At 63.1% G+C, this 55470-nt stretch carries 56 protein-coding genes (2 of these 56 running past the window's edge); 23 read left to right on the top strand and 33 right to left on the bottom strand.

The window, feature by feature from the left end:
* The 8 genes in view from coaA to hisB are tightly spaced (at most 29 nt apart) and all read right to left on the bottom strand, a layout consistent with a single transcriptional unit that may run on beyond the window.
* Positions 1-784: the 5' portion of a type I pantothenate kinase gene (gene coaA / locus B015_RS0125210; protein ID WP_018430540.1), read on the bottom strand. Its footprint begins 179 nt before the window's first position; the window shows 784 of its 963 coding nt (coding positions 1-784); the start codon lies at positions 782-784; its stop codon lies off the left edge, out of view.
* A gap of 29 nt (positions 785-813) precedes the next feature.
* Positions 814-1140, bottom strand: a complete 327-nt coding sequence (locus B015_RS0125205) for a phosphoribosyl-ATP diphosphatase (RefSeq protein ID WP_026227708.1) — start codon at positions 1138-1140, stop codon at positions 814-816.
* Positions 1141-1155: 15 nt separating this feature from the next.
* Positions 1156-1941: an imidazole glycerol phosphate synthase subunit HisF gene (gene hisF / locus B015_RS0125200; RefSeq protein ID WP_026227707.1), complete on the bottom strand. Its 786-nt coding sequence runs from the start codon at positions 1939-1941 to the stop codon at positions 1156-1158.
* On the bottom strand, positions 1938-2702 hold the full coding sequence (hisA, locus tag B015_RS0125195) for a 1-(5-phosphoribosyl)-5-[(5-phosphoribosylamino)methylideneamino]imidazole-4-carboxamide isomerase (protein ID WP_018430537.1): 765 nt from the start codon (positions 2700-2702) through the stop codon (positions 1938-1940). Before hisA ends, hisF begins: the two co-directional genes overlap by 4 nt.
* Positions 2703-2704: 2 nt before the next feature.
* Entirely contained in the window at positions 2705-2998 is a 294-nt protein-coding gene (locus tag B015_RS0125190) for a DUF1330 domain-containing protein (protein ID WP_018430536.1), read from the bottom strand.
* Positions 2995-3645: an imidazole glycerol phosphate synthase subunit HisH gene (gene hisH / locus B015_RS0125185; RefSeq protein ID WP_018430535.1), complete on the bottom strand. Its 651-nt coding sequence runs from the start codon at positions 3643-3645 to the stop codon at positions 2995-2997. The genes B015_RS0125190 and hisH overlap by 4 nt, the downstream gene beginning before the upstream one ends.
* A gap of 1 nt (position 3646) precedes the next feature.
* Positions 3647-4129: a DUF2628 domain-containing protein gene (locus B015_RS0125180; protein WP_018430534.1), complete on the bottom strand. Its 483-nt coding sequence runs from the start codon at positions 4127-4129 to the stop codon at positions 3647-3649.
* A 2-nt stretch (positions 4130-4131) separates the two neighbouring features.
* The gene (gene hisB / locus B015_RS0125175) at positions 4132-4731 is read right to left on the bottom strand and encodes an imidazoleglycerol-phosphate dehydratase HisB (protein WP_018430533.1); all 600 of its coding nucleotides are present in this window, start codon (positions 4729-4731) and stop codon (positions 4132-4134) included.
* 191 nt (positions 4732-4922) lie between these two features.
* Here hisB and hslV point away from each other — a divergent pair, with 191 nt between their 5' ends.
* From hslV to B015_RS0125145, 6 genes are all read left to right on the top strand, one after another.
* A complete protein-coding gene (hslV, locus tag B015_RS0125170) occupies positions 4923-5471 on the top strand; it encodes an ATP-dependent protease subunit HslV (protein ID WP_018430532.1) in 549 nt (182 codons plus the stop codon).
* Entirely contained in the window at positions 5461-5982 is a 522-nt protein-coding gene (locus B015_RS0125165) for a GNAT family N-acetyltransferase (protein WP_018430531.1), read from the top strand. Before hslV ends, B015_RS0125165 begins: the two co-directional genes overlap by 11 nt.
* Complete coding sequence (locus B015_RS0125160; protein ID WP_018430530.1) at positions 5979-6581, top strand: DUF2585 domain-containing protein; 603 nt, start codon at positions 5979-5981, stop codon at positions 6579-6581. The genes B015_RS0125165 and B015_RS0125160 overlap by 4 nt, the downstream gene beginning before the upstream one ends.
* On the top strand, positions 6581-7648 hold the full coding sequence (locus B015_RS0125155) for a hypothetical protein (protein WP_051091999.1): 1068 nt from the start codon (positions 6581-6583) through the stop codon (positions 7646-7648). Before B015_RS0125160 ends, B015_RS0125155 begins: the two co-directional genes overlap by 1 nt.
* Before the next feature lie 29 nt (positions 7649-7677).
* The gene (hslU, locus tag B015_RS0125150) at positions 7678-8985 is read left to right on the top strand and encodes an ATP-dependent protease ATPase subunit HslU (protein WP_018430528.1); all 1308 of its coding nucleotides are present in this window, start codon (positions 7678-7680) and stop codon (positions 8983-8985) included.
* A 165-nt stretch (positions 8986-9150) separates the two neighbouring features.
* Positions 9151-10110, top strand: a complete 960-nt coding sequence (locus B015_RS0125145; RefSeq protein WP_026227705.1) for a DUF1402 family protein — start codon at positions 9151-9153, stop codon at positions 10108-10110.
* A 10-nt stretch (positions 10111-10120) separates the two neighbouring features.
* Here B015_RS0125145 and B015_RS0125140 read toward each other — a convergent pair whose 3' ends face one another.
* Genes B015_RS0125140 through B015_RS0125125 form a run of 4 tightly spaced genes read right to left on the bottom strand, consistent with a single transcriptional unit; the run spans position 10121 to position 12876 of the window.
* The gene (locus B015_RS0125140; protein ID WP_018430526.1) at positions 10121-10504 is read right to left on the bottom strand and encodes a helix-turn-helix domain-containing protein; all 384 of its coding nucleotides are present in this window, start codon (positions 10502-10504) and stop codon (positions 10121-10123) included.
* Positions 10501-11049, bottom strand: a complete 549-nt coding sequence (locus B015_RS0125135) for a Smr/MutS family protein (protein ID WP_018430525.1) — start codon at positions 11047-11049, stop codon at positions 10501-10503. The genes B015_RS0125140 and B015_RS0125135 overlap by 4 nt, the downstream gene beginning before the upstream one ends.
* Complete coding sequence (locus tag B015_RS0125130) at positions 11046-12152, bottom strand: murein transglycosylase A (protein ID WP_018430524.1); 1107 nt, start codon at positions 12150-12152, stop codon at positions 11046-11048. The genes B015_RS0125135 and B015_RS0125130 overlap by 4 nt, the downstream gene beginning before the upstream one ends.
* 22 nt (positions 12153-12174) lie before the next feature.
* A complete protein-coding gene (locus B015_RS0125125) occupies positions 12175-12876 on the bottom strand; it encodes a Tim44/TimA family putative adaptor protein (RefSeq protein WP_018430523.1) in 702 nt (233 codons plus the stop codon).
* Between the two features lie 207 nt (positions 12877-13083).
* Between B015_RS0125125 and B015_RS0125120 the strand changes: the two genes are divergently transcribed.
* Entirely contained in the window at positions 13084-13584 is a 501-nt protein-coding gene (locus tag B015_RS0125120; protein ID WP_018430522.1) for an FxsA family protein, read from the top strand.
* Positions 13585-13679: 95 nt separating this feature from the next.
* On the top strand, positions 13680-14168 hold the full coding sequence (gene secB / locus B015_RS0125115) for a protein-export chaperone SecB (RefSeq protein ID WP_018430521.1): 489 nt from the start codon (positions 13680-13682) through the stop codon (positions 14166-14168).
* Between the two features lie 100 nt (positions 14169-14268).
* On the opposite strand, the gene dnaQ is transcribed toward secB, so the two are convergent.
* The 5 genes from dnaQ to B015_RS0125090 form a co-directional block, all read right to left on the bottom strand.
* Positions 14269-14985, bottom strand: a complete 717-nt coding sequence (gene dnaQ / locus B015_RS0125110; protein ID WP_018430520.1) for a DNA polymerase III subunit epsilon — start codon at positions 14983-14985, stop codon at positions 14269-14271.
* Positions 14986-15108: 123 nt separating this feature from the next.
* The gene (gene coaE / locus B015_RS0125105; RefSeq protein ID WP_018430519.1) at positions 15109-15699 is read right to left on the bottom strand and encodes a dephospho-CoA kinase; all 591 of its coding nucleotides are present in this window, start codon (positions 15697-15699) and stop codon (positions 15109-15111) included.
* Positions 15696-16532 carry a shikimate dehydrogenase gene (locus B015_RS0125100; RefSeq protein WP_018430518.1) on the bottom strand — a complete coding sequence of 279 codons (837 nt, stop codon included), beginning with the start codon at positions 16530-16532 and terminating at the stop codon, positions 15696-15698. Before B015_RS0125100 ends, coaE begins: the two co-directional genes overlap by 4 nt.
* Entirely contained in the window at positions 16525-17124 is a 600-nt protein-coding gene (locus tag B015_RS0125095) for a Maf-like protein (protein ID WP_018430517.1), read from the bottom strand. The genes B015_RS0125100 and B015_RS0125095 overlap by 8 nt, the downstream gene beginning before the upstream one ends.
* Positions 17125-17181: 57 nt before the next feature.
* Positions 17182-18003 carry a pyruvate, water dikinase regulatory protein gene (locus tag B015_RS0125090; RefSeq protein ID WP_018430516.1) on the bottom strand — a complete coding sequence of 274 codons (822 nt, stop codon included), beginning with the start codon at positions 18001-18003 and terminating at the stop codon, positions 17182-17184.
* Positions 18004-18403: 400 nt separating this feature from the next.
* Between B015_RS0125090 and hemE the strand changes: the two genes are divergently transcribed.
* From hemE to rho, 3 genes are all read left to right on the top strand, one after another.
* On the top strand, positions 18404-19438 hold the full coding sequence (gene hemE, locus B015_RS0125085; protein ID WP_018430515.1) for a uroporphyrinogen decarboxylase: 1035 nt from the start codon (positions 18404-18406) through the stop codon (positions 19436-19438).
* Entirely contained in the window at positions 19435-19974 is a 540-nt protein-coding gene (gene hemJ, locus B015_RS0125080) for a protoporphyrinogen oxidase HemJ (protein ID WP_018430514.1), read from the top strand. The genes hemE and hemJ overlap by 4 nt, the downstream gene beginning before the upstream one ends.
* A 167-nt stretch (positions 19975-20141) precedes the next feature.
* On the top strand, positions 20142-21407 hold the full coding sequence (gene rho, locus B015_RS0125075; protein ID WP_018430513.1) for a transcription termination factor Rho: 1266 nt from the start codon (positions 20142-20144) through the stop codon (positions 21405-21407).
* 7 nt (positions 21408-21414) lie between these two features.
* Here rho and B015_RS0125070 read toward each other — a convergent pair whose 3' ends face one another.
* Positions 21415-23430, bottom strand: coding sequence for a thioredoxin domain-containing protein (locus B015_RS0125070; protein ID WP_018430512.1), 2016 nt, complete (start codon positions 23428-23430; stop codon positions 21415-21417).
* Positions 23431-23497: 67 nt separating this feature from the next.
* On the opposite strand from B015_RS0125070, the gene mnmE reads away from it, so the two are divergent.
* From mnmE to B015_RS0125045, 5 genes are all read left to right on the top strand, one after another.
* On the top strand, positions 23498-24826 hold the full coding sequence (gene mnmE, locus B015_RS0125065; RefSeq protein WP_026227704.1) for a tRNA uridine-5-carboxymethylaminomethyl(34) synthesis GTPase MnmE: 1329 nt from the start codon (positions 23498-23500) through the stop codon (positions 24824-24826).
* Positions 24827-24999: 173 nt separating this feature from the next.
* Complete coding sequence (gene mnmG, locus B015_RS0125060; protein ID WP_026227703.1) at positions 25000-26874, top strand: tRNA uridine-5-carboxymethylaminomethyl(34) synthesis enzyme MnmG; 1875 nt, start codon at positions 25000-25002, stop codon at positions 26872-26874.
* Complete coding sequence (gene rsmG, locus B015_RS0125055; protein WP_040456370.1) at positions 26871-27506, top strand: 16S rRNA (guanine(527)-N(7))-methyltransferase RsmG; 636 nt, start codon at positions 26871-26873, stop codon at positions 27504-27506. The genes mnmG and rsmG overlap by 4 nt, the downstream gene beginning before the upstream one ends.
* Positions 27507-27544: 38 nt before the next feature.
* On the top strand, positions 27545-28342 hold the full coding sequence (locus B015_RS0125050; protein WP_018430508.1) for a ParA family protein: 798 nt from the start codon (positions 27545-27547) through the stop codon (positions 28340-28342).
* 39 nt (positions 28343-28381) lie between these two features.
* The gene (locus B015_RS0125045) at positions 28382-29266 is read left to right on the top strand and encodes a ParB/RepB/Spo0J family partition protein (protein WP_018430507.1); all 885 of its coding nucleotides are present in this window, start codon (positions 28382-28384) and stop codon (positions 29264-29266) included.
* 104 nt (positions 29267-29370) lie between these two features.
* On the opposite strand, the gene holA is transcribed toward B015_RS0125045, so the two are convergent.
* The 9 genes from holA to ccoN form a co-directional block, all read right to left on the bottom strand.
* A complete protein-coding gene (gene holA / locus B015_RS0125040; protein ID WP_018430506.1) occupies positions 29371-30420 on the bottom strand; it encodes a DNA polymerase III subunit delta in 1050 nt (349 codons plus the stop codon).
* Positions 30421-30555: 135 nt separating this feature from the next.
* Complete coding sequence (gene ccoS / locus B015_RS0125035) at positions 30556-30696, bottom strand: cbb3-type cytochrome oxidase assembly protein CcoS (RefSeq protein ID WP_018430505.1); 141 nt, start codon at positions 30694-30696, stop codon at positions 30556-30558.
* Positions 30693-32966, bottom strand: a complete 2274-nt coding sequence (locus B015_RS0125030) for a cation-translocating P-type ATPase (RefSeq protein WP_018430504.1) — start codon at positions 32964-32966, stop codon at positions 30693-30695. Before B015_RS0125030 ends, ccoS begins: the two co-directional genes overlap by 4 nt.
* The gene (locus B015_RS0125025) at positions 32963-33454 is read right to left on the bottom strand and encodes a FixH family protein (protein WP_018430503.1); all 492 of its coding nucleotides are present in this window, start codon (positions 33452-33454) and stop codon (positions 32963-32965) included. Before B015_RS0125025 ends, B015_RS0125030 begins: the two co-directional genes overlap by 4 nt.
* Complete coding sequence (gene ccoG, locus B015_RS0125020; protein ID WP_018430502.1) at positions 33455-35008, bottom strand: cytochrome c oxidase accessory protein CcoG; 1554 nt, start codon at positions 35006-35008, stop codon at positions 33455-33457.
* A gap of 190 nt (positions 35009-35198) precedes the next feature.
* Positions 35199-36062: a cytochrome-c oxidase, cbb3-type subunit III gene (gene ccoP / locus B015_RS0125015; protein WP_018430501.1), complete on the bottom strand. Its 864-nt coding sequence runs from the start codon at positions 36060-36062 to the stop codon at positions 35199-35201.
* A gap of 3 nt (positions 36063-36065) precedes the next feature.
* Entirely contained in the window at positions 36066-36215 is a 150-nt protein-coding gene (locus B015_RS0125010; protein ID WP_018430500.1) for a CcoQ/FixQ family Cbb3-type cytochrome c oxidase assembly chaperone, read from the bottom strand.
* An 11-nt stretch (positions 36216-36226) separates the two neighbouring features.
* On the bottom strand, positions 36227-36958 hold the full coding sequence (gene ccoO, locus B015_RS0125005) for a cytochrome-c oxidase, cbb3-type subunit II (protein WP_018430499.1): 732 nt from the start codon (positions 36956-36958) through the stop codon (positions 36227-36229).
* 11 nt (positions 36959-36969) lie between these two features.
* Positions 36970-38586 (bottom strand): cytochrome-c oxidase, cbb3-type subunit I, encoded by a 1617-nt coding sequence (ccoN, locus tag B015_RS0125000; RefSeq protein WP_026227702.1) that lies wholly within the window; start codon positions 38584-38586, stop codon positions 36970-36972.
* Between the two features lie 154 nt (positions 38587-38740).
* Between ccoN and B015_RS31580 the strand changes: the two genes are divergently transcribed.
* A complete protein-coding gene (locus B015_RS31580; RefSeq protein ID WP_081623534.1) occupies positions 38741-39217 on the top strand; it encodes a hemerythrin domain-containing protein in 477 nt (158 codons plus the stop codon).
* A gap of 22 nt (positions 39218-39239) precedes the next feature.
* Here B015_RS31580 and B015_RS0124990 read toward each other — a convergent pair whose 3' ends face one another.
* Complete coding sequence (locus B015_RS0124990; RefSeq protein ID WP_018430496.1) at positions 39240-39965, bottom strand: Crp/Fnr family transcriptional regulator; 726 nt, start codon at positions 39963-39965, stop codon at positions 39240-39242.
* A 149-nt stretch (positions 39966-40114) separates the two neighbouring features.
* Between B015_RS0124990 and hemN the strand changes: the two genes are divergently transcribed.
* The 3 genes from hemN (at position 40115) to B015_RS0124975 (ending at position 43933) form a co-directional block, all read left to right on the top strand.
* Positions 40115-41464, top strand: a complete 1350-nt coding sequence (gene hemN / locus B015_RS0124985; protein WP_026227701.1) for an oxygen-independent coproporphyrinogen III oxidase — start codon at positions 40115-40117, stop codon at positions 41462-41464.
* A 70-nt stretch (positions 41465-41534) separates the two neighbouring features.
* Positions 41535-42866 carry a UDP-glucose/GDP-mannose dehydrogenase family protein gene (locus B015_RS0124980; RefSeq protein WP_018430494.1) on the top strand — a complete coding sequence of 444 codons (1332 nt, stop codon included), beginning with the start codon at positions 41535-41537 and terminating at the stop codon, positions 42864-42866.
* A 170-nt stretch (positions 42867-43036) separates the two neighbouring features.
* Positions 43037-43933 carry a UTP--glucose-1-phosphate uridylyltransferase gene (locus B015_RS0124975; RefSeq protein ID WP_026227700.1) on the top strand — a complete coding sequence of 299 codons (897 nt, stop codon included), beginning with the start codon at positions 43037-43039 and terminating at the stop codon, positions 43931-43933.
* A gap of 70 nt (positions 43934-44003) precedes the next feature.
* On the opposite strand, the gene scpA is transcribed toward B015_RS0124975, so the two are convergent.
* Genes scpA through B015_RS0124955 form a run of 4 tightly spaced genes read right to left on the bottom strand, consistent with a single transcriptional unit; the run spans position 44004 to position 50297 of the window.
* Entirely contained in the window at positions 44004-46145 is a 2142-nt protein-coding gene (gene scpA / locus B015_RS0124970) for a methylmalonyl-CoA mutase (protein ID WP_018430492.1), read from the bottom strand.
* 8 nt (positions 46146-46153) lie between these two features.
* On the bottom strand, positions 46154-48172 hold the full coding sequence (locus B015_RS0124965; RefSeq protein WP_018430491.1) for an acetyl/propionyl/methylcrotonyl-CoA carboxylase subunit alpha: 2019 nt from the start codon (positions 48170-48172) through the stop codon (positions 46154-46156).
* Positions 48173-48183: 11 nt separating this feature from the next.
* Positions 48184-49716, bottom strand: coding sequence for an acyl-CoA carboxylase subunit beta (locus B015_RS0124960; protein WP_018430490.1), 1533 nt, complete (start codon positions 49714-49716; stop codon positions 48184-48186).
* Positions 49716-50297, bottom strand: a complete 582-nt coding sequence (locus B015_RS0124955; RefSeq protein WP_018430489.1) for a biotin transporter BioY — start codon at positions 50295-50297, stop codon at positions 49716-49718. The genes B015_RS0124960 and B015_RS0124955 overlap by 1 nt, the downstream gene beginning before the upstream one ends.
* 166 nt (positions 50298-50463) lie before the next feature.
* Between B015_RS0124955 and B015_RS0124950 the strand changes: the two genes are divergently transcribed.
* Complete coding sequence (locus B015_RS0124950; protein WP_018430488.1) at positions 50464-51876, top strand: XRE family transcriptional regulator; 1413 nt, start codon at positions 50464-50466, stop codon at positions 51874-51876.
* Between the two features lie 3 nt (positions 51877-51879).
* On the opposite strand, the gene B015_RS0124945 is transcribed toward B015_RS0124950, so the two are convergent.
* A complete protein-coding gene (locus B015_RS0124945; protein ID WP_018430487.1) occupies positions 51880-52236 on the bottom strand; it encodes a DUF423 domain-containing protein in 357 nt (118 codons plus the stop codon).
* A gap of 207 nt (positions 52237-52443) precedes the next feature.
* On the opposite strand from B015_RS0124945, the gene B015_RS0124940 reads away from it, so the two are divergent.
* Together B015_RS0124940 and B015_RS0124935 are read left to right on the top strand one after the other, a co-directional pair.
* Positions 52444-54747, top strand: a complete 2304-nt coding sequence (locus tag B015_RS0124940) for a Tex family protein (RefSeq protein WP_026227699.1) — start codon at positions 52444-52446, stop codon at positions 54745-54747.
* 205 nt (positions 54748-54952) lie between these two features.
* Positions 54953-55470 carry the beginning of an argininosuccinate synthase gene (locus B015_RS0124935; RefSeq protein ID WP_018430485.1) on the top strand. It continues 700 nt past the right edge of the window, so 518 of the gene's 1218 nt are visible here — the first part of the coding sequence; its start codon is at positions 54953-54955; its stop codon lies off the right edge, out of view.

The raw sequence follows: 55470 nt of genomic DNA, 5'->3' as shown, positions 1-55470 counted from the left end.
AGAAGGACTGCGGATTGCGGAACGCCGTCTCGCGCAGCCGCATGAAGCGGTCGATGTACCACTCGTGGATGATCTGCTCGTCGGCGTCGATATAGATCGAGAAATCGAAGAAGTCGGAGACGAAGGGCACGAACTTGCCGTCTTTGGGCAGTTCGCGCGGCTGCAGCACGTTGATGCCTTCGAAGATCAGGATGTCGGGTCGGTCGACGGTGACGAACTCACCGGGGATGACGTCGTAGGTCAGGTGCGAATAGACGGGAGCCCGCACATTGGGCTGGCCCGACTTGATGCCCGAGAGGAAACGCAGCAGCGCCCCGACATCGTAGCTGTCGGGAAAACCCTTGCGCTCCATCAGGTTGTCGCGGCGCAGGACCTCGTTGGGATAGAGGAAGCCGTCCGTCGTGACCAGATCGACCTTCGGGCTCGACGGCCATCGGGTGAGCAGCTCCTTGAGAATGCGCGCCGTGGTCGACTTGCCGACGGCGACGGAGCCCGCCATGCCGATGATGAAGGGCGTCTTGGTGCCTTTCTTCTCCGAATTGAAGAAGCGCTGGCGCTGGCGGAACAGCTGCTGGCTGGTTTCGACATGGGCCGAAAGCAGTCGCGACAGCGACAGGTAGATGCGCCGGACTTCCTCGAGGTCGATCGGCTCGTACATCGAACTCAGCCGCCTGACCTCGTCGGCGGTCAGCGTCATCGACATGTCGGCGCCGAAACCCGCCCAATGCTCGGCGGAGAAGAACCAGTAGGGCGAGTACTTGTCCGTCGGTGCGAGCTGATCCATCGACTGTTCCCTGCGGCGGCCGACCAAGGTCAGCCCTCGTTCTTGCGCGAGGCCTTCTCGGCGATGCCCGACTGGGCGGTGCGGCGCTCGAGCTCGTCCATCACTTCCGTCATCGGGATGCCGGCGACGGCAAGCACGACGAGCCAATGATAAAGGAGATCGGCGCTTTCCGAAACGAGCGCGGTGTCGTCGCCCTTGACGGCGGCGATGACGGTCTCCACCGCCTCTTCGCCGAGCTTCTTGGCCGCCCGCTCCATGCCCGACTGGTAGAGCTTGGCGGTCCAGGAATTGGTGTCACCCGAACGGGCGCGCTGGGCGACGATCTTTTCGAGATCAGAAAGGGTAAATGCAGTCATCATTGCCTCGGCAGGTCAGCCAATAGGATCGAGCCGCATGGGCAGGCCTGCTTTTGCCATGTGTGCCTTGGCCTCGGCAATGGTGTAGGTGCCGAAATGAAAGATCGAGGCGGCAAGCACGGCCGTGGCGTGGCCATCACGGATGCCTGCGACCATGTGGTCGAGGTTGCCGACGCCGCCCGAGGCGATGACGGGCGCACGCACGGCGTCCGCCACGGCCCGGGTGAGGGCGATGTCGTAGCCGATCTTGGTGCCGTCGCGGTCCATCGAGGTCAACAGGATTTCGCCGGCGCCGAGGTCGACGACCTTGCGGGCGAATTCGACGGCGTCGATGCCGGTGCGCTCGCGGCCACCATGGGTGAAGATTTCCCAGCGGTCGGCCTCGTTGGCCTCGGAAACCTTCTTGGCGTCGATGGCGACGACGATGCACTGGTTGCCGAACTTGTCGGCGGCCTCGGCAACGAAGGATGGGTTCTTCACCGCCGCCGTGTTGATCGAGACCTTGTCGGCGCCGGCCAAGAGAAGCCTGCGGATGTCGGCGACCTGGCGCACGCCGCCGCCGACGGTCAGCGGCATGAAGCACTGCTCGGCGGTGCGGGCGACGACGTCGAAGATGGTCTCGCGGTTGTCGGACGAGGCGGTGATGTCGAGGAAGCAAAGCTCATCGGCACCGGCGGCGTCATAGGCCTTGGCGGCCTCGACCGGATCGCCCGCGTCGATGAGATCGACGAAGTTGACGCCCTTGACGACGCGGCCATCCTTCACGTCCAGGCACGGAATAACTCGAGCTTTGAGAGTCATGGGCGTCCCTCGAACAATCCGGCCTCGGGCTTGAGCGTGCCACTGAGGATGGCAAGCGCCTGCGCCGGGTCGATGCGGCCGTCATAGAGCGCACGGCCGGAGATCGCGCCTTCGAGCTTCCTGGCGTCGGGCATGGTCATACGCACGATGTCGGCAAGCGAGGCGAGGCCGCCCGAGGCAATGACGGGGATCGAGACGGCCTCGGCGAGGTCGATGGTCGAATCCCAGTTGATGCCGGCCAGAACGCCGTCGCGGTCGATGTCGGTGTAGATGATGGCGGCAACGCCGGCACCCTCGAACTTCCTGGCGAGTTCAACGACGCCGAGGCTGGACGCTTCGGCCCAGCCCTCGACGGCAACCTTGCCGCCCTTGGCGTCGATACCGACGGCGACCTTGCCCGGGAATTTTTTGCAAGCTTCCTTGACCAGCTCGGAGTCGCGCACGGCGACAGTGCCGAGGATGACGCGGGCAAGACCCTTGTCCAGCCAGCTCTCGATATGGGCGAGCGTGCGGATGCCACCGCCGAGCTGGACCGGGTTCTTCGTCGCCTTGAGGATCGCCTCGACGGCCGAACCGTTGACGCTCTCGCCGGCGAAGGCGCCGTTGAGGTCAACCACATGCAGCCATTCGAAGCCCTGGTCTTCGAAGGCTTTCGCCTGCGCGCCGGGATCGTTGTTGTAGACGGTCGCCTGGTCCATGTCGCCGAGCTTGAGGCGCACGCACTGGCCATCCTTGAGGTCGATGGCGGGGAAAAGGATCATGCTCAGACGCCTTCGACGATGACGAACTTGCCGACGGAGGCGGCGTGGCGAAGCTTCACCACCTCCTGGTAAGCGGGGGAGTGATAGCAGGCGATCGCCTGCTCGTAGGATTCGAATTCGACCAGGACATGGCGGTTGCCGGTCGGTCCTTCCGGCTGGTCGTACTGGCCACCGCGCACCAGAAGCTTGGCACCGTAAGGAGCGATCGCCGCAAGATTGGCCGCGATGTAGGCGGGATAGGCGTCGGGGTTGGTGATCTCGATCATCGCCATCCAGTAGGCCTTCTTCGTCGTCATGGCTTCCACCTCAGGAAGTTGGCAATGAGGCCGAGGCCAAGCGCCTGGCTTTTTTCGGGATGAAACTGGGTGCCGACAAGATTGTCGCGCGCGACAGCCGCAGTGACCCGGCCGCCATAGTCGGCAACGGCCAGCACCTCTTTTTCTTTGGTCGCGTCGAGATGATAGGAATGCACGAAATAGGCGTGCAGTCCCTGCGGCCCTGTGGCGATGCCGTCGAAGACCGGGTGGTCGTGTTTCACGTGAATCGTGTTCCAGCCGATCTGCGGGATCTTCAGCGTCGGGTCGGTCGGCGTGATCTCCTTGACGTCGCCAGCGATCCAGCCGAAGCCCTCAGTGACGGTCTTTTCCAGCCCGCGTTCGGACATCAGCTGCATGCCGACGCAGATGCCGAGGAAGGGATGCGCCTTGCGGATGGCGACCTCCTCGACTGCCTCCCACATGCCGTCGACGGCGCGCAGGCCACGGGCGCAATCGGCATAGGCGCCGACGCCGGGAAGTACGATGCGATCGGCAGTCAAGACGCGATCGGCGTCCGCGGTGAGGTCGATCTCCGCCGCAATGCCGGCCTCGCGGGCGGCACGTTCGAAGGCCTTGGTTGCCGAGCGCAGATTGCCCGAACCGTAGTCGATGATCGCAACGCGCATGTCAGTTTCTTCCGGGATAGTGCAGGAGGCCGAGCGCTGCACCCGAGGTTTGCGGGCGCGGTGCAGCTGAGGGAGGGATGGCTACGGGTGCCGGCTGCGCTTCTTCGGCCACGTCGTCGGCCGCATAGAGGTAGCGCATCTCGGCGTCCTCGATGGTGTCGGCCTCGATCACCCCCCACTGGCGCCAGCCAGCGCGGCGCAGGGCGGCGACCCTGAGCGCACCGCCGTCAAGGCCGACATAGAGCGAGATGAGCAGCGACAACAGCGGCACGGCCGCGATCAGCCCGGCCCACTCGCCAAATGCACCCAGCGCGAGGGTGACCGCGAAGGTCACCGCCGCAAGGACCCAGAGACGATGCCACAGCATCCACAGAACCGGGGCGATGAAGCCGAAGAAGTAAAAACCGTCGCGAATGAAGACGGCACTTTCCGAAGCGTTTTTTCCTGCCGAGGCAGGCGGCTCCATGACGACATGGATGGCCATAGCTATCCCTTCAGGCTGCCCTTGGTCGAGGGTACTGCGTCAGGCTGGCGCGGATCGCTTTCAAGGGCCATGCGCAGCGCGCGCGCCACAGCCTTGAAGCAGGTTTCGGCGATATGATGGTTGTTGGCACCGTAATGGTTGGTGACGTGCAGCGTGATGCCGGCGTTCTGGGCCAGCGCCTGGAAGAATTCGCGCACCAGCTCGGTGTCGAAGGTGCCGATCTTGGGGGCCGAGAAATTGACGTTCCAGACCAGGAACGGCCGGCCCGATACGTCGATGGCGGCGCGCGTCAGCGTCTCGTCCATGGCGAGGTCGATCGAGGCGTAGCGCATGATGCCGCGACGCTCGCCCAGCGCCTTGGACAGCGCCTGGCCAATTGCGATGCCGCAATCCTCGACAGTGTGGTGGTCGTCGATATGCAGGTCGCCCTTGGCGGACACCTTCATGTCGATCAGCGAATGTCTGGAAAGCTGGTCGAGCATATGGTCGAAGAAGCCGACGCCGGTCGCCATTTCCGAACGGCCGGTGCCGTCGACATGGACCGAAACCGAAATCTCGGTTTCCTTGGTCTTGCGGCTGACTTCGGCGGAACGGGGGGCCATTGGCGGATCCTTGTCCTCAAAATTGACTGCCTAATAACAGCATGATCGGCCGATTGCCAATTGCCACGAAAGGGCATTTCGTCATGCGGCATGGCGATTTGCATTCCTTGCGCCGCGTCATACATAAGGTCGAACTTCCACTCGTAACGCGCGAGCCGCCTGGAAGGGGCCGCGTGCCATCGGAGAAACATATGTCCAACGAACAGAGCATGCACGCCACTACAATTGTGACAGTGCGCAAGGGCGGCAAGGTGGTCATCGCCGGCGACGGCCAGGTGAGCCTCGGCCAGACCGTCATGAAGGGCAACGCAAGGAAGGTCCGCCGCCTCGGCAAGGGCAATGTGATCGCCGGCTTTGCCGGCGCCACGGCCGACGCCTTCACCCTTCTCGAAAGGCTCGAAGCCAAGCTCGAGCAATATCCCGACCAGCTGACGCGCGCCTGCGTCGAACTCGCCAAGGACTGGCGCACCGACCGTTATCTGCGCCGCCTCGAGGCTATGATGCTGGTGGCCGACAAGAACGTGTCGCTGGCGCTGACCGGCACCGGCGACGTGCTGGAACCCGAACATGGCGTCATGGCCATCGGCTCGGGCGGCAACTATGCGCTGGCCGCGGCCCGCGCGCTGATGGACACCGACAAGGACGCCGAGGAGATCGCCCGCAAGGCGATGCAGATCGCGGCCGACATCTGCGTCTACACCAACCACAACTTCGTGGTTGAGACGCTCGATGCCGAATAAGGAAGTCGCGCTGTACGAGTTCCGCCCGGTGACCAGGGCCGACCTGCCAATGATCAAGGCATGGTTGGCCCAGCCGCACGTCGCCGAATGGTGGGGCAACGCCGCCCACGAGATCGCCGAGATCGAGGCGCATATCGACAGTATCTCTGTCGAGCCGCTGATCGTCGAGCTGGACGGCAAGCCGATCGGCTACCTCCAGAGTTACGATCCGCACATGGAGGACAACCATCCCTACCAGGACCAGCCCTTCGGTACGCTTGGCATCGACCTTTCGATCGGCGTGCCGGAACTGGTGGGCAAGGGCCACGGTTCGGCCATCGTCAGGCAGTTCGTCGACGACCTGTTCGAGGAAGGCGTGCCGAGGGTCATCATCGACCCGGACCCGACCAACAAGAGGGCCATCCGCGCTTACGAGAAGGCCGGCTTCGTGGCTTTCGACACGCGAACCTCGATCTACGGCCCGGCGCTCATGATGGCGATCGATGCCGAGGAGGACGAGTTCGAGGAATGACCGCATCGCAGGACCACGGCGCGGAGCAGGCACAACGCCGGAGACTTGGCTGGTGGCTGCTCGTCGTGGCCCTGATGATTGCGGGCCAGGCACTTGCGCTGCTGTGGATGGGGCATCCGGCGATCTGCAAATGCGGATACGTCAAGCTGTGGCACGGGGTGGTGCAGAGTTCGGAGAACTCCCAGCACATCACCGACTGGTACACCTTCTCGCACATCATCCACGGCTTCCTGTTCTACGCGCTGCTGCGCTGGCTAATGCCCAACAGCCCGCTCGGACTGAGGCTGGCCATCGCCGCCGGCATCGAAGTGTCGTGGGAACTGGTGGAAAACAGCGACTTCATCATCAACCGCTACCGCGAAGGGACCATTTCCCTCGACTACTACGGCGACAGCGTCATCAACTCCGTGTCCGACACGCTGGCGATGGTGCTGGGCTTTGCGATGGCGGCGCGGCTCCCGGTGTGGGGCGTCGTTGCCCTGGCCGTCATCTTCGAACTCGGCGTCGGCTACGTCATTCGAGACAACCTGACGCTCAACATCATCATGCTGGTCTATCCGCTGGATGCGATCAGGCAATGGCAGGCGGCGATACCCTGATGAGCACGTCGATACCATTGGAAGCGACCAGCATATCGCCCGATACATTGCTTGCCGCAGTCGCAAACGGGCTGCTGACGGCAGAGCAGGCGCAAGGACTGCGGGATCTGGAGAGTGCGAGCGCGCCGGCCCTCGACAGTGAACCGCATGACGACGAGAAATTCCGCTTCATCAGCGGTTTCAGCGACATCTTCGTCACCATCGGCCTCGGACTGTTTCTGGGTGCGCTCGGCTACTTCTCCGGCGACATGATCGGCAACACCGGCATGTTCGCCGTCATCGCGGTGACGAGCTGGCTATTGGCCGAGTATTTTACCCGCCGGCAGCGCATGGCGCTGCCCAGCATCGTGTTGCTCCTGGTCTATGCCGGAGCGGTCTTTTCGACGGTTGCGGAAGCCTTCAACCCCAGCCTCAGATTCGGCATGGGGCTCGGCAACCATGGCGGCCTGCCGATCGTTGTCGCCGGGCTTATGACCGCTGCGGCAACCGCGTTGCACTACCGGCGTTTCCGCGTGCCGGTGACGATCGCAGCCGGTGTGGCCGCCCTTGTCGCCTCGGCCGTCGGTGTGCTTTTCATGATCGTTCCGGATTTCGCCACCCAAGCGGCCAAGCCCCTGCTGCTGGCCTGCGGCCTTGGTGTGTTCGCGCTTGCCATGCGCTTCGACCTGAGCGATCCGCAGCGCCAGACCCGACGCACCGACATCGCCTTCTGGCTGCACATGCTCGCCGCACCGCTGATCGTTCATCCGCTGGTCAGCGGGCTCGTCGGCGAGGGTGGTTCCGAAGCCGTTTCGGCCTGGAGCATCCTGGCGATCTTCGTCGGACTGGCGCTGGTCGCCCTTGTCGTCGACCGTCGCGCCATCCTGGTGTCAGGCCTTTCCTATGCCGGCTTCGCCTTCGGCTCGCTGGTCGTCAAGGCCGGGCTGTCGGACAGCGTCGTGCCGCTGACCATGCTGGTGCTCGGCGCGCTGGTCCTGCTGCTCAGCGCCGGCTGGCATACGCTGCGCCGGGCTCTTCTGCCACTGCTGCCCGGCACCCTTGCGCGGCGGCTTCCAGCCCATACATAAGCCCCAACTGAGTATTCGAGAGTAACGCCATGTCCACATTTTCTCCCCGTGAGATCGTTTCAGAACTCGACCGCTTCATCATTGGCCAGAAGGACGCCAAGCGTGCCGTGGCGATTGCGCTGCGCAACCGCTGGCGCCGGCAGCAGCTGGAAGGCCAGATGCGCGAAGAGGTCATGCCCAAGAACATCCTGATGATCGGGCCGACGGGTGTCGGCAAGACCGAAATCTCGCGCCGTCTTGCCAAGCTTGCAGGCGCGCCCTTCGTCAAGGTCGAGGCGACCAAGTTTACCGAAGTCGGCTATGTCGGTCGCGACGTCGAGCAGATCATCCGCGACCTGGTCGAAATCGCCATCGGCCTGGTGCGCGAAAAGATGCGTGAGGACGTCAAGGCACGCGCCCACGTCAATGCCGAAGAGCGCGTGCTCGAGGCGCTGGTGGGCAAGACCGCCAGCCCCGCCACCCGCGATAGTTTCCGCAAGAAGCTGCGCGACGGCGAGCTCGACGACAAGGAGATCGAGGTCCAGGTGGCCGACACCGGCACCGGCGGCATGCCGAGCTTCGACATTCCCGGCATGCCGGGCGGCAATGTCGGCGTGCTCAACATCAACGACATGTTGTCGAAGGCGATGGGTGGCCAGCGCACCAAGACGCGCAAGACCACCGTCAAGGAATCCTACGGCCTGTTGATCCAGGACGAGTCCGACAAGCTTCTCGACCAGGACGAGGTGGTGCGGCGGGCGCTTGAAGTGACCGAGAACGAAGGCATCGTCTTCCTCGACGAAATCGACAAGATTGCCCGCGGCGACGTTTCCGGCGGACCTTCGCGCGAAGGCGTGCAGCGGGATCTCCTGCCGCTGGTCGAGGGCACGACGGTTGCCACCAAATACGGGCAGGTCAAGACCGACCACATCCTGTTCATCGCTTCGGGTGCGTTCCATATCTCGAAGCCTTCGGACCTTCTGCCTGAATTGCAGGGTCGCCTGCCGATCCGCGTCGAACTGCGCGCGCTGGAGAAGGACGACTTCCGCCGTATCCTGACCGAGACGGAAGCCAGCCTGATCAAGCAGTACATCGCGCTGCTGAACACCGAGGGCGTCAACCTCGACTTTACCGACGACGCCATCGACGCGCTCGCCGGCATCGCCGTCGATCTCAACGCCACGGTCGAGAACATCGGTGCGCGGCGCCTGCAGACGGTGATGGAGCGCGTGCTGGACGAAATCTCCTATGACGCGCCCGACCGCAACGGCACGACCGTGACGATCGACGCGGCCTATGTGCAGAAACACGTCGGCGACCTGTCAAAGAACACAGATTTGTCGCGTTTCATCCTTTAAGGACAAGGACAGGCGGGCTGCGCGCAAGCATCCCGCCTGGATTTGCGACCTGTGGCCGAATGGAACCATCCGGCCACCTTTCGCGCATGCCGGGCCACTACGCTCTCGACTATGTCGGGGGCTTTACCTAGTTTGCCCGGAAACAGCTTGGGCAAGCAGCGGCGCATGAAAAAAGCGATTATCTCGGCATTTGTTTTGGCGATGACCTTGGGTGTGTCGCACGCGTCGGCCACGACAGTGGTTGCCGCAGGCAACGTGCATGCCGAGCAGCCACAGGTGCCGGGCGCTTCTTCCAAGCGCACCAAGGCAGGCAAGACGACCTTCGACGCCAAGTACCGCAAGGTCTATGCGCTGCTGCAGAACGACACGCAACTGCGCAGTAAGATCAAGTCGGTGGCGCGCGATTACGGCATCGACCCGATGCATATCGTTGGCGCCATCGTCGGCGAGCACACCTACAATGTCGACGCCTACGACCGGCTGCAGACCTATTACGTCAAGGCCGTGTCCTATCTCACCAGCAATCTGCGCTTCGCCTATAATGGCGAAGACATCACCGACTTCATCAAGCGCCCACAATTTGCCGAATGCGCGTCGAAGTCGGGCAGCTATGACCTGTGGGATTGCCGCGAGCGCGTGTGGAACCAGGATTTCCGCGGCAAGACCGTGGGCGGTACGGCCTTTCCCAACGACCGCTTCAGCGCCACCTTCTTCCAGCCATTTTATGCGGGCCAGACCTTCGGCATCGGCCAGCTCAATCCGCTGACGGCGCTGCAGATGAGCGACGAGGTCCACAAGGTCTCAGGCCTGCCCAAGCTCGACGAGGGCGATCCGAACGAGGTCTACCAAACCATCATGGACCCGGACCTGACGCTTCCTTACGTGGCCGCAACGCTGAAAACCTCGATCGAGGCCTACAAGCGCATCGCTGGCTTCGACATCTCACAGAACCCGGGACTGACGGCAACGCTCTATAATGTCGGCAATCCGGAAGCCCGGGCGCATGCGCTCAAGGTCGAGAACGAGCGCCGCAGCGCCGCCGGTGAGCCGGCCAAGGTTCCCGAAGAGAATTATTATGGCTGGCTGGTCAACGACAAGCTGACCGAACTGCAGGCGCTGTTCTAGCCCTCGGCTCTTACAGCCTTCGCCGCGCCTTCTTGCGGGCAATCGCCTCGCGCATCCGGACAGTGATCGCAGCCAGTTCAGCCTCATTCAGTTCGCCGATGCCCTCAGCCAGCAGATTGGCAAGTTCGGTCGCCGCCGGCGAAAGCCCCGACGTGTCGACGACGACGCGAGGGTGCGAACCTTCCGCCAGCTTCTGCAGATCCTCGGCGTCGTCCCAGATGACGTTGAAGTAGCCGATGATCTTCTGGATCATCGGCCAACTCGGCACGCCGCGATGGCCATGCTCGAGCGCCGACAGATAAGCGGCGCTGACGCCGATGCCTTCGGCCATCTCTTTCTGGCTAACGCCGCGCTCGCGCCTGAGCTCGCGGATGCGTTCGCCGAGCGGCGTCATGCGCCGAGCCTCCGCCTGATCCTGACATATATCGCGCCTGAACCGCCATGGTGGCGCTCGGCATGATCGAGGCTCGAAACCAGCATGCGGAAAGGTGCGGTGTCCAGCCAAGCCGGAACCATGCGGCGCAGGATGCCGTCGCCACCCTTCGAATTGCCTTTGCCGGTGATGACGAGCACGTAACGCAAGCCGCCGGCATGGGCGCGGCTCAGGAAGGTGAACAGCAGCGAATAGGCTTCGTCCTGGGTCATGCCATGAAGATCGACGCGACCTTCGATGGGCAGGCGGCCCTTGGAGAGCTTGTCGCGGGTCGGCTCGTCGAGCGTGTGGGCGACATACTGGCGCCTTGGCTGCTTGGCGAGCGCCGGCGCGGGCTGCTCAACGGCAATCTTTGCCGGCATGGCCTCGACCTTCGGCGCCTCCACCGGGGGAACCTCGGGGATTTCCATGGCGCGCTTGCCCTTGAGGGGCATCGTCGTGCGGGCGATGACGTTCCAGAGAACGCGCTCTTCGTCGCTGAGCTTGCGGTCGCGCCGGCCAGTCATGACGCTACCTTTGCGAATAGTGGCTTCGGCAGCAGCGCGTAGAAATCGGCGTCGGCACGGACGATGCCGGCAATCTCCCCGGCGGCATCGCCCGAACCGGCAAACAGGTCGCCGCGCGCCGCACCCGTAATAGCCGAGCCGGTGTCCTGGGCGATCAGCAGCCGGGCGAACGGCTGGCCGCCAAAGGCCGTGAGCTTGGGGGCGGCGATGAAAAAGGGCGTGCCGAAGGTGTGAAGCAGCCGGTCGACGGCCACAGAGCGGCCAGGGGTGAGCGGCACCTTGGCTGCGGCGACGGGGCCGAGGTCGGGATCATCCACTGCCGCGTCTCGGAAGAAGATGTAGGAGCGGTTCTGCCAGAGGATTTCGCTGATCCGGTGCGGATTGGCTTTGAACCAGGCCCGGATCGACTGCATCGTCACCTTTTCGAGCGGGATTTCGCCGATATGCGCGAGGATTCCGCCGGGACCGGTGAAACGCTGGCCGGACTTCGCCGCATAGGTGACTCGGCGCTGCGAGCCGTCGGTCATCCGGAGCCGCGCGGCACCCTGGACGTGGACGAAGAAGGCATCGACCGGATCGGCGACCCAGGCGATATCGAGGCAGCGGCCGACCAATGCGCCCTTTTCGATGGCAGGACGGTCAAAATATTCGACCAGACCATCGGGGGTCCACCGCGCAAAGGCGAGGTAGGGGTCCATGCCATCGGGGCGGTTGCCATCGTCGACATCGACAAGATCCTCGGGCCTGGCCAGCAGCGGAACACGGAACTCCGCTGTCTCGACAGGCGAGGCGTCGACCTCGGGCTCATAAAAGCCGGTGACGAAGCCTGACGGACGATGCTCGGGAACAATGAGGGCCGGGAGGAAGTGGCGCTCGAAGAAGGCCTTCGCCTCAGACTTGCCGAGCGAGGGATGGGAGCGCGCCTCGGCGTAGGCGGCATCGAAGGCGCCGAAATCGACGCCCAGCGCGCCAGTGCGATAGGGCTTGTTCAGGACATGGAAGGCTGAGCGGCGGAATGCAGCAAAGGCGGACGACTGGTCGTCGCCCGCCCATTGCGGAAGCTCAGTGAAAGAAACGAGCCGGAATGCGGACGAGAGCGCCACGGGCGTCGCCCGCCGGCCGCTATCAGTCTTCTTCCTCGGTCGCGACAAGCTTCCAGTTCGGGTCGCGCGACCGCGTGTCGCGGGCAAAGGTCCAGACATCCTTGACCTCGGCCACGGTTTCCGGATCACCGTCGATGACGGCACCAGCCTTGTCGCGCGTCGCCGAGATCAGCTCGCTGACGATGCGCAGCGTGACATGGGACTCGGAACCCTTCATCTCGGCCGAAACGATGTCGGCCTTGTCGATGCCGACGAAGGATGACTGGATCTTCTCCGAACGGCCCTCGCGATCGTTGATGGCGGCGACGAAGCCGTCGAAAACCTCACGCGACAGCAGGTTCTTCAGCGTCTTCCGGTCGCCGTCGGCATAGGCCATGACGATCATCTCGTAGGCCATCTTGGCGCCATCGACGAAACCCTTGGGCTCGAAGGAGGCGTCCTGGTCCTTGATGGCGCGCAGGCCCTTGTTGAGGTCGGTACCGGGCTTGGCAAAAGCGTCGATGGCGGCATAGGCCTCTTCGCTGGCCGGGCCGGGTGCGCGCTTGGGCAGCGAAACCACGTTCTCGGGCTTGCCGCTGGCGTCCTGTGGTTTGCTGCGGGACGAATAGGGATCGAAAGGCGGACGTTCATTGCCTGTGCGGCGTCCAAGCACGTTGCGCAGTTGGAAAAAGATCACAACCGCTGCGATCAGAAAGAAAATCGTGCCGAAATCGAAGAATTGCATATCTTCCCGCCGATCCGTCCCTTGTTCATGGCCGAAGCCGGCCTATCTGCGTTTGGCCGGCTGTCGCCGTCTCAGCTATTGCATATAGAACGCATGCGCCGATCATTCAAATCAAAGGCGCTGCGGCATATCTAACGATGTATGCGCTTTGCCTGTGACGGCATATGATGCATTCGTCAACTCGAACCGACCGGACCCACGCCCTTCATGCTGCCCCTTCTGATCCTTGCCCTGCCTCTTCTCGAGATCGCCGGCTTCGTCGTGGTGGGCAGCGAAATCGGCGTTCTGCCGACCATCGGCCTGGTGCTGCTGAGCGTGGTCGTGGGATCAATCCTGCTGCGTGTTCAGGGCTTTGGCGTCATGAACCGCGCCCGCGCCGAGATCGAGGCAGGACGCGACCCAAGCAAGGAACTGGCTCACGGCGCCATGATCGTGCTCGCCGGCATCCTGCTGGTGATCCCCGGCTTCATCACCGACATATTCGGCATCCTGCTGTTCCTGCCGCCCGTGCGCGAACTCGCCTGGCGCCTGCTGAGCAAGCGGATCGTCGTTGCCACCGACTTCAACGGCTTCGCACGGCGCGGCCGTCCGGGCGATGGCAGGACCATCGACCTCGACGAGGAAGACTTCCGGCGCGAGCCTCGCCCGAATTCCAATCCAGACACGCCGTGGCGCTCGCTGCCCGACGACCAGTCCCGCCGCGACTGACGCCGGCAAAACCTTGTCTTGACAGGCCGGGCATGGTAGCCAACGCGCCACTTCCAATAGGCCGCATGACGGCCGAGCCAAGAGGACAAGGGCTTATGGCCAACAACGAAGACGGCGCCAACGGCAACGGTAACGCACAGCAGCCCACGCTGAACGTGCTGGCTCAGTATGTGAAGGACTTCTCCTTCGAGAGCCCCGGCGCGCCGAACTCGCTGCGCGGCCGCGACCAGGCCCCCGGCATCAACATCAACGTCAACGTCAACGCCAACCCGATGACGGACAAGCAGTTCGACGTCAACCTGACGCTGAACGCCAAGGCAGCCTTCGACAAGGAAGTGCTGTTCAACGTAGAGCTGGTCTATGGCGGCGTGTTCCGCATCGACGGCTTCCCGCAGGAACACATGCTGCCGCTGCTCTTCATCGAGTGCCCGCGCCTGCTGTTCCCGTTCGCGCGCCAGATCATCGCCGAGGCGACCCGCAACGGTGGCTTCCCGCCGCTGATGCTCGATCCGATCGATTTCGCTCAGATGTTCCAGCAGAAGATCGCCGAGGAACAGGCTGCCTCGAAGGTCAAGGCCAGCTAAGACCTCGCTTCAGGCGACCAGAATGCAGAAGCCCGGCCATGTGCCGGGCTTTTCTTTTTTTTGGGTGCATCCTGTGGAAATCGGGCGGCTCGACCGGCCGTCAGCTCGCTTCGGCAGGCGCCAGAAGCTTGGCCCAGATTGCCTTTTCGCCGAGTTCGCCAACCAACTTTCCGTGCGCCGCAATCTCCGTCTCGCTCAGCCGCGAGGGCAGGGGCTCCGGACGCGTCGCGATGACGATGTCGAGTTCGACGGCATTGCGGCCATTGCCAGTTGAAGACGAGGCGCTGTCGAGCACAAGTGCCGCCTGCTTGCCGCCGATGAGCTCGATATAGACCTCGGCCAGCAGTTCGGAGTCGAGCAACGCGCCGTGCTTGGTGCGGCGGCTGTTGTCGATGCCATAGCGTCGGCACAGCGCGTCGAGCGAATTGGGGCCCATCGGATGCTTGCGGCGGGCGAGCGCCAGTGTGTCGATGACCAGCCCTGGATCGACAGGCGGCACGTCGAGCCGGGCAAACTCGGCATTGATGAAGCCGATATCGAAGCTGGCATTGTGAGCGACGAGCTTGGCGCCGTCGATGAAATCGAGAAACTCCTGCAGGATCTCGGAGAAGATCGGCTTGCCTTCGAGATCGGCATTGGAGATGCCGTGCACTTCCTGCGCGTCGGGATGCACCGAGCGCCCCTGCGGGTTGATGTATTTGTGGAAGGTGCGGCCCGTCGGGAAGCGATTGTCCAGCTCGATGCAGCCGATTTCGATCAGGCGATCCTCGCGGTTGTCGAGGCCGGTCGTTTCGGTATCGAAAATGATTTCGCGCAAGTCGTGCTTCTCTCTTTGTGTGAGCATGATCCCGCCGGAAACCGGCGTCCACGTTCCGCGATCATGCTTTTGCCGAGCATGCCCTCCCGGACAGCCGGGGGACAAGTGCGGCAGTTCGCCTGCTCAGGGCTTTCCCACCGTCAAATCGGCAATGATGGCCCGCACTGCGGCACGGGCTGGCTCGAGCCCCTGGCCGGTATCGACAATATAGTCGGCGAGCTTGCGCTTTTCAGCATCGGGCACCTGCTTGGCCAGGATCGCCTCGAATTTCGTTTCCGTCATGCCCGGCCGCGCCAGCACGCGCTCGCGCTGGATGTCGGCAGGGGCGGTCACCACCACCACCTTGTCGACGCGGGCCCGTCCAGCCGTCTCGAACAGAAGCGGGATGTCGAGCACGGCGATGGCTGAGCCAGCAGCACGGCTGCGCTCGAGGAAAGCGCTGGCGTCGGCCCGGACGAGCGGATGGACGATGCCTTCCAGCCTTTTCAGCGCGGCCGCATCGCCCAGCACACGGCGGGACAGCTCAGTGCGGTCGACGACGTCATCCTTCACCGTTCCCGGGAAAGCAGCCTCGATCAAAGGTGCCGCCTCGCCGGCGTACAAGCGATGCACGGCCTCATCGGAATCGTGCACCGGCACCCCGGCCTCGACGAACATCTTCGCCGTGGTCGACTTGCCCATGCCGATCGAACCGGTCAGCCCAAGCACGATCATTTCTTGGCGTCCAGGTCGGCGACGATCATGTTGCGCAGCTCGGCCGTGACCTCGGGGCGTTTGCCGAACCAGCGCTCGAAGCCGGGAACGGCCTGGTGCAGCAGCATGCCGAGGCCATCGACGGTCCTGAGGCCGCGCGCCCGGGCTGCAGCGAGCAAAGGCGTTTCGAGCGGCACATAGACGATGTCGGTGACGATGGCATGGTCGGGCAGGCCGGCGGGATCGGCCGGCAGGCCCTCATTGCCATGCATTCCGAGCGCGGTGGTGTTCACCAGCAGCGATGCATCAGCGAGAAGTTCATGCGTCGCCGACTGGGGATGCGCCGAGACCTCGGTACCAAACTGGCGCGCCAGCTCCTCAGCCCGTTCGACCGTGCGGTTGACGATCCTGATGTCCTTGAAGCCGCGCTGCTTGAGCGCGTGGATGATCGCGCGCGATGCCCCGCCGGCGCCCAGCACCACGACGACGTCGCCGCCATCCCATCCAGGGGACAGATGGTCGAGATTGGCAGCAAAGCCATAAGCATCGGTATTGCCGCCCCAGAGCACGCCATCCTCGAGCCAGACTGTGTTGACGGCGCCGATCTGTTCGGCCGCCTCATCGCGGCGCTGGACAGAAGCGAAGGCCACCTCCTTGTGCGGAATGGTGACATTGCCTCCCCGCAAGCCGGCCTCGGCCAGACCTTTCAGGAAAGCCGGGAAGTCGGCAGGCGCGACATCGATGGCGCGATAGCTGCCGTCGATGCCGTAATGCGCCAGCCAGTGACCGTGGATCTTGGGCGAGCGAGAATGGGCGATCGGATGCCCGCAGACGAATGCGTTCAGTTCAGCCATCGATCGCGCCGAGTTTCCTGAGTTCTTCCAGTACCGGCAGCAGAGGAAGGCCGACGATGGTGAAATAGTCGCCCTCGACCTTGTCGAACAGCTGGATGCCTTCGCCCTCGATCTGATAGGCGCCGACACTCGACAGTGCCTTGTCGCCGACGCGGGCGAGATGGCGGCCGATGAAGGCCGGATCGAGCTTTCTCATCGTCAGCGAGGCGATGCCGACATGGCGCCACAGCGTTTCGCCGTCGCGCACCAGCACCACGGCGCTGTTCAGATGATGCGTCTTACCTGAAAGCTTGAGCAGGTGGCGGCGGGCGCCCTCCATGTCATCTGGCTTGTGGAACACCTCGTCGCCGAGTGACAGCGTCTGGTCACAGCCGAGCACCAGCCTGCCGGGATGCTCCTCGCTGACGGCGACTGCCTTGGCCTCGGCGAGCACCATCGCCACGTCTTCAGGCGAGGCACCACTTTCCGCCAATGGGGCTTCGAGCGCGCGCTCGTCGAGATCGGCGGGAATTGCTTCGACTTCTATGCCGGCATTTTCGAGCAGCTTCTTCCGGAAAGGGCTTCCGGACGCCAGGATGATTTTTTCGGTCATGGTTTTACCTCCCGCGAGCCGCACGGGCTCATCATCAGCGTGGACAGTCCCGAGGTCCTACCGGCTCTTGTTGCGCAGGGCAACGATTGCGGCCGCCGTTTCTTCGATCGAACGGCGGCTGACGTCGATCATCGGCCAGTTGTGACGAGTGCAGATCTGCCGGGCATAGGACAGTTCCTCCGAGATCGCGGCACGGTCGACATAGTCCTGGGCGTCAAAAGCCATGGTCTGGCCGAGGATGCGGTTCTGGCGAACATGCGAGATGCGTTCGGCGGTCGCCACCAGACCGACGACGAGCGGACCCTTGGCCTGGATCAGGCTGTCGGGCACCGGTACGCCAAGCACGATGGGAATGTTGGCGGTCTTGATGCCGCGATTGGCTAGATAGATGCTGGTCGGCGTCTTCGACGTCCTGGAAATGCCGATCAGCACCACATCGGCCTGTTCCATGTCCGTCGGCAGCTGCCCGTCGTCATGTTCCATGGTGAAATTGAGCGCATCGATGCGGCGGAAATATTCGGCGTCGAGAACGTGCTGGGCGCCGACGCGACGGCCGGCGGGTGCGCCGAGATATGACTGGAACACCGAAAGCACTGGCTCCAGCACTGAAACGCAGGGCAGGCCCATTGCGGCGCAACGGCTGTCGATGATGGCAGCCAGGTGCTGGTCGACGACAGTATAGAGGACGATGCCCGGTTCCTGATCGATGTCCTCGAACACCTTCATCAGCTGCTTCTCCGTGCGGATCAGCGGATAGATATGCTCGATGGCGCGCGCGTCCTTGTATTGCGCGGACGCAGCGCGGCCGGCGGCCAAAAGCGTCTCGCCGGTGGCGTCGGAAATCAGGTGCAGGTGGAAGAAGCTCTGAGGTTTGTTCACAGCAGATGTCCGGGCCTGTGGCCAAATGTGGATAAAGGGCGGGTTTGGCCCGAAGCGACTGGGTGGACTGTATCAGATGCCTGTTTGTCCACAATTCGGTCTGCTGTCGGTTTGGTTTCCGCGGCGGGGAGTATTGTGGGGATAGTTTTTCTGTCCTCCGCTACCCACAGAATCAGCACCGCTGCCTTGACCCGCTAGGACTTTGATTCAGATGATTGAATCGGAAGCGCTCACGGAGTTTTCCCCAGTGGCCAAATTGACCGCGCGTCACTATGACAAGTGGAAATCAGAGGCCTCCTATGGACAGATGCCAATCCTCGATTCCAACAGAGTCTAAGAATTAGAAGACTCTTTCAAAATAGATTTTTGTTTAAAGATGGCTTCAGGAAAGCGAGGCTCGATGCCCGTGAAACGCTCTGTTCTCCAGGTCCTCAAAGGCGAGAGCTTTGAGGTTCCTCCGCTCTGGATGATGCGGCAGGCAGGCCGCTATCTTCCCGAGTACCGTGAAACGCGAAAGACGGCCGGAAGTTTCCTCGACCTCTGCTACAATCCCGATTTCGCCGTCGAAGTGACGCTGCAGCCGATCCGGCGCTTCGATTTCGATGCCTCGATCCTGTTTTCCGACATTCTCGTGGTGCCACATGCGCTCGGCCGCGATCTCCGCTTCGAAGAGGGTCGGGGACCGCTGATGACCCCGATCACGCCCCAGGGCATCGACGCCCTCGACGGCGAAACGTTTCACGTGAATCTCGAACCGGTTTACGAGACCGTGCGCCGGCTGCGGCGCGAACTGCCCGAGAAGACGACGCTGATCGGCTTCTGCGGTGCGCCCTGGACCGTCGCCACCTATATGATCGCCGGTCACGGTACGCCCGATCAGGCGCCGGCAAGGCTGTTTGCCTATCGCGAGCCAGAGGCGATGAAAAAGCTGCTCGCCATCCTCGCCGATCATTCTGCCGCCTATCTCATCCGCCAGATCGAGGCGGGCGCCGACGTGGTGCAGATTTTCGATTCCTGGTCGGGCGTGCTCGACGAGGCGACCTTCGAGATGTGCTGCGTGAAGCCGGTAGCCGAGATCGTGCGCAAGGTGAGGGCCGTCTATCCAGACGTGCCGATCATCGGCTTCCCGAAGGGCGCTGGTGCCCAGCTCGATGCCTACCGGCAGCGCACCGGCATCAACGGTCTTGGCCTCGACTGGACGGTGCCGTTGAGCCAGGCATGGCGGCTGCAGGCCGAGGGTGCCGTGCAGGGCAATCTCGACCCGCTGAGGCTGGTGGCAGGCGGCAAGGCACTGGAGGAGGGCGTGGACGCTATCCTGAAGGCTCTGGGCGCTGGTCCGCTGATCTTCAACCTTGGACATGGCATCACGCCGGAAACGCCAGTGGCGCATGTCGAGGCGATGGTGAAGCAGGTGCGAAAGGCGACAGGCCAATGAGCAGTCAGAACCCGGCGGTTTCGAGCAGCGGCAATGCGGCCCGACGCGCGATCATCTCGATCGTTGTCCTCGTCGCCCTGACAGCCGTGCTGTTTGCCTTTGCCGGCGACGGGTTCTACCTCTGGGCCAAGGCCATCCATGTGATTGCCGTGATCTCCTGGATGGCCGGGATGCTCTATCTGCCCAGGCTATTCGTCTATCATGTCGATGCCGAGAAGGGATCGGTGCAGTCGGAGACCTTCAAGGTGATGGAGCGCCGCCTGCTGCGCGCCATCATCAACCCCGCGATGATCGTCACGTGGGTGTTCGGCCTGTGGCTTGCCTGGAAGGGTTTCGGCTTCTCCGGCGGCTGGCTGCACGCCAAGATCGCCTGCGTGTTGCTGTTGTCGGGCGTGCATGGCTATCTATCGGCTTCGGTGCGCCGCTTCGCCGAGGATCGTAACGAAAAGCCGGGGCGCCACTGGCGCATCGTCAACGAGATCCCGACGGTTCTGATGATCGCCATCGTGATACTGGTTGTCGTCAAGCCGTTCTGAGCTGTTTTTAAAATTGTTAGAGCTTGCCTTGCTCTTTCGATGCGAGGGGGCTAAAACGCTGTTCTTCCTTCCCGCCATGCGCCGCCCCATTTCCATACACTGGCCGCGCCCGGCGTTTATCGCAAAATGCCGATAGAAATTTTCCCACGCTCACCCAGAGTCCGTTCATGCAGGAAATGAAACTCCAGGATTTTAAGAACAAGAAGCCGACAGATCTGATCGCCTTCGCCGAATCGCTCGAGGTCGAGAACGCCAGCGTGATGCGCAAGCAGGAACTGATGTTTGCGATTCTCAAGAAGCTGGCGGCTCAGGACATCGAGATCATCGGTGATGGCGTGGTCGAGGTTCTCCAGGACGGTTTTGGCTTCCTGCGTTCGGCAAATGCCAATTACTTGCCGGGTCCTGACGATATTTACATCTCGCCCTCGCAGATCCGCCGCTTCTCTCTGAAGACCGGCGATACCGTGGAAGGCCCGATCCGCAGCCCCAAGGAGGGCGAGCGCTATTTCGCGCTGCTGAAGGTCAACACGATCAATTTCGACGATCCTGAAAAGATCCGTCACAAGATTCACTTCGACAACCTGACGCCGCTTTATCCGACGTCACGGCTGAAGATGGAGGTCGAAAACCCGACCACCAAGGACATTTCGCCTCGCGTAATCGACCTGGTGGCACCGCTCGGCAAGGGTCAGCGCGCCCTGATCGTGGCACAGCCGCGCACCGGTAAGACCGTGCTGCTGCAGAACATCGCGCACTCGATCACCACGAACCACCCCGAATGTTATCTGATCGTGCTTCTGATCGACGAGCGTCCGGAAGAAGTGACCGACATGCAGCGTTCGGTGAAGGGCGAGGTCGTGTCCTCGACCTTCGACGAGCCGGCGGTTCGCCACGTGCAGGTCGCCGAAATGGTCATCGAAAAGGCCAAGCGCCTGGTCGAACATGGCCGCGACGTCGTCATCCTGCTCGATTCGATCACCCGTCTCGGCCGCGCCTACAACACGGTCGTCCCGTCATCCGGCAAGGTCCTGACCGGTGGTGTCGACGCCAACGCGCTGCAGCGCCCGAAGCGCTTCTTCGGTGCCGCCCGTAACATCGAAGAGGGTGGCTCTCTGACCATCATCGCCACCGCGCTGATCGATACCGGCAGCCGCATGGACGAAGTCATCTTCGAAGAGTTCAAGGGCACCGGCAACTCGGAAATCGTGCTCGACCGCAAGGTCGCCGACAAGCGCATCTACCCGGCGATGGACATCCTCAAGTCCGGCACGCGCAAGGAGGACCTTCTGGTCCAGCGTCAGGACTTGCAGAAGATCTTCGTGCTGCGCCGCATCCTGGCGCCAATGGGCACCACCGATGCGATCGAGTTCCTCATCGACAAGCTGAAGCAGACCAAGACCAACGCCGACTTCTTCGATTCGATGAACACCTGATCCCGTCTCACCGGCGGCGCAGAGCTTCTTCAAGCTTGCTGGTGTCGGTGATGACAGGCAGACAGATGAGGCCGGTGCAGAGATATGCGCCGGCCTTTTTCATATCCGGAAGCTCGTTTCCTGGCAGTTTGGCCTGCGAAGCATCGCCGCCGAGCGGTAGGAATATGTCGACGCGGCGTGGATCAGGGTTCCGATTCGGTACCGAAACAAGCGTTGGCCGCGCTGGATCTTCGATGACAATCAGCTTGGACGGCTCGAGCGCCAGTGCGCATGCGTTGACAATGCCGGCCTGGCCGAACTGCTGGCTCTGAATCCGCCCGGCGGCGTGAGCGGCGACCGACCAGGCACGCTCCTGCATCTCGATGTCGCCGGCGGCGCTCGCCAGCCGTACCATGGCCTCGATGATCTGGCTGGTGGCCGAGGGGATGGCTTCGTCGACATCGCCGCGGATGCGCAGGGGAACGTCGGCGCTGTCGGACGCGGTCAGGAAATAACCGGTCTTGTCCGTATCCGCATGCCAACTGTCGAGCGCGTCCAGAAAGCTGGAGGCGTGATTGACGTAGCTTCCGTCGCCCGTCGCCTCGAAAAGCGCTACGGCGGCATTGATCATGGCGGCATAATCACTGGACAGTGCCGGATAGAGACGTTTGTCGCCGAGGCTCGAATGCGGCAGACGCCCATTCTCTGCAGACGCTACTATGGCGCTGAATGCCTTTGCCCCGACATCGATCCAATCGCGGCGGCCAAGGCTTCGGCCTGTTTCTGCCAGTGCTGTGATCAGAAGCCCATTCCAGTCGGTGAGTGCCTTGTCGTCGCGGCCGGGCCTTATCCGCTTCTCGCGCTCGACAAGCAGCCTGGACGTCAGACCGGCGACGACTTGACGGTCTTCCACCGACTTTTCAGCCTGGCCCGAGGTCTGGTGGATGATGGGATCGCCCTCCCAAGATTGCGGCTTGGTGATCGTGAAGTATTTGAAAAAGCTGGGTGAATCGTCACCAAGAACGGTTTCGATACCGGTGCGTGTCCAAGTGTAGAACAGTCCTTCCTCACCTTCACTGTCAGCGTCGAGGCTGGAAGCAAAAGTGCCCATGGGCAGCCGCATCTCACGCAGCAGCCAGTCGACGATGTCTTCGATTCGTATCCGAAACAGATCTTTGCCGGTGGTTGCATAAGCCCAGTTCAGCTGCCGGATGAGCTGGGCGTTGTCGTAGAGCATCTTTTCGAAATGCGGCACCAGCCAATGAGCGTCGGTGGAATAGCGCGCCAGCCCGCCGCCAACATGATCGTAGATGCCGCCTGACAACATGTGTTCAAGGCTTTTAATTACCGCGCCGCGGCGGTCCTGGTCGCCTGATTTGAGCCAGGACAGCCAGAGCGTTTGCATGAACGGCGCATTGGGAAACTTCGGGGCGCCACGCAATCCGCCGAGTTCGCGGTCGATCATCCCGTTGATGCCCTGAGCGAGGGTTTCCAGCGCCTGTGGTGAAATCTCACCGGCCGGAGCGGTGTTGCCCAGTCTTTGGCCAACATGCCGGGAGAGCTCGGTCGCGCTTTGCAGGATGCTTGCACGCTTGCCGCGCCAGGCGGCGTCCACGGCATTCAGCACCTGAATGAAGCCGGGACGGCCATAACGAGGCTCGCGTGGAAAATAGGTGCCGCCCCAGAACGGCTTGGCATCGGGGGTGAGGAACATGGTGAGCGGCCAGCCGCCCTGTTCGCCCATGCTGGCCAGTGCCGCCATATAGATTTGGTCGATATCGGGCCGTTCCTCCCGGTCGACCTTGATGTTGACGAAGAGACGGTTCATCACCTCCGCAACCTCGTCGTTCTCGAAGCTTTCATGGGCCATGACATGGCACCAGTGGCAGGCGGCATAACCGACCGAGAGCAGAATCGGGCGGTCAAGACGGACAGCTTCGGCAAGTGCGGCCGAAGACCAGGGGCGCCAATGCACCGGGTTATCGCCATGCTGGCGCAGATAGGGGCTGCCTTCTTCCTGTAGCAGGTTCTTTGGCTGAAGCATGGCTCCGAATTGCCCCGAAACAGTGTTAAGAGATCTTCAAACTAGGGCGGTTCGGAAAGGCCGGCAAATGCTATTCAAGGATTCGATCGCCGCGCTTTCCAGCGGCCACCTGCCCTCAGGTGTGGCGATTGTCAGGATCTCCGGCCCCGACGTTCGATTCGCTATCGAAACGATATCCGGAAAATTGCCGCGACCACGGCAAGCGCATTATGGCCCATTGCATGGCGGATCGGGGGACCTGATCGACCATGGCCTCACGCTGTTCTTCCCTGGACCCAACAGCTTCACCGGCGAGGATTGCGGCGAGTTCCAGGTTCACGGCGGGCGAGCAGTTGTTTCCGCATTGCTGGCCGAAATCGGAAAAATGCGCGGATTCCGACTGGCTCAAGCGGGCGAATTCACGCGTCGCGCCTTCCTGAATGGCAAGATCGACCTTCTGGAGGCTGAGGCGCTGGCCGATCTGGTCAATGCCGAGACGGAAGCACAGCGCCAGTTTGCTGTCATGAATTCGAGCGGCGCTCAAAGCGAGCTCTACAGCGGCTGGCGTCGGCGTCTGATCCATGCGCGCGCCATGATCGAGGCCGAGATGGACTTCGCCGATGAATCCGACGTTCCCGGGTCGATTTCGAACCAGGTTTGGCAAGACGTGGACGTGCTGAGTGACGAAGTCGAACGGCATGCGGAAGGCTATGGCCGCGCCGAGATGATCCGCGATGGTTTCGACGTCGTCATTCTCGGCGCACCGAATGCGGGCAAGTCGAGCTTGCTCAATGCGCTGCTGCGGCGTGAAGCAGCGATCGTCACGGACGAGCCGGGTACCACGCGCGACCTTGTAGAGGCCGTATTGGATCTCGACGGCATCAAGGTGCGCATCACCGATACGGCAGGATTGCGCGAGCCGGCCGGCAGGGTTGAGGCGATAGGCATCGCGCGCGCCAGGGAACGTGCTTCGACTGCCGATCTGGTGGTCTATCTGGAGGATATGAATTCAGGCGAGGCTTCCATCGAAGCCCCCGAGGGCGTGCCTACGATGCTCATTGGTACCAAGCTGGATCGGAAGCAGGCCAATGCAGGCACCCGGAGCGAACCCTACGCGCTCGAGATTTCGACCGTGACGGGCGAGAACATCGACATCCTGCTTAATTTGATCGGCCAACGGGCGAGGGAGGCGGTTGGCCAAAAGGGCGATGTGCTGCCGTCACGCCTGCGGCACGTCGAGCTGTTGCGGGAAGCAATTTTCCATATGCGCGCAGCGCTTGCTCATCCTGCCGATATGCTTGAACTCAAGGCCGAAGAGCTGAGATTGGCGACAGATCGAATTGGCAAGCTGTCCGGCGCTGTCGATGTGGAAGATCTCCTGGATGTGATCTTCTCCCAGTTTTGCATCGGAAAATGATTCACGTGAAACATTCCACCACCTGCAGAAAGTCGTGATTCACGTGAAACATCCAGCAAATCACCATTGACTCAAGGTGAAATGTTTCACGTGAAACCATCACCGGTCCGATTCCCTTGACATAGGGGAACGAAGGGGACATCTGTCCGCTCACACACTTCCTGGAGAGAGTCATGGCTGATAGCTACGACGTTGTCGTGGTGGGCGGGGGGCATGCTGGCTGTGAGGCCGCGTCTGCATCCGCCCGGGCAGGCGCCAGAACAGCGCTGGTTACGCTTCGGCGCGACACAATTGGCACCATGTCATGCAATCCGGCCATTGGCGGCCTCGGCAAGGGCCACCTGGTCCGCGAGATCGATGCCTTGGACGGGCTGATGGGCCGAGTGGCCGATGCCGCCGGCATTCAATTTCGGCTGCTCAATCGCCGCAAGGGGCCGGCCGTGCGCGGTCCGCGCACGCAGGCAGACCGCAAGCTCTATCGTCTTGCGATGCAGGAGGCGATCGCAGCGCAATCGAATCTCGATGTAGTCGAAGGTGAAGTCTTTGATTTCATTATCGACGATGGGCGCGTGACCGCCGTCGTCCTTGCCGACGGGCGCAGATTGGATTGCGCTGCCGTGGTCCTGACCACCGGAACCTTCCTGCGCGGCCTTATTCACATCGGCGAACGCAAGATCACTGCCGGTCGCATGAACGAACAAGCCTCGATAGGGCTTTCGGAGACGCTCAAACGGGCAGGGCTGCGTCTTGGCCGACTCAAGACCGGGACGCCGCCGCGGCTCGACGGCAAGACGATCGACTGGGCTTCGCTGGACAAGCAGGCCGCCGATGAGGACTCCGTGCCGTTTTCGCTGATGACGGACAGGATCACCAATCCGCAGATCGAGTGCGGCATCACGCGAACGACCGAAACCACGCATCGCATTATCAGGGAGAATCTCGGCCGATCGGCGATGTATTCGGGATCGATTGAAGGCGTTGGGCCCCGCTATTGCCCGTCGATCGAAGACAAGATCGTCAAATTTGGCGATCGTGAAGGTCATCAGATCTTCCTTGAGCCGGAAGGTCTCGACGACGATACTGTCTATCCCAACGGTATCTCGACGTCGCTGCCGGAAGACGTGCAGCTCGAAATCCTGAAGTCGATTCCCGGGTTGGAGAAGGCAGTCATGCTCCAGCCCGGCTATGCAATTGAATATGATCATATCGACCCGCGCGAACTGGAACCCACGCTGGAAACCAGGCGCGTGGCCGGCCTTTACCTCGCAGGCCAGATCAACGGTACGACCGGATATGAGGAAGCCGGCGCCCAAGGGCTGCTGGCCGGTCTCAATGCCGCGCGCAAGGCAGGTGGCGGTGAGGCGGTGATCCTGAGCCGCACGCAGGCTTACATCGGCGTGATGGTCGATGACCTGACGAGCCGCGGGATCAGCGAACCCTATCGCATGTTCACGTCGCGCGCCGAATTTCGGCTTTCCTTGCGTGCCGACAATGCCGACCGGCGATTGACGCCGCTTGCCGTCGAGCTGGGGATTGCTTCAAGTGGACGCGAGAAGCGTTTTGCTGAGATGGCTGCACGCGTCGACACGGTTCGTGCGCTGACGAAGTCACACAGCTTGTCGCCCAACGAGGCGCGCCGCCATGGCATCGAAGTTAATCTCGACGGCGTCAAACGCTCACTCTATGAGTTGCTGGCTTATCCCGACATTGACCTCAAGCAACTTGTTAAGGTCTTGCCAGAGCTTGCGTCGATTGACGGCAAGACAGCTGAAGCGATTGAAATTGAAGCCAAATATGCTGTCTATCTGGACCGGCAGAAGGCCGATGCGGCATTGATCCTCAAGGAAGAGGAGAGAACCATCCCCGAAGCGCTTGATTTTGAGTCGGTTCCCGGCCTTTCCAACGAGCTGCGGCAGAAGATGAAGCTTCGTCGGCCGCGGTCCCTGGCGGAGGCGCAAAGGATAGACGGCATGACGCCGGCCGCGTTGGCCATCATCCTGGCCCATGTACGCAATGCCGAGGTGCTATCCCGGAAAGGTGCCGCGTGACTGCAGACAGTAGCTATTCCCGGTTGCAAGATATCGCAGGGCCAGTTTCACGTGAAACATTCGAACGCCTTCAGGCCTTCGAACGCGTGTTTCGCAAGTGGGCGCAGAGGATAAATCTCGTAGCGCCGTCGACGCTCAACGAGGTGTGGGAACGTCACATCCTCGACAGCGCACAGGTCGTGAAACTTGGCGGTGACGCCAAGAAGTGGCTCGACATCGGTTCAGGTGGTGGCTTTCCCGGCTTGATCATTGGGACGATGATCGCAGACCGGTCGGGCGCGTCCATCGATCTGGTCGAAAGCAATCGCAAGAAAACCGGTTTCCTGCAGGCGGTTGTCGGCGAACTCGGGTTGCCGGCCAAGGTTCACTCCAAGCGCATCGAGGATGTGCATGACATCATCACCGCACCCGATATATTGAGTGCACGCGCTTTGGCACCACTACCGCTGCTCCTGGAGCTGTCGGCACCATGGCTGGAGGCCGGAACGGTGGCGCTGTTTCATAAAGGCCGGGATTACCGCCAGGAGATCGAAGATAGCGCTCATCAGTGGCGATTCGATCTGGTAGAACATCCCAGCCTGACCGACGCGCAGGGAGTCATCCTCGAGATTCGGAACCTGCGTCGCGCTTGAGCGACGCTTGTTTTGAGACGAAAGACAGCAGTCGAGCCATGAAAAACACGCCAAGAATCATCACAGTAGCCAATCAGAAGGGCGGCGTCGGCAAGACGACGACGGCCATCAATCTGGCGACAGCACTTGCCGCGATCGGTGAGCGCGTTCTCATCATCGACCTCGATCCACAGGGTAACGCAAGTACCGGCCTGGGCGTAGACCGCCGCGACCGCAGTGTGTCGTCATATGACGTGCTGACCGGCCAGCTGACCATCGAGGAAGCGGCGATTGAGACAGCCGTTCCCGGTCTGTCGCTGGTGCCGTCGACGCTCGATCTGCTTGGAATCGAAATGGAAATCGCCTCCGCGGCGGATCGCGTGCTCAAGCTGCGCAATGCGCTGCGGGCGGCCGCCAATCGCTCGGCAGCCTATAGTTACGTGCTGATCGATTGCCCGCCGTCGCTCAACCTGCTGACCCTGAATTCGATGGCGGCGGCGGACTCAGTGCTTGTGCCGCTGCAGTGCGAATTCTTTGCGCTCGAGGGCTTGAGCCAGTTGCTTGAGACGGTGAATCAAGTTCGTCAGACGATCAATCCCGACCTGACCATACAGGGCATCGTCCTCACCATGTTCGATGGACGCAACAATCTGGCCAACCAGGTGGTCGAAGACGTGCGCGCCCATATGGGCGAGAAGGTCTATGACACGGTGATCCCGCGCAATGTGCGTATCTCCGAGGCGCCATCCTATGGCAAGCCGGCGATCCTCTACGACCTGAAGTGCTCGGGTAGCCAAGCCTATCTGCAGTTGGCTTCCGAAGTGATCAGGCGTGAGCGCAAGCTGCGCGCCGCGTAACCGATTCGATACCGAAACAATCCGGAAAAGAAGAAGAATATGAGCGAAGACCTTTCCAGAAAGCGGCTCGGACGAGGCCTCGCAGCTCTGATCGGTGAAATGGACAAGCCGGCGGAGCCGGAAAAGCCTGCGGCGCTGGCCGACGGGCGGGTACCGATCGAATTCGTGAGCCCCAATCCGCGCAATCCACGCCGGCATTTTGCAGAGGCCGATCTGGCTGATCTGGCGCAGTCGATCCGAGAGCACGGTTTGGTGCAGCCGGTGGTGGTGCGCCCGGCAGCGCAGGCAGGACGCTATGAAATCATCGCCGGTGAGCGTCGCTGGCGCGCCGCGCAGCGTGCAGGCGTCAACGAAATCCCCGTCATCGTGCGTGAGGTCAACGATCGCACGGCGCTCGAGCTGGCGATTATCGAAAACGTCCAGCGTACCGACCTCAATGCGATTGAAGAAGCGCTCGGCTACCAGCAGCTCATCGACGACCACAACTACACTCAGGCTGATCTAGGTCAGGTGATCGGCAAAAGCCGCAGCCACGTCGCCAACACGCTGCGGCTGCTCAAACTGCCCGACGTCGTTCGCGATATGCTGGTGAATGGCGAGCTGTCGGCCGGTCATGCGCGCGCGCTGATCACCGCCGCCGACCCAGTCGGGCTGGCCAAGCGCATCGTCGAGGATGGCCTTTCGGTGCGCCAGGCCGAAGCGCTGGCGCAGCTGCCGGCATCCGCCGTCGCTGAAGAGAAGCAGCGGCGCGCCGTGGACAAGGATCCCGACACTGCGGCACTGGAAAAACTCCTGTCAGACGTCGTCGGTATGCGGATCTCCATCGCCCACAAGGAAAAGGGCGGCGGCGAAGTGCGCGTCGCCTACCGCTCGCTCGAACAGCTCGACGACCTCTGCCGCCGGCTGAAGAACGAATCTATGTGATTGAATCTATTGATTCTTGCTACGAAAACGCCGGCTTGTTAGCCGGCGTTTTTTGTCGTGCTCAAGCTCAGCTGCACGAGCTTTGCTGCGCAAGAACATTGGGCCTAGCGCCTGCCGGCGGCGAGCCGTGCACCCTCTACCGCGATCCCGAGAAGAGCTTGGCGCGCCAGGGCCACAGCGAGTTCGGGACGCCGTCGCGTCTGCAGCGTCGTGGCCTGCAGACGGGTCAGGGCGCGGGTGAGCGAAGCTGAATTCCAGCTGGTCAGGGCGCGCTCGACCGCACGCTTGCGGGCGAAGAAGACAGGCGGCCGCGCTGCCGCAATGACCGCGGCGGCATTACGGTTGCCGCTCTCGAGATCGCCGCGCATCAGCTGGATGCTGAGAAGGTGGCGCATGGCGGCGGCGAGCAGCTGTGCCGCCTGGCTACCGTTCTGGCACTGCTTGGTGAAGGCAAGGTCGAACTCGGCAATGTTGCCGCCCAGCGCCGCGTCGACGGCGTCGTCGAGTGACAGGGCCGAGACGTCGCCGATCATGTCCTTTACGTCTTCGAGCGAGATTTCGCCCTTGCCCATGGCGTAAAGCGTCAACTTCTGGATCTCGCCGCGTGTGGCGAGCCGGTCGCCGCCGAGGCTGCGGCGCAGCGCGTTGCGCGCGTCCATCGCCATGGTCAGGTTCGCTATACGGAGTTCGTCGTCGATGATGGTTTCGAGATCGCGTGCTTCGTCGCCGTAGCAGGGCAGGGCCATGCCGGCAAAAGCGCCCTCGACGATGGTACGCAAAGGAGCGCCCTTCTTGAGGTCTTGTGCCTCGATCAGGACGATCGCGTCACGCGGCGGATCGCCGGCCAGCGCTTTCACGTCGTCGGCGAGGCTCTTCTGGGCCGCGGCATTGCGCACCCAGATCAGTCGGCGCGGCGCAAACATCGGCACGGTGCGGGCTTCGTCGACCAGACGGCCGCTGTCGCGTTCGACATCGGCGGCGTCGAGCTTGACCACGGAGAAGGGGTCATCGAGCGGCAGGCCGGTCTTGGCTGCAAAGGCTGCTGCGCGCTCGGAAACGAGGCCACGGTCTGGACCGTAGATCAGCACGATCACGGCCTCGGAGGAGGGCCGTGCCAGCCAGGAGTCGACTTCGTGAGCTTTCTTTTGCGCCATGTCGTCCTGTTAGCACAGGCCTTCGCCCGGCCGCAGCCTTTTTGTCCTTTGCGAAATGTCTTGCCCCAATGCAAAAGCCCGGAGATCGCCAGCGATCCCCGGGATTTCGGTCAAAGGCCGCACCTTCGAGAAGGATCAATCGTCGTCGATCAGGATGCGTTCTGCCGCACCGTCCATGTCCTCGTACTGGCCGCTGCGCAGCGACCAGAGGAAGGCCGCGAGCCCGAGCCCGCCGAGAAACAATGCGACAGGCAGAAGAACCAGCAGACCGCTCATGATGCCATCGCCTCCTTGGTCGGATACGCCTCGGCCGGGATTGCCGCCACCTTTGGCTCCGGCGCCTTGCCGGTGCCGAGGCGCAATCCGTTGGCGATCACAATAACCGAAGACACAGACATTGCGAGCGCCGCGACAAGCGGGGTGACGTAGCCGAACAGCGCGATCGGCACGGCAATGGCGTTGTAGATGATCGCCAGCACCAGGTTCTGGCGGATCAGCTTGTTCGCCTCGCGCGAGGTGGCCAGAGCGAGTGGGATGGCAACCAGGCTTTCGCGCAGGAAGACGAAATCGGAGGCGCTGCGGCCGATGTCCGCAGCACTGGCGGGGGCAATCGACACATGGGCCGTGGCCAGTGCGGGCGCGTCATTGAGCCCGTCGCCGACCATCAGCACCTTGCGGCCTTCCGCCTTGAGCGCCTCGAGACGTTCGACCTTGCCGCTTGGCAGCACACCAGCGGAGGCGCTTGTTATGCCCAATGACCTTGCGACGGCGTTGACGACCTCCGGCCGGTCGCCGGAAACGATCTCGACCGACAGGCCCGCGCCGCGCAACTGCCCAACGGCTTCAGAGGCGCCGGCGCGCAGCCGGTCCTCGAAAGCAAAGGCGGCAAGCTCATTGCCGTTCCTGGACAGGACCGTTCCAAGGGAGGACACCGGCTCGCCCAGTGCCCAGGCAGCGCGTCCGAGGCGGTAAGTATCGCCACCCAGACGTGCCTCGAGGCCGAAGCCGGGAACTTCGTCGATGCTGTCGAACTGCCAATCCTTTGCCGGCTTGTTGACCTGCGTTTCGGCAAGCGCTCGCGAGATCGGGTGACGCGAATGCAGCGCGATCGCGGCGGCCAGGGACAGCTTTTCCACCGATATCTCGTCGGCATTTACCAGCCGGGGCATGCCGAGGGTCAGCGTGCCGGTCTTGTCGAACACGACCGTATCGATTTCGGCCAGGCGCTCCATGGCCGAACCATCCTTGACCATGATGCCGTTCTCGAAAAGGCGGCGGGCCGCTGCCACCTGCACGATCGGCACGGCAAGCCCAAGCGCGCAGGGACACGTGATGATCAGCACGGCAATGGCAATGGTGATCGCCTGGTGCCAGTTGCCGTCGGCGACCATCCAGGCGACGAAGGTCAGGAAGGCGGTGAGATGCAGGACCGGCGCATAAAGCGCTGCGGCCCGGTCGGCGATGCGGCGATAGCCGCCACGGCCGCTTTCGGCGGCTTCCATCAGCCGTGTCATCTCGGCGAGGAAAGAATCCTGCGCCTTGGCTGTTGCTTCGATGGTCAGCGGGCCGGTCAGGTTGAGGGTACCGGCGCGCAGTGCGGTGCCTGACTCCACGGCAACCGGATCGCTTTCGCCTGAGACGATGGCGCAGTCGAGCTCGGAACGTCCCTTGATGACCGTGGCGTCGACAGGCACGCGTTCGCCTGCGGCGAGCAGAATCTGCATGCCGGGCTCGATCTCCTGGACTGGCAGGTAGGCGCTTGTGCCGTCTGCCTGCAGCACCGTCGCGCCGCGTGCGGCAAGCCGGGCAAGGCCCTTGACGGCGACGCGGGCACGCTCGCGCATGACGTGGTCGAGCGTGCGGCCGATCAACAGGAAGAACAGCAGCGAGGCGGAGGCGTCGAAATAGGCGTGCGGGCCGCTGTTGGCGGTGTCGTAGAGACTCAGGCTGTAGGCGAGCAGAATGCCGATGGAGATTGGCACGTCCATGTTGGTGCGGCCGTTGCTCAGAGCGCCCCAGGCCGAGCGGAAGAAGATGCGACCGGCATAGGCCAGTGCGGGCAGGGCGATCAGCGCGGACAGCCAGTGGAACAGGTCGCGTGTGGCGTCTGTCGCGCCCGACCATACCGACACCGACAGCAGCATGATGTTGCCGGCGGCGAAGCCGGCAATGCCGAGCCCGCGGATCAGCTCGGCAAGCGTCTCGTCCTTGTCGTCGGCGCTCTGTTCGAACAGATGGCTCTCGTAGCCCAGCCTTGCCAGTGCGTCGGACAGAGGCGGTGCCCCGGCGTCGTCGCGCCAGCGCACCGACACGCGGCGGGTCGACAGGTTGACGCGGGCCTGCTCGACGCCGTCGAGGCTGCCCAGCGCCTTTTCGATGTTGGTGATGCAGGCGCCGCAGTGGACACCGGGCACGGCGAGATCGCTCTGGCGCAACCCATCCGGCAGGGTGCGGCTCGACAGTGTCAGTTCCTCGCGCGATGGGCCCTTGGCGGCACCCAGGGGCAGGCCTTGCAACGTATCGATGTCGGGAGCGCAGCAGCTCATTTCAGCCCTCCATTGCTCACCGTGATGCGGCGTGCCTCGCGGTAGGGCGCGCCGTTGGTCACCTTCGCCTCGGTGTCGACGATCCAGATGCCGTCACGGACCTCGGCTGTGACCGCAAACGCGCCGTCGGCGCCGCGTGCCAGCGTCGCCTGCCAGTCCTCCTTTTCGTAGGCCGGACGGCGGAATGAGGCGGTAACGCCGTCAACCGGGATGGCTGATCCGGAGGCGTCGACGAGGTGATAGCTGATCCTGCCATTGGCGATGGTCAGGGACCCTTTCCAGCCAAGTGCCGCCTGGGCCCGCGACTCAGCCTGCTTTTCGTTGAATTGCTGGCTGGCGACATAGGTGTTCTGGACGACGAGGCCGGTCCAGCTGGTGTTGGCAAAGGTCGCCATCAAAAGGTTGACGGAGATGATGACGCCGAAGAAGGCAACCATGATGGCCAGCATATGCCAGCCGGTGAACTGCTTTGGCTGAACGGTGCTCATCTATCTGCCCTCCGGGACGTTGAATTTTGCAGCATAAGTGTCCCGTTCGGAACTCGCCTTATCCTCGACCACGAAGTTGAAGCTATGTGCCTCACCGAGGTTGTCGCGCGGCAGCCGCACATAGACCTTCATTGTCGTCAGTTTGTCAGGCTCGGCATTGACCGAAACCGAGCGGCTCTCGGCCTGGCTCATGCCGACCACGCTCATCTGCGCGCCGGGCAGGCCGTCGAGGCTCAGCGTCAGAGTCCGAGGTTCGGGAACCATGTTGAGCAGCTTGACGGTGTAGCCGTTGCGGATCGAGCCGTCGGAGAGGACGACAAATTGCGGGTTGCGGTCCTGCAGCACGTTGATGTCGAGCCGGTCGCGGCTGAACAGGGCAACGAGCAGGGCCACGCCGATCAGGCTCCAGGCACCGGCATAGATCAAGGTGCGCAGCCGGAAGAGGCGGCGGAAGTGGAAATGCGAGACCTTGTCGCTGAACTTGCCCTTGGTGTCGCGCACCCGCTTCGGGTCGATCGCGCCGGTTTCGGGGTTGGTGGCAATCGCCATGTTCGACTGGTAGTCGGCCAGCGTCGCGTAGGAGATCAGGCCGCGTTCCTTGCCGATCTTGTCCATGACGCTGTCGCAGGCGTCTATGCACAGCGCGCAGGTGATGCATTCGAGCTGCTGGCCGTCGCGGATGTCGATGCCCATCGGGCAGACGGCGACGCAGGCGTTGCAGTCGACGCAATCGCCGACCGACAAGCCTTCGGCCGCTGCCTTCTTGGCGTGGCGGGTGCGGGGTTCGCCACGCCAGTCGTTGTAGGTGACGGTCAGCGAGTTCTCGTCCAGCATCGCTGCCTGGATGCGCGGCCATGGGCACATGTAGGTACAGACCTGTTCGCGCATCAGCCCGCCGAAGACGTAGGTCGTGGCGGTCAGGATGGCGACGGTGATGTAGGCGACGGGATCCGCCTGGCCGCTGACGAAGTCGCCAAGCAGCTTGGGCGCATCGGCGAAGTAGAAGATCCAGGCGCCACCGGTGGCCACCGCAATGACCAGCCAGATCGCATGCTTGGAAACACGCTTCCACAGCTTGTCGAAGGACCAGGGCGCGCTGTCGAGCTTGATGCGGGCATTGCGGTCGCCCTCGATTCCGCGCTCGACCACGAGGAAGAGGTCGACCCACACGGTCTGCGGGCAGGTGTAGCCGCACCAGGCGCGGCCAACCGTCGAGGTAACGAGGAAAAGGCCGATGCCGGCCATGACCAGGAGGCCGGCGACGTAGAAGAATTCCTGCGGCCAGATCTCGATGGCGAAGAAGTAGAAGCGCCTGTTGGCGATGTCGAGCAGGACGGCCTGGTCGGGAGCATAGGGGCCGCGGTCCCAGCGGATCCACGGCGTCAGGTAGTAGATGCCAAGCGTGACCAGCATGACCAGCCACTTGAACCGGCGAAAATTGCCCGCGGCGCGCTTGGGAAAGACCTTCTTGCGCGCAGTGTAGAGTGGCTGGCGGGTCTTGGCCGAATTGACCGCCTCGACTTCGAGCCTCTCCACGTCCTGTTCGTCAAGCATTCTCGTCTCCTGCTGGACGCCTGCCGGACAAATCGGCAAGGTCGTCACGTCTTTGCCTCATCGGCCGTCTCGCGGCCTTGACCCAGGTCAACCCCGACCCGGCTTCGGCCTGCCTACGTGCAAAAGAGGCCCGACATCCCTGCCGAGCCTCTCTTCGTCCTTCATCCATCGCCCCGGGAGCGTTGGAGGGTTATTCGCCGCCGCCGAGCGAATGGACGAAGATGGCAAGTTCCTTGACCTTCACGTCCCCGAGCCGGGCGCCCCAGGCCGGCATCACGCCGTGCTTGGGATGGCGGACCTGCTGGGCGATCGCCGCCTGGCCCGAGGCGTAGAGCGCGATGGCGTCCGTCAGGTCGGGCGCGCCCATCTCCTTGTTGCCCTTGGCGTTCTCGCCGTGACAGGCGGCGCAATTGTCGGCGAAGACCTTGGCGCCGGCGGGAACCAGATCGGGCGTGTCGGCGGTACCCGAGAGGCTGGCGACATAGGCCGCGACCTCGTTGACCTGCTGCGGCTCGAGGATCTCGGCAAAGGCCGGCATCTCCGAGGCATGCGTTTCCTCGTCGCCGGCAAATCGGACGCCGTGTGCGATGGTCTGGTAGATCTGGTCGATCTTGCCGCCCCACAGCCATTCGTCGTCATTGAGATTGGGGAAGCCGGGCGACCCCTGCGCGCCGGAACCGTGGCACTGGATGCAGTTGACCTTGAACGCGGCAGAACCGGCAGCAGTGGCGAACTGGCGCAGATTGTCGTCGGCGAGGATCTCGTCGACGCTCTTCGCCTTGACCGCCTCGACATAGGCGCTCTTGGCCTGTTCGGCGGCTGCCAGTTCTGTCTGCACCTCGGCGCGGCTCGAATAACCGAGCATGCCCGATGTGGCGCTGCTGATCATCGGCCAGGCCGGATAGGCAATGGTGTAGGCCAGCGCCCAGACGATGGTGGCGTAGAAGGTCCACAACCACCAGCGCGGCATCGGATTGTTGAGTTCCCGGATGCCGTCCCATTCGTGTCCGGTTGTTTCGACGCCGGACAATTCGTCGATATGCTTTTCGCTCACAGATCAGTCCTCCTTGAGCGGAATTTGGGCCGCCCGCTCGGCAGCTTCCTTGCTGCCGGGGCGAAGCGCGAACACAACCGCGCCGATGAAGAATACGGTCATCGCAAGCAGCCCCCAGCTGTCCGCGAAATGTCGCAACGTCGTGTAGTCCATGACGTATCTCCTTAGCGGTAGCCGGTTGCCGGATCGTAGGTCGAGAAGTCGACCAGCGTGCCGAGCATCTGCAGATAGGCAACCAGCGCATCCATTTCGGTCAGAGTTGCCGGATTGCCGTCGAAGTCGCCCAGCTTGGCCTTGGGATAGCGTGCCAGAAGACCCGAGGTGTCGGCGTTCGGGTCGGCCTGCGCCTTAAGGTCGGCGTCGGCGCTGGCGATCATCTCGTCGCTGTAGGGCACGCCGACGCGGCGGTTGGCGATGAGATCGTAGCTGATGTTCTTCACGGCGAGCGGCGTCTCCTTGAGGAAGGCGTAGCTCGGCATGATCGATTCCGGCACCACCGAACGCGGCTCGACCAGATGCTGGACGTGCCATTCATTGGAGTAGCGGTTGCCGACGCGGGCAAGGTCGGGGCCGGTGCGCTTGGATCCCCACTGGAAGGGATGGTCGTACATCGACTCCGCCGCCAGGCTGTAGTGGCCGTAGCGTTCGACCTCGTCACGGAAGGGGCGGATCATCTGGCTATGGCAGGTGTAGCAACCCTCGCGGATGTAGATGTTGCGTCCGGCCAGCTCCAGCGGCGAGTAGGGCCGCATGCCCTCGACCTTCTCGATGGTGTTTTCGAGATAGAACAGCGGCGTGATCTGGACGAGACCGCCGATGCTGACCACGAACAGCGTGCCGACCAGGAGCAGGGTAGCGTTCTTCTCGATTGTCTTGTGTTTGTCGAGCAGTGCCATGTCTCAAATCCTTACTGGGCGGGCTGGAGTGCGGGAGCCGAGCCGGGCAGCGGCTCTTCCTGGCGCTGGTAGCCGCGGATCGTCATGTAGACGTTCCAGGCCATGACCAGTGCGCCGGCGAGGAACATCAGGCCGCCGATGGTGCGGACGATGTAATAGGGCTTCATGGCAGCGACGCTTTCGGCGAAGGAATAGACCAGGAAACCCTGCTCGTCGTATTCGCGCCACATCAGGCCCTGGCTGATGCCGGCAACCCACATGACCGCCGCGTAGACGACGATGCCGAGCGTGGCGAGCCAGAAATGCCAGGTGACCAGGCGCATCGAATAGAGCCGTTCGCGACCCCACAGGCGCGGCACCAGGAAGTAGATGGCGCCGAAGGTGATCATGCCGTTCCAACCAAGCGCGCCGGAATGGACATGGCCGATCGTCCACTCGGTGTAGTGGCTGAGCGAGTTGACCGCCTTGATCGACATCATCGGGCCTTCGAAGGTCGACATGCCGTAGAAAGCGATGGCGACGACCATCATGCGGATGATCGGATCGGTGCGGATCTTGTCCCAGGCGCCAGACAGCGTCATCAGGCCGTTGATCATGCCGCCCCAGGACGGCATCCACAGCATGATCGAGAACACCATGCCGAGCGTCTGCGCCCAGTCGGGCAGGGCGGTGTAGTGCAGGTGATGCGGGCCGGCCCAGATGTAGAGGAAGATCAGCGACCAGAAGTGGATGATCGACAGACGGTAGGAATAGACGGGGCGTCCGGCCTGCTTGGGCACGAAATAGTACATCATGCCGAGGAAGCCGGCGGTCAGGAAAAAGCCGACCGCGTTGTGCCCGTACCACCACTGTGTCAGCGCGTCCTGCACGCCCGAGAACAGCGAATAGCTCTTGGAGCCGAGGAAGGAGGCGGGCACCGCCAGGTTGTTGACGACGTGCAGCATCGCGATGGTGACGATGAAGGCGAGGTAGAACCAGTTGGCCACATAGATATGCGGCTCCTTGCGCTTCAGGATCGTGCCGAGGAAGACGACCAGATAGGCGACCCAGACGACCGTCAGGAAGATGTCGACATACCATTCGGGCTCGGCATATTCGCGGCTCTGGGTGATGCCCAGGAGGTAGCCGGTGGCGGCGAGCACGATGAAAAGCTGGTAGCCCCAGAACACGTACCAGGCGAGATTGCCGCCGAAGAGACGGGCCCGTGAGGTGCGCTGGACGACGTAGAAGGAGGTGGCGATCAGCGCGTTGCCGCCGAAGGCGAAGATGACCGCCGAGGTGTGCAGCGGGCGAACGCGGCCGAAGTTGAGCCAGGGCTCGATGTTGAGGTCGGGGAAGGCGAGCTGGGCCGCCACAACGACGCCGACCAGGAAGCCGACGACGCCCCAGAACACCGTGGCAATGACGCCATAGCGCACCGGTCCGTCCATGTAGGCCGACTTGTCCTCCGCGAGGATATCGACCGGTGCGTAGCTGCTGCTGCGCATCAGCACGACGGCGCCTGCCGTCAGCACGAAGAACAGCACCCACATGTGAGCGCCGAACTGGTTGTCCTGCGCAAAGGCGGCGCCAAGCAAGGCGGCGAACGCCGCCAATGCCAGCAGGATGACTTCCATTCCGTATTTCATAGCGATCCCCGACGAAATCTGGGCGCCGAAAGGTCCCTCGCCGGCGCCAGACGCCACACTTCTACGACAGTTGCCTACACTGCCTTGATCTGGATCAAGGTCAAGCCGCGCGTGTCAGATCAGCTTCCGGGGCAAAGAGGAACCTCGAGACAAGATGAGTGCACGCAGTCAGATGACGGTCGGATCGGAGGACACGGCCCTGCAGGACGCCGTCGCAGCGATGCGGCGGGCGCATGCCGCCAAGCTCGTCCTGTGCCATCGACTGGAGGCAATCGCCGATTCACTGCCGGGGCTCGACCGGCGAGAGTGCCTGCTGGCGGCGCGGGCGCTGGGACCGCAGATGGTCAAGATCCATCGTTTCGAGGAGCAGCGGGTTTATCCGTATTTCGCCGCCCGGCTGCTGCACAGCGCCGAGACGCGCAAGACGATCGCCCGGCTCAAGAACGAGCATTTCGAGGATGAGGGTTATGCCGCCGAACTGCGCGATACGCTCAGGGCAACGGCTCGCCGCGGCAGGCCTGAGAATCCCGAGACACTGGGTTTCATGCTGCGCGGCTTCTTCGGTGCGCTCAGGCGCCACATCGCCTTTGAACATGACCACGTCATCGCCCAGCTGACGCTGGAGCCCTGAGGCAGCTTTGGATCTCCCAGCCTCAGATGTTGGCGCGGCGTTCGAGCTTGGAGAGGTCGAAGACGGTGATGTGGCGGTTGTGCTCGACTGAAATCACGCCGTCCTTGCGCAGCTTGGTTAGCTGGCGGCTGACCGTCTCGATGGTCAGGCCGAGGAAGTCGGCGATGTCGGCGCGGGTCAAGGGCAGGTCGAAGCTGACCTCGCCATCGAGCTCCGTTTCGGGATCGGCATGGCGCGCAATCAGATGCAGGAACGAGGCGACGCGCTCGGCGGCGGTCTTGCGACCGAGGGTCAGCATCCAGTCGCGTGCGTCGTCCAGTTCGTTGAGCGCCTGCACATGCAGCCGGTGCCCTAGCTCCGGCGACAGCTCGATCATCCGGTCGAGCGACGTCTTGGGAAAGGCGCAGACACGCACCGGCGTCGCCGCTTCGGCGGTGATCGAGCTTTCCCGCTTGAACGGCCGGCCGATGAAATCAGGAGCAAACTGCAGGCCGACGATCTGCTGGCGGCCATCGGGCAGCGTTTTGGTCAGCTTGACCACGCCTGACAGCACATTGGCATAGCTGTCGATAGTGTCGGCATCCGACACCAGCACCGTGCCCGGTTCGACCTTGCGCTTGGTCGTGTGGCGGCTGAGCTCGACCAACTGCTCGGACGTCAGTGCGCCGCAGACGCCACGGTGCCGTGCCTCGCAGGAGCGGCACAGCGCTGGAATCTCCGAGTTGTGAATGTCCTGGCGAATGGTCATCGCATCGTCCGGCCGTCTGATTTGCCCAATCTAGGTGCCGGCATCAGGAAAAGGAACCGTGTCATTGTGTCCGCACATATAAAGGGTTGATCCAGGTCAAGGCAGTCGAGGCGCTCGGGTTCCAGTCTGTGGCAAAGACGGAGACCCTCATGGACAAGACCCTCGTCGAGAAATACGCAGCGCCCGTGCCGCGCTACACCAGCTATCCGACCGCGCCGCACTTCAATGCCGAGGTGTCGTCGGCGACCTATGGCGACTGGTTGCGCGCGCTGCCCAAGGGGGCGTCGGGATCGCTCTATGTCCATATTCCCTATTGCGACCGGCTGTGCTGGTTCTGCGCCTGCCACACCAAGCAGACGCGCCAGTACGATCCGGTCGAGCGCTATCTCCAGGCGCTCGACGCCGAGATCGAGACGGTCGCGGCACTCACCGGCAAAAGGCTCAATGTCACGGCGCTGCATTTCGGCGGTGGTTCGCCGACGCTGCTCAAGCCGGAGCACATCCGTGCGCTGGGCGAAAGAATGCGCTCGAGCTTTGCCTTCGCACCAGATGCCGAAATCAGCGTCGAGATGGACCCCAACGACATGGACGAGGCGCGTTTCGATGCGCTGGCCGCCATCGGCATGACGCGCGCCAGCCTTGGCGTGCAGGATTTCGATCCGCGCGTGCAGCAGACCATCAACCGCGAACAGACTTTCGAGCAGACGAAGTCGGTCGTCGATGCGGTGAGGGCGCGCGGCGTGGGTTCGGTCAATCTCGACATGCTCTATGGTCTGCCGCACCAGACGCTCGACAGCATCGCAACGACGACGGAGTCGGTGCTGTCGCTTCGCCCGGATCGTATCGCCTTGTTCGGTTATGCGCATGTGCCGTGGATGAAGAAGCACCAGACGATGATCGATGAGGCGCTTCTGCCGGATGCCTCGGCACGGCTGGAGCAGGCCGAGGTGGCGACCCGGCTGATCCTGGCTGCAGGCTACGAGGCCGTCGGAATGGATCATTTCGCGCTGCCCGACGACAGCCTTGCCGTCGCAGCACGCTCGGGCACGCTGCGCCGCAACTTCCAGGGTTACACGACAGACCAGGCCGACGCGCTGATTGGGCTCGGCGCATCGTCGATCGGGCTTCTGCCTCAGGGTTATGTCCAGAACATGCCGGCGACGGGTGAATATGAACGCCGCGTGCTCGCAGGCGGGTTGGCCACCGTGCGCGGCGTGGCGCTCAGCGATGCGGACCGCATGCGCTCCTGGGTCATCGAACGGCTGATGTGCGATTTCTCGTTCTCGCGCTGCGAATTGCTGTGCCGTTTCGGCGATGCTGCACGCACGGTGATTGCCGAGGCCGAACTTGTGGCCACCGGTGATCGCGACGGCATCTTCATCCGCTCCGGCAACCGCTTTGTCGTCACCGAGCGTGGCAAACCTTTCGTGCGTTCGATTGCGGCGCGCTTCGACGTTTATCTCGGCCAGGGAGCGGCCCGCCATTCAGTAGCCGTCTGAACTTCTACGCGCTGTCAAATTCCTGTATCAAGCGCGTGCGAAGCGCACGGGCGCGAATAGGATCTGGCCTATGAATCTGACTGTTTTCGGCATTGGCTATGTTGGTCTGGTACAGGCGGCGGTGTTGGCCGAGGTCGGGCATGACGTCGTCTGCGTCGATATCGATGCAGCCAAGGTCGAGCGGCTGAACCAGGGTTTCATCCCGATCTTCGAGCCCGGGCTGGAGGCTTTGGTGCGCGAGAACCACGCTGCCGGCCGTATCGTTTTCACCACCGATGCGGCGATGGCCGTGCGCCATGGCGAGATCCAGATGATCGCTGTCGGCACGCCGCAAGGCGAGGACGGCTCGGCGGACTTGAAATATGTGCTGTCGGTGGCCGATGCGATCGGCCGCGAGATGGACGAGCCCAAGATCGTCGTCGGCAAGTCGACCGTGCCAGTCGGCACCGCCGACAAGGTGCGCGAGGCGATTGCGGCGGCGCTGAAGGCGCGCGGGCGGGACGATCTCGCCTTCGACGTCGTCTCCAATCCGGAATTCCTGAAGGAAGGCTCGGCGGTTGCCGACTGCATGAAGCCCGACCGCATCATCGTCGGCACCGAGAGCGAAAACTCCGAAGCGGTGATGCGCGAGCTCTACGCGCCGTTCAACCGCAACCATGAGAAGATCATCGTCATGGACGTGCGCTCGGCCGAGTTCACCAAATACGCCGCCAATTGCATGCTGGCGACCAAGATCAGCTTCATGAACGAGATGGCCAATCTCGCTGAGCTGCTTGGTGCCGACATCGAGGAGGTGCGCAAGGGCATCGGCTCGGACCCGCGCATCGGCTACCACTTCATCTATCCCGGCCTCGGCTATGGCGGCTCGTGTTTCCCCAAGGACGTGCGTGCGCTGATCCGCACGGCCGAAGACGTCGGTTTCGAGCCGGTGCTCTTGCAGTCGGTCGAAGACCGCAACAACGCCCAGAAGGCGGTGCTGTTCGACAAGGTGAAGGCGCATTTCAACGGGGATCTCCAGGGAAAGACCTTTGCGCTGTGGGGACTGTCGTTCAAGCCCAACACCGACGACATGCGCGAGGCGCCGGCGCGCGTGCTGATGGAAGCGCTGTGGGCCGCAGGCGCCAAGGTCCAGGCCTACGATCCCGAGGCGATGAACGAGGCGCAGCAGATCTACGGCCAGCGCGACGACCTTCTGCTGTGCGGCACCAAGGAGGCGGCCCTGCGCGGGGCGGATGCGCTGCTGATCGCCACAGAATGGAAGAACTTCCGGGCGCCATCCTTCGAGCTGATCAGGCAGCAGCTCTCGACAGCCGTCATCTTCGACGGGCGCAATCTCTACGACCCGGCGGTCGTCGCCCGCCACGGCATCACCTACGTCTCCATCGGCCGCAAGGCCGCGTAGCCATAACAGACTGAAATCTTTGTTGATTGCCTGATTGGCTCAGGCCGATTCCGGCTGCCTCAATATTGTCATCAGTCGGGAACTATAGCCGCGCCAAGCAGTTATTTTCCGCATGGAATTTGCTGTCGCAAGGGACAAGCATTGAACATCTGAGGGAGAACGAAGTGGCAATCAGGAAAGTCCGCAAGGCAGTCATTCCGGTGGCTGGTCTTGGCACGCGGTTTTTGCCGGCGACAAAGTCGATGCCGAAGGAGATGCTGCCGGTGGTTGACCGGCCGGTGGTGCAGTATGCCGTCGACGAGGCGCTGGAAGCCGGCGTCGAGCACATCGTCTTCGTCACCGGCCGCAACAAGGCCGTCATCGAGGACTATTTCGACCTGCATCCCGAACTGATCGGCACGCTCGAGCAGGCCGGCAAGGTCGCCGAGATCAAGTCGCTGGAAACGCTGCTGCCAGTGCCCGGCACCACCAGCTTCACCCGCCAGCAAGCGCCGCATGGCCTCGGCCACGCCGTCTGGTGCGCCCGCGACATCATCGGCGACGAGCCGTTCGCGCTGCTGTTGCCCGATATGGTGTCGTTCGGCAAGCGCGGCTGTCTGGCCGAGATCATGGAGCTCTATGGCGAAACCGGCGGCAATGTGATTGCCGTCGAGCAATGCCAGTCGCATGAGACCAACAAATACGGCATCGTCGGCCAGGGCCAAGCCACCGGCTCGGGCTTCGAGGTGACGGCGATGGTGGAGAAGCCGAAGCCGGCCGATGCACCGTCGACCTACTACATCAACGGCCGCTACATCCTACAGCCGGAGATCTTCACGCTTTTGGGCACCCAGGCGCGTGGCGCCGGCGGAGAGATCCAGCTGACGGATGCGATGGTCAGGCTTGCCGACAACCAGGCGTTCTTCGCCCGCCCGTTCGGGGGACGCATGTTCGACTGCGGCTCCAAGGAAGGTTTCATCCAGGCCAATGTGGCGTTCGCGCTGAAACGGGCCGATCTCAAGGGCTCGGTGCTGGAAGCGCTGCGCGAGATGATCGCGGAGCACGACCGCGAACAGGTGTCGGCCTGAGGATCTTCTTGTCTATCTCCAAATGCAAAAAAGGCCCGCTTTAGCGGGCCTTTTTCGCCTCGTGTGGCGCTCACTGGTTGCGGCGCTTGCCTTCCATCAGGTCGAGCACGGCCCGCGCCGCGTCGAGCACATTGGTGCCAGGGCCGAACACTGCCGCCACCCCATGGTCGAGCAGATATTGGTAGTCCTGGCGCGGGATGACGCCGCCGACGACGACAATGATGTTGTCGGCACCCTTGGCCTTGAGTGCCCCGACCAGCTGTGGGGCGAGCGTCTTGTGGCCGGCGGCCAGCGACGACATGCCGACGACATGCACCCTCGAGGCAATGGCGGTGTCCGCGGCCTCGTCGGGTGTCTGAAACAGCGGCCCGGCAATGACCTCGAAGCCGATATCGCCGAAGGCCGAGGCGATCACCTTGGCGCCGCGGTCGTGGCCGTCCTGGCCAAGCTTGGCGACCATGATACGCGGTTTCTCGCCTAGTGAGCCGGCAAACTGCTCCAGTCGCGAGACCAAAGTCCGGAACTCCGGCTCGTCGTCATAGGCCTTTCCATAGACGTTTTCGACAACCTCTGGCACGGCCGCATGATCGCCGAAGGCGCGGCGCATTGCGTCCGAAATCTCGCCGACCGTGGCGCGGGCGCGAGAGGCATCGACGGCGGCGGCCAGGATGTTGCCCTCCCCTGTCCGCGCGACCTGTTCAAGCGCCACAATTGCTGCCTCGACCCGCTTGGGGTCGCGCTGCCGGCGCGTGCGCTCGATGCGCTCGACCTGGGCCTGGCGGACAGCCGAGTTGTCGATCTCGAGGATGTCGATCTCGTCTTCCTGTTCGAGCCGGTACTTGTTGACGCCGACGATGACCTCGTCGCCGCGGTCGATCGCCGCCTGCTTGCGCGTCGCGGCCTCTTCGATCAGGCGCTTGGGCAGGCCTGTTGCGACCGCCTTGGTCATACCGCCCATCGCCTCGACCTCCTCAATCAGCGCCCAGGCCTTCTCGGCGAGGTCGTTGGTCAGGGCCTCGACATAATAGGAGCCGGCGAGCGGGTCGACGACCTTGGTCACGCCCGTCTCATGCTGGAGGATCAACTGGGTGTTGCGGGCGATGCGAGCCGAAAACTCGGTCGGAAGTGCAATCGCCTCGTCGAAGGAGTTGGTGTGCAGCGACTGGGTGCCGCCCAAAGCTGCCGACATCGCCTCGAAGGCGGTGCGGACGATGTTGTTGTAAGGGTCCTGCTCCTGCAGCGACACGCCAGAGGTCTGGCAATGCGTGCGCAGCATCAGCGACGACGCCTTCTTGGGCTCGAACTCGGTCATGATGCGCGACCACAGCAGGCGCGCCGCCCGCAGCTTGGCCGCCTCCATGAAGAAGTTCATGCCGATGGCGAAGAAGAACGACAGCCGGCCGGCGAAGTCGTCGACATTAAGCCCCTTTTTCAGCGCCGCCCGCACATATTCGCGTCCATCGGCGAGAGTGAAGGCGAGCTCCTGCACCAGCGTCGAGCCGGCCTCCTGCATGTGGTAGCCGGAGATCGAGATCGAGTTGAACTTAGGCATCTCCTTTGCCGTGTACTCGATGATGTCGGCAACGATGCGCATCGAGGGCTCGGGCGGGTAGATGTAGGTGTTGCGGACCATGAACTCCTTGAGAATGTCGTTCTGGATGGTCCCCGAAAGCTTGTCGCGCGACACGCCTTGTTCCTCGCCGGCGACGATGAAATTGGCGAGGATCGGGATGACCGCGCCGTTCATTGTCATCGACACCGAGATCTGCTCGAGCGGAATGCCGTCGAACAGAATCTTCATGTCTTCTACGGAATCGATAGCCACTCCGGCCTTGCCGACATCGCCCTCGACCCGCGGATGGTCCGAGTCATAGCCGCGATGGGTGGCGAGGTCGAAGGCGACCGACACGCCCTGCTGGCCGGCGGCTAGCGCCTTGCGGTAGAAGTTGTTGGAAGCCTCCGCCGTCGAGAAGCCGGCATATTGCCGGATCGTCCAGGGGCGGCCGGTATACATGGTGGCGCGTGGGCCGCGCAGGAACGGTTCGATGCCTGGCAGCGAACCGATATGGTCGATGCCTTCGAGATCATCCGCCGTGTAAAGCGGCTTGACGTCGATGCCTTCGGGCGTGTTCCAGATCAGCGTGTCGGGCGACGCCTTGATCTCGCGTTCGGCGAGCTTGCGCCAGTCGGCCTTTGTTGGGCGGTCAGTCATGGCACACCTCACTCGAATTCCATGATCAGTTCGTCGACGGCGAGGCTTTCGCCTGCGGTTGCCGCGACGCGCTTGACCGTGCCCTTGCGCTCGGCGCGCAGCACGTTTTCCATCTTCATAGCCTCCACTGTCGCCAGCGACTGGCCGGCCTCGACGGTGTCGCCTTGCTTGACCAGGATCGACGTCACCACCCCCGGCATCGGGCAGAGCAGCATCTTCGAGGTGTCGGGCGGCAGCTTCACCGGCATCAGCTTCGCCAGTTCGGCGACGCGCGGGCTGCGCACATGGGTCATCACATCCATGCCACGCCAGCGCAGGCGCCAGCCGGTGCCCGAGCGCGAAACCTTGACACCGATGGAGGTACCGCCCACGGCGAAGTTGGCGTGCGGGTGGCCGGGCAGCCAGTCGCTCGATACCGCAAGTGCTGCGCCGTCATCGAATTCGACCACGGTGCCGTCCGCCCCGTCCCTGACATGGAGCGGCAGAGTGAGGCCGGCAAGGGTAACCACCCAGTCGGCGCCGACGGGGCGCTGGTGGTTGGCGAGCGAGCCCGAGATCTGGGCGCTGCGGCGCTGTACGGACTGGTTGATCAGCGCCGCCACCGCGGCAAGCTTGCGGGCGTCGGCCTCGGAAGGTGTCACGCCGGCAAAGCCGTCGGGGAATTCCTCGGCAATGTATGCAGTGGTCAGCGCGCCTGAGCGGAAGCGCTCCTGGTCCATGACCGCCGACAGGAACGGCAGATTGTGGCCGATGCCCTCGACCTCGAAGTCGTCGAGCGCCCGGCCCATGGCCTCGATCGCCGCCAGGCGGGCGGGAGCCGCTTCTCCTGGAGCAAAAGTGCAGAGCTTGGCGATCATCGGGTCGTAATACATCGAGATTTCGCCGCCCTCGAATACGCCGGTGTCATTGCGGACGATGGTGCCGTCGTCACGCTTGCCTTCGACCGGCGGGCGATAGCGGGTCAGCCGGCCGATCGACGGCAGGAAGTTGCGATAAGGATCTTCGGCGTAGAGGCGGCTCTCGATGGCCCAGCCGTTGAGCTTCACATCGTCCTGGCTGAAGCGCAGCTTCTCGCCCGCGGCGACGCGGATCATCTCTTCGACGAGGTCGATGCCGGTGATCAGCTCGGTTACAGGATGCTCGACCTGGAGACGCGTGTTCATCTCGAGGAAATAGAAGTTCCTGTTGCCATCGACGATGAACTCGACCGTGCCGGCCGAGAAATAGCCGACGGCTTTGCCAAGAGCGACAGCCTGCTCGCCCATCGCCTTGCGGGTCTCGGCGTCGAGGAAGGGCGACGGCGCCTCTTCGATAACCTTCTGATTGCGGCGTTGGATCGAGCATTCACGCTCGCCGAGATAGACGAGGTTGCCGTGCTGGTCGCCCAGCACCTGGATCTCGATATGGCGCGGTTGGGTGACGAATTTCTCGATGAAGATGCGGTCGTCGCCGAACGACGATTTTGCCTCGTTCTTCGATGACTGGAAGCCCTCGCGGGCCTCGGTGTCGTTCCATGCAATGCGCATGCCCTTGCCGCCGCCGCCGGCGGAGGCCTTGATCATGACGGGATAGCCGATCGAATTGGCGATCTTCACCGCCTCATCAGCGTCCTCGATCAGGCCCATGTGACCGGGCACTGTCGATACGCCGGCGGATGCCGCGATCTTCTTCGAGGTGATCTTGTCGCCCATCGCCTCGATCGCTACGGGCGGCGGTCCGACGAAGGCGACGCCCTCGGCCTTCAGCGCCTCGGCGAAGTTCGCGTTCTCCGACAGAAAGCCATAACCGGGATGCACCGCATCCGCCCCGGTCTGCCTGATCGCGTCGATGATCTTCTGGATGACGATGTAGGACTGGTTCGACGGCGCAGGGCCGATGTGGACGGCCTCGTCGGCCATCTTCACATGCAGGGCCTCGCGGTCAGCATCGGAATAGACCGCGACCGTTGCGATACCGAGCTTCTTGGCCGTCTTGATGACCCGGCAGGCGATCTCGCCGCGATTGGCGATGAGGATTTTCTTGAACATTTTTGACCTGCTCACAGCGGTATCGTGTCGTGCTTCTTCCACGGCGCATCAAGCTTCTTGCCGCGCAGGGCGGCGAAGGCGCGGGCGATGCGGCGGCGCGACGAATGCGGCATGATCACTTCGTCGATGAAACCGCGCTCGGCGGCGACGAAGGGATTGGCGAAGCGTTCTTCATATTCCTTGGTGCGTGCGGCGATCTTGTCTGCGTCGCCAAGTTCCGAACGATAAAGAATCTCGGTCGCGCCCTTGGCGCCCATCACCGCGATCTCGGCCGTCGGCCAGGCATAGTTGATGTCGGCACCGATATGCTTGGAGGCCATGACGTCGTAGGCGCCGCCATAGGCTTTGCGGGTGATCAGCGTGACCATCGGTACGGTCGCCTGCGAATAGGCGAACAGCAGCTTGGCACCGTGCTTGATGACGCCGCCATATTCCTGCGCCGTACCCGGCAGGAAGCCCGGCACGTCGACCAAGGTCAGTATCGGGATCGAGAACGCATCGCAGAAGCGCACGAAGCGCGCTGCCTTGCGTGACGAGTCAATGTCGAGGCAGCCGGCCAGCACCATCGGCTGGTTGGCGACGACGCCAACGCTCTGGCCCTCGATGCGCATGAAGCCGGTGATGATGTTCCTGGCGAAAGCCTCCTGGATTTCGAAGAAGTCGCCCTCGTCGGCAATGGCGAGGATCAGCTCCTTCATGTCGTAGGGCTTGGCCGCACTGTCGGGGATCAGTGTATCGAGCCGCTTTTCCAGCCGCGCCGGGTCGTCGTGGAACGGCCTGACCGGCGGCTTCTCGCGGTTGTTGAGCGGCAGGAAGTCGAACAGCAGACGAACCTGCTCCAGCGCCTCGATATCGTTTTCGTAGGCGCCGTCGGCGACCGAGGATTTCGAGGTGTGGGTGCGGGCGCCGCCGAGTTCCTCGGCGGTGACGATCTCGTTGGTGACGGTCTTCACCACGTCGGGACCGGTCACGAACATGTAGGACGAGTCGCGCACCATGAAGATGAAGTCGGTCATGGCGGGCGAATAGACCGCGCCACCGGCGCATGGGCCCATGATGACCGAGATCTGCGGCACCACGCCCGAGGCGTCGACATTGCGCTTGAATACATCGGCATAGCCGGCAAGCGAGGCAACGCCCTCCTGGATGCGGGCGCCACCGGAATCGTTGAGGCCGATGACCGGCGCGCCGTTGCGCACGGCCATGTCCATGATCTTGCAGATCTTCTGCGCGTGCGTCTCGGACAGCGAGCCGCCGAGCACGGTGAAGTCCTGCGAAAAGACGTAGACCAGGCGGCCGTTGATGGTGCCCCAGCCTGTGACGACACCGTCGCCCGCCACCTTCTGCTCGGCCATGCCGAACTCGGTGGTACGATGGGTGACATACATGTCGAACTCTTCGAAGGAGCCTTCGTCGAGCAGCACGTCGATGCGTTCGCGCGCCGTCAGCTTGCCCTTGGCGTGCTGGGCGTCGATGCGCTTCTGGCCACCGCCGAGGCGGGCCTCGGCGCGGCGGGCTTCCAGTTGTTCGAGTACGGCGCGCATCAGTTCATGCCCTTGTGAGAAAGCCATTTCCAGGCGGCGGGAAAAGCGATTGCCGCAAGCACGGCCTTCATGACGTCGCCCGGGATGAAGGGATAAAGCCCGAAGGCCAGCACCGGTTTGTCCCAGCCAACGACGCTGCCGAGCCAGAGCAGGCCGGGCACGTAGATGACAGCGCCGGCGAGCAGTGCAGCCAGCATGGCGGTGAAGGCATTGCGATCCCAACCGCGTTCGGCGAGCCAGCCAGCGAGCGCGGCAGCAGGCAGGTAGCCAGCGAGATAACCGCCGGTCGGGCCCATCATGTAGGCAAGACCAATGCCCTTTTCCGGCGTGCCGGCGAAGACTGGCAGGCCGAGCGCACCCTGCGTCAGATAAAGCGCCACGGCGGCGGCACCGCGCACCGGGCCAAGCGCCAGGCCGAGACCGATGACGACAAGCGTCTGCATGGTCATCGGCACGGGATAGAATGGCACCTGGATCTTGGCCGAAACGGTCAGCAGCAGCGATCCCGCTACGACTGCCACTACATCCATCGTGCTTATCCGGCTTGTCCGTTCCGGTGCGACGGCCTGGTAGAGCGTCATTATTTTTCTCCCGCACTACGATCTTGCAAAACAATGTCTCCCCGCCGCGTCAGCGGCAAGGCGCAGTTAGCGCCCATTACGCCTATGCCCGCCATAGGAAAACCGTTGAAAGTGTGCAAAAGCGTAATGTACAAATTCCAAAAATGTAAATTGCGAAATTGCAAATATGGCGACCCGCAAACTCTATATTGGCCGCAAAGTGCGCGAACTGCGCGAAGCCAACAAGGCGACGCAGGCGAGCTTCGCCGAGCGCATCGGCATCTCGACCAGCTATCTCAACCAGATCGAGAACAACCAGCGCCCTGTCTCAGCCTCGGTGCTGCTGGCGCTGGCCGAAAAGTTCCAGATCGACATTTCGGAGATTTCGCAGGGCGACAATGACCGGTTGCTGTCGGCGTTGACGGAAGCGCTGTCCGATCCGATCTTCGAGAATTATGCGCCCAACCTGCAGGAGCTCAAGCTGGTGACGCAGAACGCGCCGGGCTTTGCCCGGGCGCTGATCTCGGCGCACCAGGCCTATCGCCGCAATTCCGAGCAACTGGCGAGCCTCGACGACACGCTGGGTCGCGGTGCCGCCGGGTCGGAGCCGACGCCTTACGAAGAGGTGCGAGACTTCTTCCACTTCGTCGACAACTACATCCACGCGCTCGATGTGGCGGCCGAGCGGCTGGCGGGCGAACTCGGCATCGGCGAGCGCGACAGCTATGCGGCGCTCGCCGGGCATCTCGAAAGCAAGCACGGAGTCCGCATCGCCCGCGTTGATGCCGATGACGACGCGCTGCGCCGCTTCGACGCTAAATCGGGCGTGCTGTTTCTCAACCCCTACTCGCCGCTTGCCACCCGCAGCTTCCAGATTGCCTTTCAGATCGCCGAGATGGAGATAGAGGCCGAGGTGGCGCAGGTCGCTCGCTCTGCCGATTTCCGCACCAGCGAGGCGCTGGAGATCTGCAAGATGGGGCTGCGCAACTATTTCGCTGGGGCGCTTGCCCTGCCTTACCAGGCGTTCATGCGCGCGGCCGGCGAGCTGCGCCACGATCTCGAATTGTTGGCGGCGCATTTCGGCGCCTCGATCGAGCAGGTGGCGCATCGCCTCAGCACCTTGCAGCGCCCAGGCCACAAGGGCGTGCCGATCTTCTTTGCCCGCATCGACCGCGCCGGCAACATCACCAAGCGCCATAGTGCGGCCAAGCTGCAGTTCGCCCGCTTTGGCGCTGCCTGCCCGCTGTGGAACGTGCACCAAGCCTTCGAGACGCCAGGGCGCATCATCCGCCAACTGGCTGAAACGCCCGATGGCGCGCGCTATCTCTGCATCGCAACCGAGATTTCAAAGGGCGGCGGCGGCTTCAACGCGCCGCATCGCCGCTATGCCATCGCACTTGGCTGCGAGGTCACCTACGCCCAGGATTTTGTCTACGCCGACGGGCTGGAGCTGGGCAGCAAGACCGCCTTCGATCCGATCGGCATCTCCTGCCGCATCTGCGAGCGCACCAATTGCCTGCAGCGTGCCGTGCCGCCGCTCAAGCGACGGCTGGTGATCGACAGGGATGTCCGGCATCCGCTGCCGTATCGGATCGGCTGAACGTCAACCGTCCCTGCGTGCCAACAGCCCGCCGACGGCCAGCGTCAACCAGCCCACAATCATGCCGGTGCCGCCCACCGGCGCGGCAAACGGAAACAGGCGCTGCCCGAGATAGTCGCGCGCCAGCAGGTCGCCGGAGAACAGCAGCACCGCCAGAAGCAGGATGGCGGCTCCGATGTGCAGCACACGGCTGCCCGCAACCACCAGCGACAGCGCCAACAGCACAGGCGCGTGAAACAGCAGGAAGTTTGCGGCCGTGGCGAAATTGGCGCTGCCGCCATGGCTGGCTGCGGCAGATAGCGCCACGCCGGCTGCACCGAACAATGCAGCGGCGACAAACAGAACCCGGTCGAACTTCATTCATGTGCTCCTGAGGGCGCGCGCCTTCCGGGGAAGATACGCGGAAGTGCGAAGGAAACCTGCCAAAACTTCCGCCCCTGCCCGCGCCGATTGCCGCAGCCCTGCCGCTTTTCTGTGGAGCTTGAGATGGCGTGGGACAATGGCCGTTTGGCGTTCCGGCCGGCAGTCACTATGTTCGCGCACCCGTTCAACAGGCACCAGGATTCCATGGCTGGCGACAACAGGAAAATCGCTGCGATCATCGCGGCCGAGATCAACGCGAAGCCCGAGCAGGTCGTGGCCGCGGTCGGACTGCTCGACGAGGGCGCGACCGTGCCGTTCGTCGCCCGCTACCGCAAGGAGGTCACCGGCGGCCTCGACGACACGCAGCTGCGCGATCTCTCCGAGCGCCTTGCCTATCTGCGCGAGCTCGAGGCGCGCCGCGCGGCAATCGTCGAATCGATCACCAGCCAGGGCAAGATGACCGACGATCTGGCGGTTCGAATCGCTACCGTAACGACCAAGGCAGAGCTTGAGGACATCTACCTGCCCTACAAGCCGAAGCGCCGCACCAAGGCTGAAATCGCCAGGGAGCGCGGGCTAGGCCCTCTGGCCGAAGCCATCCTCGCCGACCGCTCCAAGGTGCCGGCTGAACTCGCCGTGGCTTATGTCGCCGGAGAGGTCGCCGACGTGAAGGCAGCGCTCGAAGGCGCGCGCGACATCGTCGCCGAGAGCATCTCGGAGAACGCCGACCTGCTCGGCCGTCTGCGCACCCACATGAAGGAGCGTGCGGTGATGCGCGCCCGCGTCGTCGACGGCAAGCAGGAGGCCGGCGCCAAGTTCTCCGATTATTTCGACCATTCCGAGCGCTGGGCTTCCGTGCCTAGCCACCGCGCGCTGGCCATGCTGCGCGGCCGCAACGAGGACGTGCTGTCGCTCGACCTCGAGATCGATGCCGACGACATCTCGCCGGTCAAGCCGGTCGAGCGCATGATCGCCGCCGCCTATGCGATTGGCGCAACGCTTCCGGGCGACCAGTGGCTGATGCAGGTTGCCGGCTGGACCTGGCGGGTGAAGCTGTCGCTGTCCTTGTCGCTCGACCTGATGCGCGACCTGCGCGAGGCGGCCGAAGAAGAGGCGATTCGCGTCTTCTCGCGCAACCTGAAGGATCTGCTGCTCGCTGCCCCGGCCGGCTCGCGCGCCACCATGGGCCTCGATCCAGGCATCCGTACCGGTGTCAAGGTCGCGGTCATCGATGCCACCGGCAAGGTGCTCGACACCACCACCGTCTACCCCTTCCCGCCCAAGAACGACGTGCGCGGTACACAGGCCGAGCTGACCCGGCTTATCATCCGCCACAAGGTCGAGCTGATCGCCATCGGCAACGGCACCGGTAGCCGCGAGACCGAGCGTCTGGTCGCCGATATGCTGACTGACATGCCGGCGCCGAAGCCGACCAAGGTCATCGTCAGCGAGGCCGGCGCGTCGGTCTATTCGGCGTCGGCCACTGCTGCCGCCGAGTTCCCCAATCTCGACGTGTCGCTGCGTGGTGCCGTGTCCATTGCGCGGCGCCTGCAGGATCCGCTCGCCGAGCTGGTCAAGATCGAGCCCAAGTCGATCGGCGTCGGCCAATATCAGCATGACGTCGACCAGTACCGTCTCGGCCGCTCGCTCGAAGCGGTGGTCGAGGATGCGGTGAACGCCGTCGGCGTCGACCTCAACACGGCCTCCGCCCCCCTTCTCGCCCGTGTCTCAGGCCTCGGGCCGTCGCTTGCCGAGTCGATCGTGGCCTATCGCGACGCTTCGGGCGCCTTCGCCACGCGCCGCGATCTGCTGTCGGTACCGCGTCTCGGCCAGCGCGCCTTCGAGCAATGCGCCGGCTTCCTGCGCATCCGCGACGGCAAGGAGCCGCTCGATGCATCCTCGGTCCATCCTGAAGCCTATGGCGTCGCCAAGAAGATCGTTGCGTCCTGCGGCCGCGACCTGCGCCAGCTGATGGGCGACAGTGCCGCGCTGAAGGCCATCGATCCCCGCGCGTTCGTCGATGAGCGTTTCGGCCTGCCGACCGTGCGCGACATCATCGCCGAGCTGGAAAAGCCGGGTCGTGATCCGCGTCCGGGCTTCAAGACCGCGACCTTCGCCGACGGGGTCGACGACATCAAGGACCTGAAGCCGGGCATGCTGCTCGAGGGTACGGTGACCAACGTTGCCGCCTTTGGCGCCTTCGTCGACATCGGCGTGCACCAGGACGGCCTTGTCCATGTCTCGCAGCTGGCCGACAAGTTCGTGAAGGACCCGCATGAGGTCGTGAAGGCCGGTGACGTGGTGAAGGTCCGCGTCGTCGAGGTGGACATCCCGCGCAAGCGCATCGGGCTCACCATGCGCAAGGACGGCGGCGAGGCGGCGCCGCGCTCGGCCGCTCCCGCCAAGGCCCGCGACATGAAGTTCGCCTCGTCCAAGCCACAGCAGAACAAGCCGGAGCAGCAAGGCGCATTCGGTGCGGCGCTGCTCGAGGCGATGAAGCGGAAGTAGGCGACGGGGCGAGGAACCCAAGCTGGGAGGACCTCCTCTTCCCCGTCGATCGGGGGAAAGATGGCCCGAAGAGCCGGAGTGGGGGTCGACCTGATCCCCCTACTCACCCAGCGGCATCATCGCCCTTGCCCGGCTCGCCGTTCGTGCTTAGAAAGCCCGGGAAACGCGGCCCCAGCCGGCCGCTTGCAAAAGGTGCCGTGCTCAAATGTCCAAGTGGAAAGACGTCAAGAAGGTCGTGCTCGCCTATTCCGGCGGTCTCGACACCTCCATCATCCTGAAGTGGCTGCAGACCGAGCTCAATGCAGAGGTCGTCACATTCACCGCCGATCTCGGCCAGGGCGAGGAACTCGAGCCGGCGCGCAAGAAGGCCGAGATGCTCGGCATCAAGGAAATCTTCATCGAGGACGTGCGCGAGGAATTCGTCCGCGACTTCGTTTTCCCGATGTTCCGCGCCAATGCCGTCTATGAAGGCGTCTATCTGCTCGGCACCTCGATCGCCCGTCCGCTGATCTCCAAGCACCTCGTCGACATCGCCCGCAAGACCGGTGCCGACGCCATCGCGCACGGCGCCACCGGCAAGGGCAACGACCAGGTCCGCTTCGAGCTGTCGGCCTACGCGCTCAACCCCGATATCAAGATCATCGCGCCGTGGCGCGACTGGTCGTTCAAGAGCCGCACCGATCTGCTCGACTTCGCCGAGAAGCACCAGATCCCGGTCGCCAA

The sequence above is a fragment of the Hoeflea sp. 108 genome, from assembly GCF_000372965.1.
In the GTDB taxonomy this organism is placed as follows: domain Bacteria; phylum Pseudomonadota; class Alphaproteobacteria; order Rhizobiales; family Rhizobiaceae; genus Aminobacter.
The sequence above is the reverse complement of the archived record's forward strand: the minus strand, read 5'-3'. Positions and strand labels throughout refer to the sequence as shown.

Bases quoted from the DNA above. Each gene is read 5' to 3' on its own strand.
- B015_RS0124950 (WP_018430488.1), top strand. From the start codon at position 50,464: ATGGCGACCCGCAAACTCTATATTGGCCGCAAAGTGCGCGAACTGCGC.
- B015_RS0125050 (WP_018430508.1), top strand. From the start codon at position 27,545: ATGAAAAACACGCCAAGAATCATCACAGTAGCCAATCAGAAGGGCGGC.
- holA (WP_018430506.1), bottom strand. From the start codon at position 30,420: ATGGCGCAAAAGAAAGCTCACGAAGTCGACTCCTGGCTGGCACGGCCC.
- hemJ (WP_018430514.1), top strand. From the start codon at position 19,435: ATGAGCAGTCAGAACCCGGCGGTTTCGAGCAGCGGCAATGCGGCCCGA.
- mnmG (WP_026227703.1), top strand. From the start codon at position 25,000: ATGGCTGATAGCTACGACGTTGTCGTGGTGGGCGGGGGGCATGCTGGC.
- B015_RS0125070 (WP_018430512.1), bottom strand. From the start codon at position 23,430: ATGCTTCAGCCAAAGAACCTGCTACAGGAAGAAGGCAGCCCCTATCTG.
- rho (WP_018430513.1), top strand. From the start codon at position 20,142: ATGCAGGAAATGAAACTCCAGGATTTTAAGAACAAGAAGCCGACAGAT.
- B015_RS0125190 (WP_018430536.1), bottom strand. From the start codon at position 2,998: ATGACGACGAAGAAGGCCTACTGGATGGCGATGATCGAGATCACCAAC.
- B015_RS0125125 (WP_018430523.1), bottom strand. From the start codon at position 12,876: ATGCAATTCTTCGATTTCGGCACGATTTTCTTTCTGATCGCAGCGGTT.
- B015_RS0124940 (WP_026227699.1), top strand. From the start codon at position 52,444: ATGGCTGGCGACAACAGGAAAATCGCTGCGATCATCGCGGCCGAGATC.
- B015_RS0124965 (WP_018430491.1), bottom strand. From the start codon at position 48,172: ATGTTCAAGAAAATCCTCATCGCCAATCGCGGCGAGATCGCCTGCCGG.
- secB (WP_018430521.1), top strand. From the start codon at position 13,680: ATGGCCAACAACGAAGACGGCGCCAACGGCAACGGTAACGCACAGCAG.
- B015_RS0124955 (WP_018430489.1), bottom strand. From the start codon at position 50,297: ATGACGCTCTACCAGGCCGTCGCACCGGAACGGACAAGCCGGATAAGC.
- B015_RS31580 (WP_081623534.1), top strand. From the start codon at position 38,741: ATGAGTGCACGCAGTCAGATGACGGTCGGATCGGAGGACACGGCCCTG.
- B015_RS0124980 (WP_018430494.1), top strand. From the start codon at position 41,535: ATGAATCTGACTGTTTTCGGCATTGGCTATGTTGGTCTGGTACAGGCG.
- B015_RS0125135 (WP_018430525.1), bottom strand. From the start codon at position 11,049: ATGACTGGCCGGCGCGACCGCAAGCTCAGCGACGAAGAGCGCGTTCTC.
- hslU (WP_018430528.1), top strand. From the start codon at position 7,678: ATGTCCACATTTTCTCCCCGTGAGATCGTTTCAGAACTCGACCGCTTC.
- hisA (WP_018430537.1), bottom strand. From the start codon at position 2,702: ATGATCCTTTTCCCCGCCATCGACCTCAAGGATGGCCAGTGCGTGCGC.
- B015_RS0125165 (WP_018430531.1), top strand. From the start codon at position 5,461: ATGCCGAATAAGGAAGTCGCGCTGTACGAGTTCCGCCCGGTGACCAGG.
- hemE (WP_018430515.1), top strand. From the start codon at position 18,404: ATGCCCGTGAAACGCTCTGTTCTCCAGGTCCTCAAAGGCGAGAGCTTT.
- B015_RS0125095 (WP_018430517.1), bottom strand. From the start codon at position 17,124: ATGACCGAAAAAATCATCCTGGCGTCCGGAAGCCCTTTCCGGAAGAAG.
- B015_RS0125045 (WP_018430507.1), top strand. From the start codon at position 28,382: ATGAGCGAAGACCTTTCCAGAAAGCGGCTCGGACGAGGCCTCGCAGCT.
- B015_RS0125120 (WP_018430522.1), top strand. From the start codon at position 13,084: ATGCTGCCCCTTCTGATCCTTGCCCTGCCTCTTCTCGAGATCGCCGGC.
- B015_RS0125145 (WP_026227705.1), top strand. From the start codon at position 9,151: ATGAAAAAAGCGATTATCTCGGCATTTGTTTTGGCGATGACCTTGGGT.
- scpA (WP_018430492.1), bottom strand. From the start codon at position 46,145: ATGACTGACCGCCCAACAAAGGCCGACTGGCGCAAGCTCGCCGAACGC.
- ccoS (WP_018430505.1), bottom strand. From the start codon at position 30,696: ATGAGCGGTCTGCTGGTTCTTCTGCCTGTCGCATTGTTTCTCGGCGGG.
- hisF (WP_026227707.1), bottom strand. From the start codon at position 1,941: ATGACTCTCAAAGCTCGAGTTATTCCGTGCCTGGACGTGAAGGATGGC.
- B015_RS0125030 (WP_018430504.1), bottom strand. From the start codon at position 32,966: ATGAGCTGCTGCGCTCCCGACATCGATACGTTGCAAGGCCTGCCCCTG.
- B015_RS0125100 (WP_018430518.1), bottom strand. From the start codon at position 16,532: ATGGCTGAACTGAACGCATTCGTCTGCGGGCATCCGATCGCCCATTCT.
- B015_RS0125180 (WP_018430534.1), bottom strand. From the start codon at position 4,129: ATGGCCATCCATGTCGTCATGGAGCCGCCTGCCTCGGCAGGAAAAAAC.
- B015_RS0125140 (WP_018430526.1), bottom strand. From the start codon at position 10,504: ATGACGCCGCTCGGCGAACGCATCCGCGAGCTCAGGCGCGAGCGCGGC.
- ccoN (WP_026227702.1), bottom strand. From the start codon at position 38,586: ATGAAATACGGAATGGAAGTCATCCTGCTGGCATTGGCGGCGTTCGCC.
- hisH (WP_018430535.1), bottom strand. From the start codon at position 3,645: ATGCGCGTTGCGATCATCGACTACGGTTCGGGCAATCTGCGCTCGGCA.
- hisB (WP_018430533.1), bottom strand. From the start codon at position 4,731: ATGGCCCCCCGTTCCGCCGAAGTCAGCCGCAAGACCAAGGAAACCGAG.
- B015_RS0125205 (WP_026227708.1), bottom strand. From the start codon at position 1,140: ATGACTGCATTTACCCTTTCTGATCTCGAAAAGATCGTCGCCCAGCGC.
- hslV (WP_018430532.1), top strand. From the start codon at position 4,923: ATGTCCAACGAACAGAGCATGCACGCCACTACAATTGTGACAGTGCGC.
- B015_RS0125155 (WP_051091999.1), top strand. From the start codon at position 6,581: ATGAGCACGTCGATACCATTGGAAGCGACCAGCATATCGCCCGATACA.
- B015_RS0124960 (WP_018430490.1), bottom strand. From the start codon at position 49,716: ATGCGCGCCGTACTCGAACAACTGGAAGCCCGCCGCGCCGAGGCCCGC.
- B015_RS0125010 (WP_018430500.1), bottom strand. From the start codon at position 36,215: ATGGACTACACGACGTTGCGACATTTCGCGGACAGCTGGGGGCTGCTT.
- B015_RS0125160 (WP_018430530.1), top strand. From the start codon at position 5,979: ATGACCGCATCGCAGGACCACGGCGCGGAGCAGGCACAACGCCGGAGA.
- hemN (WP_026227701.1), top strand. From the start codon at position 40,115: ATGGACAAGACCCTCGTCGAGAAATACGCAGCGCCCGTGCCGCGCTAC.
- ccoO (WP_018430499.1), bottom strand. From the start codon at position 36,958: ATGGCACTGCTCGACAAACACAAGACAATCGAGAAGAACGCTACCCTG.
- ccoG (WP_018430502.1), bottom strand. From the start codon at position 35,008: ATGCTTGACGAACAGGACGTGGAGAGGCTCGAAGTCGAGGCGGTCAAT.
- B015_RS0124990 (WP_018430496.1), bottom strand. From the start codon at position 39,965: ATGACCATTCGCCAGGACATTCACAACTCGGAGATTCCAGCGCTGTGC.
- coaE (WP_018430519.1), bottom strand. From the start codon at position 15,699: ATGATCGTGCTTGGGCTGACCGGTTCGATCGGCATGGGCAAGTCGACC.
- mnmE (WP_026227704.1), top strand. From the start codon at position 23,498: ATGCTATTCAAGGATTCGATCGCCGCGCTTTCCAGCGGCCACCTGCCC.
- B015_RS0124945 (WP_018430487.1), bottom strand. From the start codon at position 52,236: ATGAAGTTCGACCGGGTTCTGTTTGTCGCCGCTGCATTGTTCGGTGCA.
- B015_RS0125025 (WP_018430503.1), bottom strand. From the start codon at position 33,454: ATGAGCACCGTTCAGCCAAAGCAGTTCACCGGCTGGCATATGCTGGCC.